47 protein-coding genes, 11 tRNA genes, 2 rRNA genes and 1 riboswitch (1 of these 61 running past the window's edge) are annotated in these 57,671 nt (G+C 49.6%); of the genes, 49 read left to right on the forward strand and 11 right to left on the reverse strand.

The genetic code is table 11. From position 1 onward, the window contains the following. From PAEVO_RS31300 to glmS, 20 genes are all read left to right on the forward strand, one after another. A 23S ribosomal RNA gene (locus PAEVO_RS31300) occupies positions 1-127 on the forward strand; the annotation flags it as partial. A 66-nt stretch (positions 128-193) separates the two neighbouring features. Beyond that, a 5S ribosomal RNA gene (rrf, locus tag PAEVO_RS31305) occupies positions 194-310 on the forward strand. 9 nt (positions 311-319) lie between these two features. Next, a tRNA-Asn gene (locus tag PAEVO_RS31310) sits at positions 320-395 on the forward strand. 3 nt (positions 396-398) lie between these two features. Continuing rightward, a tRNA-Thr gene (locus PAEVO_RS31315) sits at positions 399-474 on the forward strand. A 37-nt stretch (positions 475-511) separates the two neighbouring features. Beyond that, positions 512-586, forward strand: a tRNA-Glu gene (locus PAEVO_RS31320). A 118-nt stretch (positions 587-704) separates the two neighbouring features. Further along, positions 705-780 (forward strand) — tRNA-Val (locus tag PAEVO_RS31325). 52 nt (positions 781-832) lie between these two features. After that, positions 833-907: transfer RNA gene (locus tag PAEVO_RS31330), tRNA-Gln, on the forward strand. Positions 908-974: 67 nt separating this feature from the next. After that, positions 975-1,050: transfer RNA gene (locus PAEVO_RS31335), tRNA-Lys, on the forward strand. Positions 1,051-1,064: 14 nt separating this feature from the next. After that, positions 1,065-1,148 (forward strand) — tRNA-Leu (locus PAEVO_RS31340). Between the two features lie 5 nt (positions 1,149-1,153). Continuing rightward, positions 1,154-1,228, forward strand: a tRNA-Gly gene (locus PAEVO_RS31345). A 3-nt stretch (positions 1,229-1,231) separates the two neighbouring features. Next, positions 1,232-1,308: transfer RNA gene (locus tag PAEVO_RS31350), tRNA-Arg, on the forward strand. A 20-nt stretch (positions 1,309-1,328) separates the two neighbouring features. After that, a tRNA-Pro gene (locus PAEVO_RS31355) sits at positions 1,329-1,402 on the forward strand. 77 nt (positions 1,403-1,479) lie between these two features. Next, positions 1,480-1,553: transfer RNA gene (locus PAEVO_RS31360), tRNA-Gly, on the forward strand. A 273-nt stretch (positions 1,554-1,826) separates the two neighbouring features. Further along, a complete protein-coding gene (gene ppc / locus PAEVO_RS31365) occupies positions 1,827-4,613 on the forward strand; it encodes a phosphoenolpyruvate carboxylase (RefSeq protein WP_100541375.1) in 2,787 nt (928 codons plus the stop codon). A 243-nt stretch (positions 4,614-4,856) separates the two neighbouring features. Continuing rightward, entirely contained in the window at positions 4,857-5,426 is a 570-nt protein-coding gene (sigW, locus tag PAEVO_RS31370) for an RNA polymerase sigma factor SigW (RefSeq protein WP_009589526.1), read from the forward strand. A 223-nt stretch (positions 5,427-5,649) separates the two neighbouring features. Further along, positions 5,650-6,264, forward strand: coding sequence for a zf-HC2 domain-containing protein (locus tag PAEVO_RS31375; RefSeq protein ID WP_100541376.1), 615 nt, complete (start codon positions 5,650-5,652; stop codon positions 6,262-6,264). 319 nt (positions 6,265-6,583) lie between these two features. Continuing rightward, the gene (gene cdaA / locus PAEVO_RS31380) at positions 6,584-7,414 is read left to right on the forward strand and encodes a diadenylate cyclase CdaA (protein ID WP_071221881.1); all 831 of its coding nucleotides are present in this window, start codon (positions 6,584-6,586) and stop codon (positions 7,412-7,414) included. Beyond that, positions 7,407-8,873 (forward strand): CdaR family protein, encoded by a 1,467-nt coding sequence (locus PAEVO_RS31385; RefSeq protein WP_100541377.1) that lies wholly within the window; start codon positions 7,407-7,409, stop codon positions 8,871-8,873. The genes cdaA and PAEVO_RS31385 overlap by 8 nt, the downstream gene beginning before the upstream one ends. Before the next feature lie 32 nt (positions 8,874-8,905). Further along, positions 8,906-10,246: a phosphoglucosamine mutase gene (gene glmM / locus PAEVO_RS31390; protein ID WP_100541378.1), complete on the forward strand. Its 1,341-nt coding sequence runs from the start codon at positions 8,906-8,908 to the stop codon at positions 10,244-10,246. 733 nt (positions 10,247-10,979) lie between these two features. Further along, positions 10,980-12,812 carry a glutamine--fructose-6-phosphate transaminase (isomerizing) gene (gene glmS, locus PAEVO_RS31395; protein ID WP_100541379.1) on the forward strand — a complete coding sequence of 611 codons (1,833 nt, stop codon included), beginning with the start codon at positions 10,980-10,982 and terminating at the stop codon, positions 12,810-12,812. Positions 12,813-12,941: 129 nt separating this feature from the next. Here the strand turns inward: glmS and PAEVO_RS31400 are convergent, their stop codons facing one another. The 3 genes from PAEVO_RS31400 to PAEVO_RS34060 all read right to left on the reverse strand — a co-directional run bounded on the left by PAEVO_RS31400 (position 12,942) and on the right by PAEVO_RS34060 (position 15,954). Further along, positions 12,942-14,858, reverse strand: a complete 1,917-nt coding sequence (locus PAEVO_RS31400; RefSeq protein ID WP_100541380.1) for a hypothetical protein — start codon at positions 14,856-14,858, stop codon at positions 12,942-12,944. A gap of 15 nt (positions 14,859-14,873) precedes the next feature. Then, entirely contained in the window at positions 14,874-15,659 is a 786-nt protein-coding gene (locus tag PAEVO_RS31405) for a hypothetical protein (protein WP_243391007.1), read from the reverse strand. Between the two features lie 142 nt (positions 15,660-15,801). Beyond that, the gene (locus tag PAEVO_RS34060) at positions 15,802-15,954 is read right to left on the reverse strand and encodes a hypothetical protein (protein ID WP_164817485.1); all 153 of its coding nucleotides are present in this window, start codon (positions 15,952-15,954) and stop codon (positions 15,802-15,804) included. A gap of 316 nt (positions 15,955-16,270) precedes the next feature. Between PAEVO_RS34060 and PAEVO_RS31410 the strand changes: the two genes are divergently transcribed. The 7 genes from PAEVO_RS31410 (at position 16,271) to PAEVO_RS31440 (ending at position 30,128) form a co-directional block, all read left to right on the forward strand. Continuing rightward, on the forward strand, positions 16,271-18,058 hold the full coding sequence (locus PAEVO_RS31410) for a vWA domain-containing protein (protein ID WP_100541382.1): 1,788 nt from the start codon (positions 16,271-16,273) through the stop codon (positions 18,056-18,058). Between the two features lie 27 nt (positions 18,059-18,085). Continuing rightward, positions 18,086-21,475 carry a tubulin-like doman-containing protein gene (locus tag PAEVO_RS31415; protein ID WP_100541383.1) on the forward strand — a complete coding sequence of 1,130 codons (3,390 nt, stop codon included), beginning with the start codon at positions 18,086-18,088 and terminating at the stop codon, positions 21,473-21,475. 2 nt (positions 21,476-21,477) lie between these two features. Next, complete coding sequence (locus PAEVO_RS31420; protein WP_100541384.1) at positions 21,478-23,862, forward strand: transcription initiation factor TFIID; 2,385 nt, start codon at positions 21,478-21,480, stop codon at positions 23,860-23,862. A gap of 37 nt (positions 23,863-23,899) precedes the next feature. Next, positions 23,900-25,165: a vWA domain-containing protein gene (locus tag PAEVO_RS31425; RefSeq protein ID WP_100541385.1), complete on the forward strand. Its 1,266-nt coding sequence runs from the start codon at positions 23,900-23,902 to the stop codon at positions 25,163-25,165. Between the two features lie 17 nt (positions 25,166-25,182). Further along, positions 25,183-25,824 (forward strand): beta-mannanase, encoded by a 642-nt coding sequence (locus PAEVO_RS31430; protein ID WP_100541386.1) that lies wholly within the window; start codon positions 25,183-25,185, stop codon positions 25,822-25,824. Positions 25,825-25,899: 75 nt separating this feature from the next. Next, the gene (locus tag PAEVO_RS31435) at positions 25,900-27,159 is read left to right on the forward strand and encodes a hypothetical protein (protein WP_100541387.1); all 1,260 of its coding nucleotides are present in this window, start codon (positions 25,900-25,902) and stop codon (positions 27,157-27,159) included. Further along, positions 27,159-30,128 carry a GAP1-N2 domain-containing protein gene (locus PAEVO_RS31440; protein WP_100541388.1) on the forward strand — a complete coding sequence of 990 codons (2,970 nt, stop codon included), beginning with the start codon at positions 27,159-27,161 and terminating at the stop codon, positions 30,126-30,128. The genes PAEVO_RS31435 and PAEVO_RS31440 overlap by 1 nt, the downstream gene beginning before the upstream one ends. Before the next feature lie 66 nt (positions 30,129-30,194). Here PAEVO_RS31440 and PAEVO_RS31445 read toward each other — a convergent pair whose 3' ends face one another. Beyond that, the gene (locus PAEVO_RS31445; RefSeq protein WP_100541389.1) at positions 30,195-30,545 is read right to left on the reverse strand and encodes a winged helix-turn-helix transcriptional regulator; all 351 of its coding nucleotides are present in this window, start codon (positions 30,543-30,545) and stop codon (positions 30,195-30,197) included. 128 nt (positions 30,546-30,673) lie between these two features. On the opposite strand from PAEVO_RS31445, the gene PAEVO_RS31450 reads away from it, so the two are divergent. Next, positions 30,674-31,297, forward strand: a complete 624-nt coding sequence (locus PAEVO_RS31450) for a nitroreductase family protein (protein ID WP_100541390.1) — start codon at positions 30,674-30,676, stop codon at positions 31,295-31,297. Positions 31,298-31,658: 361 nt separating this feature from the next. Here PAEVO_RS31450 and PAEVO_RS31455 read toward each other — a convergent pair whose 3' ends face one another. Then, positions 31,659-32,297 carry a nitroreductase family protein gene (locus PAEVO_RS31455; protein ID WP_100541391.1) on the reverse strand — a complete coding sequence of 213 codons (639 nt, stop codon included), beginning with the start codon at positions 32,295-32,297 and terminating at the stop codon, positions 31,659-31,661. A 117-nt stretch (positions 32,298-32,414) separates the two neighbouring features. Between PAEVO_RS31455 and PAEVO_RS31460 the strand changes: the two genes are divergently transcribed. From PAEVO_RS31460 to PAEVO_RS31485, 6 genes are all read left to right on the forward strand, one after another. Continuing rightward, the gene (locus tag PAEVO_RS31460; RefSeq protein ID WP_100541392.1) at positions 32,415-32,774 is read left to right on the forward strand and encodes a MerR family transcriptional regulator; all 360 of its coding nucleotides are present in this window, start codon (positions 32,415-32,417) and stop codon (positions 32,772-32,774) included. A 122-nt stretch (positions 32,775-32,896) separates the two neighbouring features. After that, the gene (locus PAEVO_RS31465; protein WP_100541393.1) at positions 32,897-33,265 is read left to right on the forward strand and encodes a YybH family protein; all 369 of its coding nucleotides are present in this window, start codon (positions 32,897-32,899) and stop codon (positions 33,263-33,265) included. A gap of 515 nt (positions 33,266-33,780) precedes the next feature. Further along, positions 33,781-37,440, forward strand: coding sequence for a glycosyl hydrolase family 18 protein (locus tag PAEVO_RS31470; RefSeq protein WP_243391008.1), 3,660 nt, complete (start codon positions 33,781-33,783; stop codon positions 37,438-37,440). A gap of 268 nt (positions 37,441-37,708) precedes the next feature. Then, complete coding sequence (locus PAEVO_RS31475; RefSeq protein WP_100541395.1) at positions 37,709-38,119, forward strand: VOC family protein; 411 nt, start codon at positions 37,709-37,711, stop codon at positions 38,117-38,119. A gap of 195 nt (positions 38,120-38,314) precedes the next feature. After that, a complete protein-coding gene (locus PAEVO_RS31480; protein WP_100541396.1) occupies positions 38,315-38,743 on the forward strand; it encodes a MarR family winged helix-turn-helix transcriptional regulator in 429 nt (142 codons plus the stop codon). A gap of 156 nt (positions 38,744-38,899) precedes the next feature. After that, positions 38,900-39,538 carry an FMN-dependent NADH-azoreductase gene (locus tag PAEVO_RS31485; RefSeq protein WP_100541397.1) on the forward strand — a complete coding sequence of 213 codons (639 nt, stop codon included), beginning with the start codon at positions 38,900-38,902 and terminating at the stop codon, positions 39,536-39,538. A 49-nt stretch (positions 39,539-39,587) separates the two neighbouring features. Here the strand turns inward: PAEVO_RS31485 and PAEVO_RS31490 are convergent, their stop codons facing one another. Both PAEVO_RS31490 and cls read right to left on the reverse strand, forming a co-directional pair. Further along, complete coding sequence (locus PAEVO_RS31490; protein ID WP_100541525.1) at positions 39,588-39,992, reverse strand: VOC family protein; 405 nt, start codon at positions 39,990-39,992, stop codon at positions 39,588-39,590. A gap of 121 nt (positions 39,993-40,113) precedes the next feature. Continuing rightward, positions 40,114-41,562 carry a cardiolipin synthase gene (gene cls / locus PAEVO_RS31495; RefSeq protein WP_100541526.1) on the reverse strand — a complete coding sequence of 483 codons (1,449 nt, stop codon included), beginning with the start codon at positions 41,560-41,562 and terminating at the stop codon, positions 40,114-40,116. 224 nt (positions 41,563-41,786) lie between these two features. Between cls and PAEVO_RS31500 the strand changes: the two genes are divergently transcribed. From PAEVO_RS31500 to PAEVO_RS31515, 4 genes are all read left to right on the forward strand, one after another. Then, on the forward strand, positions 41,787-42,866 hold the full coding sequence (locus tag PAEVO_RS31500; RefSeq protein ID WP_100541398.1) for an AI-2E family transporter: 1,080 nt from the start codon (positions 41,787-41,789) through the stop codon (positions 42,864-42,866). Between the two features lie 232 nt (positions 42,867-43,098). Continuing rightward, positions 43,099-44,061, forward strand: coding sequence for a ring-cleaving dioxygenase (locus PAEVO_RS31505; protein ID WP_100541527.1), 963 nt, complete (start codon positions 43,099-43,101; stop codon positions 44,059-44,061). Next, positions 44,048-44,659 (forward strand): flavin reductase family protein, encoded by a 612-nt coding sequence (locus PAEVO_RS31510; protein WP_100541399.1) that lies wholly within the window; start codon positions 44,048-44,050, stop codon positions 44,657-44,659. Before PAEVO_RS31505 ends, PAEVO_RS31510 begins: the two co-directional genes overlap by 14 nt. Before the next feature lie 188 nt (positions 44,660-44,847). Then, positions 44,848-45,591 carry an SDR family NAD(P)-dependent oxidoreductase gene (locus PAEVO_RS31515; protein WP_100541400.1) on the forward strand — a complete coding sequence of 248 codons (744 nt, stop codon included), beginning with the start codon at positions 44,848-44,850 and terminating at the stop codon, positions 45,589-45,591. Between the two features lie 58 nt (positions 45,592-45,649). Here the strand turns inward: PAEVO_RS31515 and PAEVO_RS34770 are convergent, their stop codons facing one another. After that, complete coding sequence (locus tag PAEVO_RS34770; protein WP_279300492.1) at positions 45,650-46,561, reverse strand: exosporium glycoprotein BclB-related protein; 912 nt, start codon at positions 46,559-46,561, stop codon at positions 45,650-45,652. Between the two features lie 489 nt (positions 46,562-47,050). After that, positions 47,051-47,198, forward strand: a riboswitch (cyclic di-AMP (ydaO/yuaA leader). A gap of 350 nt (positions 47,199-47,548) precedes the next feature. On the opposite strand from PAEVO_RS34770, the gene ehuB reads away from it, so the two are divergent. From ehuB to PAEVO_RS31565, 9 genes are read left to right on the forward strand one after another with little or no spacing between them, the layout of a single operon-like run. Continuing rightward, positions 47,549-48,403 (forward strand): ectoine/hydroxyectoine ABC transporter substrate-binding protein EhuB, encoded by an 855-nt coding sequence (ehuB, locus tag PAEVO_RS31525; RefSeq protein ID WP_100541528.1) that lies wholly within the window; start codon positions 47,549-47,551, stop codon positions 48,401-48,403. 1 nt (position 48,404) lies between these two features. Next, positions 48,405-49,058, forward strand: a complete 654-nt coding sequence (gene ehuC, locus PAEVO_RS31530) for an ectoine/hydroxyectoine ABC transporter permease subunit EhuC (RefSeq protein WP_100541402.1) — start codon at positions 48,405-48,407, stop codon at positions 49,056-49,058. Positions 49,059-49,060: 2 nt separating this feature from the next. Continuing rightward, the gene (gene ehuD / locus PAEVO_RS31535; protein WP_100541403.1) at positions 49,061-49,723 is read left to right on the forward strand and encodes an ectoine/hydroxyectoine ABC transporter permease subunit EhuD; all 663 of its coding nucleotides are present in this window, start codon (positions 49,061-49,063) and stop codon (positions 49,721-49,723) included. 13 nt (positions 49,724-49,736) lie between these two features. Then, the gene (gene ehuA, locus PAEVO_RS31540; RefSeq protein ID WP_100541404.1) at positions 49,737-50,594 is read left to right on the forward strand and encodes an ectoine/hydroxyectoine ABC transporter ATP-binding protein EhuA; all 858 of its coding nucleotides are present in this window, start codon (positions 49,737-49,739) and stop codon (positions 50,592-50,594) included. Between the two features lie 25 nt (positions 50,595-50,619). Further along, positions 50,620-51,132, forward strand: coding sequence for a diaminobutyrate acetyltransferase (gene ectA / locus PAEVO_RS31545; RefSeq protein ID WP_100541405.1), 513 nt, complete (start codon positions 50,620-50,622; stop codon positions 51,130-51,132). 16 nt (positions 51,133-51,148) lie between these two features. Next, positions 51,149-52,441: a diaminobutyrate--2-oxoglutarate transaminase gene (gene ectB / locus PAEVO_RS31550; RefSeq protein WP_100541406.1), complete on the forward strand. Its 1,293-nt coding sequence runs from the start codon at positions 51,149-51,151 to the stop codon at positions 52,439-52,441. Then, positions 52,438-52,830: an ectoine synthase gene (locus PAEVO_RS31555; RefSeq protein WP_100541407.1), complete on the forward strand. Its 393-nt coding sequence runs from the start codon at positions 52,438-52,440 to the stop codon at positions 52,828-52,830. The genes ectB and PAEVO_RS31555 overlap by 4 nt, the downstream gene beginning before the upstream one ends. A gap of 14 nt (positions 52,831-52,844) precedes the next feature. Next, positions 52,845-53,753 (forward strand): ectoine hydroxylase, encoded by a 909-nt coding sequence (gene thpD, locus PAEVO_RS31560; protein WP_100541408.1) that lies wholly within the window; start codon positions 52,845-52,847, stop codon positions 53,751-53,753. After that, entirely contained in the window at positions 53,750-54,280 is a 531-nt protein-coding gene (locus PAEVO_RS31565) for a DUF2179 domain-containing protein (protein WP_100541409.1), read from the forward strand. The genes thpD and PAEVO_RS31565 overlap by 4 nt, the downstream gene beginning before the upstream one ends. A gap of 138 nt (positions 54,281-54,418) precedes the next feature. Here PAEVO_RS31565 and PAEVO_RS31570 read toward each other — a convergent pair whose 3' ends face one another. Both PAEVO_RS31570 and PAEVO_RS31575 read right to left on the reverse strand, forming a co-directional pair. After that, the gene (locus PAEVO_RS31570) at positions 54,419-54,940 is read right to left on the reverse strand and encodes a DinB family protein (protein ID WP_100541410.1); all 522 of its coding nucleotides are present in this window, start codon (positions 54,938-54,940) and stop codon (positions 54,419-54,421) included. A gap of 76 nt (positions 54,941-55,016) precedes the next feature. Beyond that, complete coding sequence (locus PAEVO_RS31575) at positions 55,017-55,976, reverse strand: helix-turn-helix transcriptional regulator (RefSeq protein WP_100541411.1); 960 nt, start codon at positions 55,974-55,976, stop codon at positions 55,017-55,019. Positions 55,977-56,224: 248 nt separating this feature from the next. Here PAEVO_RS31575 and PAEVO_RS31580 point away from each other — a divergent pair, with 248 nt between their 5' ends. Together PAEVO_RS31580 and rnhA are read left to right on the forward strand one after the other, a co-directional pair. Next, positions 56,225-56,449 carry a hypothetical protein gene (locus PAEVO_RS31580; RefSeq protein ID WP_100541412.1) on the forward strand — a complete coding sequence of 75 codons (225 nt, stop codon included), beginning with the start codon at positions 56,225-56,227 and terminating at the stop codon, positions 56,447-56,449. Between the two features lie 28 nt (positions 56,450-56,477). Beyond that, the gene (rnhA, locus tag PAEVO_RS31585) at positions 56,478-57,140 is read left to right on the forward strand and encodes a ribonuclease H (RefSeq protein ID WP_100541413.1); all 663 of its coding nucleotides are present in this window, start codon (positions 56,478-56,480) and stop codon (positions 57,138-57,140) included. Positions 57,141-57,643: 503 nt separating this feature from the next. Here the strand turns inward: rnhA and PAEVO_RS31590 are convergent. Then, positions 57,644-57,671 carry the 3' portion of an AraC family transcriptional regulator gene (locus PAEVO_RS31590; protein ID WP_100541529.1) on the reverse strand. Its footprint extends 851 nt past the window's final position, so 28 of the gene's 879 nt are visible here — the last part of the coding sequence; its start codon lies off the right edge, out of view; the stop codon is at positions 57,644-57,646.

A 57,671-nucleotide genomic window follows, 5' to 3' on the forward strand; every position in this document is an offset into this window, starting at 1 on the left:
AGCCCCCCTCAAGATGAGATTTCCCAACTAGTAAGACCCCTTGAAGACGACGAGGTAGATAGGTTGGAGGTGGAAGTGCAGCAATGCATGGAGCTGACCAATACTAATCGGTCGAGGGCTTATCCAACATATTTCAATGTGCTGCAAATTTCGTTTCGTATCTAGTTTTCAGGTGATCAAGCATCTGAAGCCGTTTGGTGGCGATGGCGGAAGGGTTCCACGCGTACCCATACCGAACACGACCGTTAAGCCTTCCAGCGCCGATGGTACTTGGACCGAAGGGTCCCGGGAGAGTAGGACGTCGCCAAGCGGTACATATTCCCTGATAGCTCAGTTGGTAGAGCACTCGACTGTTAATCGAGTTGTCACAGGTTCGAGTCCTGTTCGGGGAGCCACTTGCTTCCATAGCTCAGTAGGTAGAGTGCATCCATGGTAAGGATGAGGTCACCGGTTCGATCCCGGTTGGAAGCTCCAGATTCGCTTTTGAATTGGACATGCAGCATGAAATTGTGGCCCGTTGGTCAAGGGGTTAAGACACCTCCCTTTCACGGAGGTAACAGGGGTTCGAATCCCCTACGGGTCACCACTATTTTAATTGCATCAGGGAATGAGAATCCCGTCGGTTCGTCGGAGGATAACTTCGTAAGCGGAGGCTTCGCAGTCTCGAACGAAGTGAGAGTATCCCCTACGGGTCACCACAACATGGAGGCTTAGCTCAGCTGGGAGAGCATCTGCCTTACAAGCAGAGGGTCGGGGGTTCGATCCCCTCAGCCTCCACCATTTCATGTATGATTCTAACGAGAATCAGCAAAATAGAAGTACTCATCGATTTTGGGGATTAGCCAAGCGGTAAGGCAACGGACTTTGACTCCGTCATGCATAGGTTCGAATCCTATATCCCCAGCCACTTCATCCTAAAAAGTGAAGTTAAGCTTTGAAGGTGATTCCGAATACTTTTCGGAGACCTGAAATGCGAGCCATTAGCTCAGTTGGTAGAGCACCTGACTTTTAATCAGGGTGTCGAAGGTTCGAGTCCTTCATGGCTCACCATTGTTTCATCTTGTGCGCGTGTGGCGGAATTGGCAGACGCACTAGACTTAGGATCTAGCGTCTTTGACGTGGGGGTTCAAGTCCCTCCACGCGCACCATTAATGCGGACGTGGCTCAGCGGTAGAGCATCGCCTTGCCAAGGCGAGGGTCGCGGGTTCGATTCCCGTCGTCCGCTCCATTTGCGCCCTTAGCTCAGCTGGATAGAGCGTTTGACTACGAATCAAAAGGTCGGGAGTTCGAATCTCTCAGGGCGTGCCATTTTTTAAAAAGATTAATATCGGGATGTAGCTCAGCTTGGTAGAGCACCTGGTTTGGGACCAGGGGGTCGCATGTTCAAATCGTGTCATCCCGATTTTCTTAAGATTTAGGGCCCTACAAAAGTATTCGGAGTATGCTCCGAAGCATAGCGTCACTTTTGTGGGTTGATATGCGGGTGTAGTTCAATGGTAGAACTCCAGCCTTCCAAGCTGGTAGCGTGGGTTCGATTCCCATCACCCGCTCCATACATAAGCAGGACATCACCGTGTGTGATGTTTTTTTACATATTCACACGACTACCCTGCGAAGTGTTAATGTACTAAAGAACATCGTTGGATCAAGGTTTATAGGACTAATGTCCATGGTATATGGGTATATCAATATCATGAGTTTTGTCGATTTGGCTAATTTTTTCGCCTGGAAAATGCAGATTTTCATGCACTTTTATTGTATGATGTTAGGAAGGCGTTACGTCCTATAGACAAACTGCTGAAACGGGTTGAGATGGGAGGAGTAGCATGACTGAACTTACAGTAACCGCAAAGAGCAATTCCAACAATCTGCTGCGGCGAGATGTACGGTTCCTTGGCAATATTCTTGGAGAAGTTCTTGTCCACCAAGGTGGCAATGAGCTTTTAGATATAGTTGAGAAAATTCGTGAAACGAGTAAATCGTTGCGATCCGTATTCCTGCCAGAATTGTTTGCAGATTTCAAAAGGATCATCAGCACATTGGAGCCCGACATTCGCCATCAGGTAATTCGCGCGTTTGCCATTTACTTTCAATTGGTTAATATCGCGGAGCAGAACCATCGCATTCGTCGCAAACGCGATTACGAGCGTTCCGCCGGAGAGAGTGTTCAACCAGGTTCCATTGAAAGTGCGGTCCAGGATTTGAAAGAGCGCAATATTACGTTTGAAGAAGTTCAAGAAATTCTCGAAAGTCTATCCCTTGAGCTGGTAATGACAGCTCATCCAACAGAAGCGATGCGTCGGGCTATTCTGGATATTCATAAACGGATAGCGGACGATGTGATGCAACTGGACAACCCGACACTGACATTCCGCGAACGAGAGCAGCTTCGGGAGAAACTACTGAATGAAGTGATTACACTGTGGCAAACCGACGAGCTTCGCGACCGTAAGCCAACGGTTCTTGATGAGGTCAGAAACGGTATGTATTATTTTCACGAGACCCTGTTTCACATTCTGCCAGAGGTTTATCAAGAACTGGAGCGCTGCCTAAGTAAATATTATCCGGGTCACCATTGGCACGTTCCAACCTATTTGCGTTTCGGTTCGTGGATCGGTGGCGATCGGGACGGAAATCCTTCAGTGACGGCGGACGTAACATGGAGAACGCTTGAAATGCAGCGGAAGCTGGCGATTCGTGAATACCAACGGATTTTGCGTGAATTCATGAAATACCTGAGCTTCAGCTCGTCGATTGTGAGCGTTTCGGATGAATTGCTTCAATCCATTGAAAAAGACCGCGAACATGTAACACTGAAGAAGATGGAAATTTGGCACAATGAGAAAGAGCCTTATCGTGTAAAGCTGGTATATATGCTGGCTAAAATGAGTCATATTCTCGATGAGAACATGACTGGCAGCGAGCGTTATCAGTCCCCTGAGGAATTTATCGAGGACTTGAATATCATTGATCGAAGCTTGCGCTTCCATTTTGCTGACTATGTTGCAGATACGTATATTCAAAAACTGATCCGTCAGGCGGAGTTGTTTGGCTTCCATACAGCAACGCTGGATATCAGACAGCATAGCCAAGAGCATGAAAATGCCATGGCCGAAATTCTTCGTAAAATGAACGTGACGCAGGATTACGCCCAATTAAGCGAAGACGAGAAGATCGAGCTGCTTAACAACCTGCTTAACGATCCTCGTCCTTTGACTACGCCTTATCAAGAGTACAGCGACAGCACCGAAGAATGCCTTGAAGTATACCGTACGGTATTCCGTGCCCAGCAGGAATTTGGCGTGAAGTGTATTTCAAGTTATTTGATCAGTATGTCCGAGGGCGCAAGCGACGTTCTGGAAGTGATGGTATTTGCCAAAGAAGTCGGACTCTTCCGCAAGGACAATGATGGTTCTGTCATAGCTACTTTGCAGGCTGCACCATTGTTTGAGACGATTGAGGATCTTCATGCCGCACCTAATATTATGCGTAAGCTCTTCAGCCTACCGATCTACCGGGAAGCGGTTAGCGCCATGAATGAGCTTCAGGAAATCATGCTGGGTTACTCTGACAGCAACAAGGACGGCGGAGCCATTACCGCGAACTGGGAGCTCCAGGTAGCACTCAAAGATATTACGGCTGCAGCCAATGAGTATGGCATCAAGGTGAAATACTTCCATGGACGCGGCGGGTCGCTTGGACGCGGTGGTATGCCTCTGAATCGCAGCATTTTGGCTCAACCGGCATCAACGATTGCAGGGGGCATCAAAATCACGGAGCAAGGCGAGGTCATTTCTTCACGTTATTCCTTGAAAGGAATTGCCTACCGCAGTTTGGACCAGGCGACTTCAGCACTTATAACGGCTTCTCTTAATGCCCGTTACCCTGAAAAAGAATCGACCGAAAAAGAGTGGGAAGAGATTTCCTCGAGCATATCGGCCGCTTCACAGAAGAAATACCAGGATCTGATCTTCCGTGATCCGGATTTCCTGAGTTTCTTCAAGGAATCCACGCCGCTTCCTGAAGTGGGAGAGCTGAATATCGGCTCCCGACCATCCAAGCGTAAGAACAGTGACCGTTTTGAGGACCTCAGAGCCATTCCTTGGGTGTTTGCGTGGACCCAGAGCCGTTACCTGCTTCCGGCATGGTACGCGGCTGGTACGGGCTTACAGAGCTTCTACCAGGGCAAGGAAGAGAATATGAAGGTGCTACAGAAGATGTACACGAGCTATCCGTTCTTTACGTCGCTGATCGATACCCTTCAGATGGCTCTTGCCAAGGCTGATCTGATCATCGCCAAGGAGTATTCTCTGATGACGAAGGATGATCAAGCCCGCGAGCGTATCTTCGGTCTGATCCAAGATGAGTTTAACTTGACGAAAGAGCTTGTTCTTAAGATTACGGGACAACAGGATATTCTGGATAACCAGCCGGTCCTGCAGGAATCAATTCGACTCCGTAACCCTTACGTGGATCCGCTTAGCTATTTGCAGGTTCAATTGCTTAACGAGCTGCGCGAGCTGAGGGAGCAGGAGCAGGACGATCCGGATCTGCTTCGGGAAGTACTGCTGACCATCAACGGCATTGCGGCGGGGCTTCGTAATACAGGTTGATCCTTACAGGATGACAAAGCCGTTTGAAAGGGATAGTATAAGGCGAGGTTCCCTAGAGGGACCTCGTTTTTTCATCTATGAAGCAGCATAACCCCTGATGATTAGAGTATCGGCTGCAACATGATTGTCTTTGATAGGGAATAGGGATTCTTTTTGAATTATTGTTGATTTTTAGAAACAGTTGAATTACGATTTGAATGATGCTTTTTTAGACGTTACCCATCAGACCATTCTGGGGGAATTATGGTGGACAATTTGGATGTAAGACTGGCGAAGCTGGCCCGAAAAGGGGACCAGAGAGCTTTTGCCGAAATCGTAGAGCTTTATAAAGACAAAATTTTTCATTTGGCTTACCGGATGCTGAGTAACCGCCATGAGGCCGAGGATGTCGTACAAGAGACTTTTTTGCGTGTATATAAAAACCTTGATCGATACGACGAGAATCAGAAGTTCTCAACTTGGATATACCGAATCGGTACAAATCTTAGCATTGATCGGCTGCGCAAGCGCAAGCCGTCTTTCTCGCTGGACGCCGACCTGAATGAAAGCGAAGGTATGGACGGCTATTCCCTGATCCCGAGCGATAACCGTACACCTGAGAGTGAAATGCTGCTATCGGAGACACAGCGCATCATTCATCAGGCGATTGACGGACTTCCTGCCAAGTACAAGACGATCATGATTCTAAGGTACATTCAGGATTTATCCCTGCAAGAGATCAGCGAGATTTTGGACTTGCCTGTAACAACGATCAAAACACGAGTTCATCGTGGACGCGAATTTTTGCGTAAAAAATTAGAATACAAATTGTGATGAAAAAAACGCCTATCGCCGTTCTTTGAGGAAGAGAGACCGCGTTTAAGGGCGCTTTTTTCTTGCGATGCCAGAAAGTCCGTATCCGCTATTTTTTTTCTGATTTTCTTTTAAAAAAATTGAAACATCCCCGATTCCGGCACGTATGAACAATAAGCAAGTCTTATGCCCCTAAGGGGGAATAGACCCAGCAAAGAGATTGAATGAAAGGATTGGCTCACAAATGGATTGCAAATTAGCCGTCTCTTTGATGCATGATTATCTGGATAATGACTTGTCCGACCCACAACAGCTGGAATTGCAAGAGCATTTGCTGGATTGTGCTGACTGTCGGAATTACTTCGAGAAGCTGGAGCATACCGATATGCTTCTTTATTCCTTAACTCATCATGCGACCAAGCCATCCGATGATTTAACGGAACGTATAATGGGTATGCTGCCGCAGCCCAAGAAACAAAAAGCTTGGGTCAAATGGGTTAGGAATCATCCTGCGCTCACGGCTGCAGCTTTGTTTTTGGTTGTCATGCTCTTCAGCACAATCAGTTTTTGGAGTCAGGATACTCAGCTGGTTGTAAAGAGTGATGAATTCGAAAAGCTGGTGATTGAAGGAGATACCGTCATTATTCCTCCGGATCAAATCATCACGGGAGATATTACAGTCGAGAATGGAAAGACGAAGGTCTACGGTCAAGTGAATGGCAATGTGACCGTCATTGACGGAGAATTATTTCAGGCTTCCACCTCACATATAGCAGGTCAAGTAAAGGACATAGATCGGGCGATGGACTGGATATGGTACAAGATCTCCACTCTGTTTACGGATGCCGCTTACCGCTAGGTGTAACCTGAAGCCTACTTAATTAAAAAGCGCCTCTTTTCAGTGAAAAGACGGCGCTTCTTTTGTTGATTTTATGATCTTTTTCATGGAAAGCGGAGGGCGTCCGCTTGCATCGGAAAGATTAACGTTATAACCTAGAGAGTGTAGAGTACATACTACATATATAAGTCTCATGCGTTATTAAAAAGGAAGTTCAAAAAGTCCCCGTGTGATCAGATGGAAAATGGAGAGCTGGTTCGGTCATTCGAATCTTAGCGTCCTTTTTCGAGGAACCGGATTTTTTGGGCCCGCACTTAAAGGAAATGACGGGGGTTGCTGTATGGAGTATTTCACAGATATGACCTGGGGTGAAACCATTAAAGATATCATCGATATCCTTATCGTTACTTATATAATATACCAGATGATCCTGCTCGTCCGCGGTACGCGGGCGGTTCAGCTGCTCAAAGGGATCTTGGTGCTTGTGGTCATCTGGGCGCTCAGCACTTGGTTTGATCTGTACACGCTGAAGTGGCTGATGAATCAGATCTTCACATTTGGGGTGCTGGCGATCTTCATCATCTTCCAGCCGGAGCTCAGACGTGGCCTGGAGCAGCTCGGACGAGGCAAGCTGTTCGGGCGGACGGCGGATATTGACGAGGAGACCAATAAGTTAATCAGCGAAACCATTAAGGCGGTTAATTATTTGTCGCGGCGCAAAATAGGGGCTCTGATCGTCTTTGAACGGACGACGGGCCTGAATGAGTATGTAGAATCAGGGATTCCGATGAGATCGGTGATCAGCTCGGAATTGTTTATTAACATTTTTATACCGAACACACCTCTCCATGACGGAGCCGTCATTATTCAGAACGGTCAAATTGCGGCCGCTGGCTGTTATTTGCCGCTATCGGAGAATCCTTTTATCAGTAAGGAATTGGGAACAAGACACCGTGCCGCTATCGGAATCAGTGAGGTGGGGGATGCGATTTCAGTTGTCGTATCCGAGGAGACTGGGCAAGTATCGCTGGCCTTGAATGGACAAGTGGTTCGAGATATTAAGGAAGAGTCCCTCATCTCCAAATTGTATGAGGAGCTCAGGCCTGCCGCGTCCATTAAGGAGAAACGCACGTTCTTCTGGAAACGGAAGGGGGACGGCAGCAATGGATAAATGGATCAAGAACAACACGGCAAGCAAGCTCATTGCACTCGCTGTCAGTATTTTATTGTGGGCGATGGTTCATATGGACAGCGGAACGCCTGCACCGCCAACGACTTTTTATGATACCAAAGTCATTGAAGGCGTTAAGATTCAGACGTATGGATTTGATGACAGCGAATATGCGTTAACGGGTATCGATAAGGACCGCGTAAATCTCCAAGTTCGGGGAAAGAAATCCAATATCTCGCTTTTGACCGACGACTATAAGGTGAAGCTTGATTTGAGCAACGTCAGAGAACCGGGTACGCACACACTTCCGCTAACCCCCTCCATCCCGAGTGGCGTGGAGATGATATCGATGGAGCCATCCGTTGTTACGGTGACGGTAGAGCCGAGAGTGTCGAAATCCGTGACGGTAAGTATTGGAACCAAAGGCGAGCCTGCTAAAGATTACCGGGCCGGAACACCCGTGCTGATTGACCCAAGGCAAGTCACGGTTACCCTGCCTGAATCGTCCATGGCGAATCTGGGGCAGGTCAAAGGTAATGTGGACCTTGATGGTGCCAAAGAGAAGATTACGGAGAAACGAGTCAAGCTTACAGCATATGATAAAGAAGGCAACGCGATGGAAGATGCGGTCATTGAGCCTGCTGCAGTAGCAGCTGAAGTGCCGATTGAACCTGCATTCGTCACCCTCCCACTGGAGATACAATATACCGGACGGCTGCCTGAGGGGTTTGTCCTCTCCAAGGTGGACCAGAAGGTAAAAGAAGTGAAGCTGTTTGGCAGTAAAGAGGCGCTGGCAGGAGCTGAGACCTATGTCGAAGCTATGATCAATTTGGGAGAAGTTAGAAATTCGGGAACAACAGTGCTTACGGCCGACTTGACGCCGCCCGAAGGTTTTGAGAAAATCGAGCCGAGCTCTGTAACGGTGGATGTTACGGCTGTATCGCATGGTGAACGGGTGATTACGGGGATTCCGATAACGTTAAAAGGGGTTGCCACCGGCCTGGATGCTGTCATAACAGATCCAAAGACGAAGACCATATCTTTAACGCTCACCGGAGCGCCTGACTTGCTCAATAGTCTGGAGCCGACCGATATCGGAGCTGAAGCGAACGCAACTGGGTTAAAAGCCGGCGTTCACGAAATTCCGCTGCAGATCACGCTGCCTAATTTTATTAACCGTACGGATTCGGAACGTCCTGTGATTAAGATAGAGCTCAAGGATAACTCCAAACCCGTGACAACGGAGCCGGACACCTCGAAGAATGAGGGAACGGACAAAGACAAGCCTGTTTCACCAGGAACGGGATCAGGAACAGGCAATGATCAGGAGGAGAATACGGAGACGCCTCCAACTGATGAAGATACGAATAACTCCGGATCAGGAGAAAGCCCATCACATCCGCCGGGAGACGGATCAAGTGATGGAACAACCGGATCAGAAACGTCCAATGATGGATAATAACGAAGAGTAGATAAAGGAGTATATAAAACATGGGGAAATATTTTGGTACAGATGGAGTAAGAGGAGTTGCAAATCAAGAACTGACAGCGGAAATGGCTTACAGCATCGGTCGCTGCGGAGGCTATGTGCTTACTGGCGATAAAGAGAAGCCAACCGTCATCATCGGTATGGATACCCGGGTATCCGGGGCTATGCTGGAGTCGGCTTTGGTTGCAGGCCTGCTGTCCATCGGTGCACACGTCATTCGTCTGGGTGTCGTGAGTACACCAGCGGTGGCGTATATCACAAGACTTTTGAAGGCTGATGCGGGTGTTATGATCTCGGCTTCACATAATCCGGTACAAGATAACGGCATCAAGTTCTTCGGTGGAGACGGCTTCAAGCTGTCGGATGAGACAGAGCTTAAGATTGAAGAGCTCATGGATGCGGAAACAGATAATCTGCCGCGACCAATCGGGGCTGATTTAGGTGAATTGCTGGTTGATAACGAATCGAAATATAAATACCTGGAATATTTGAAAACGACGGTCAATAACCGGTTTGACGGTCTGAAAATCGTTCTTGACTGTGCGAATGGCGCAGCTTATGAGCTGGCTCCGAAGCTTTTCCGTGAATTGGGTGCGGATGTGATCGCCATCGGTGCTGAGCCGAACGGCCTGAATATTAATGATCACTGTGGATCGACTCATCCGGAGAAACTCGTTGAGGCCGTACTCCAGCATGGCGCTGACCTCGGTCTCGCTTTTGACGGAGATGCGGATCGCCTGATTGCCATTGACGCAAAAGGCGAGGAAGTGGACGGCGATTTCATTCTGTGCATTTGCGGTGATGCCATGAACCGTGCCGGCAAGCTGAAGGCAGGCACCATCGTTTCAACCGTTATGAGTAACATCGGTTTCTATAAGGCATGTGACAGCTTGAAGCTGAAAACCGCTAAAACTGCAGTCGGTGACCGCTACGTGATGGAAGAAATGCGCCGCGGTGGTTATAACCTGGGTGGAGAGCAATCCGGGCATGTGATATTCCTGGATCACAACACCACAGGGGATGGCATTCTAACGGGAATTCAATTGGTGGATACGTTGGTAGCCTCCGGCAAGCCTCTGCATGAGCTGAAGAGCAGCATGCGCAAGTATCCGCAAGTGCTGGTTAATGTTCGTGTTGGCGATAAGAGCAAGTACCAAGGCAATACCGTTATTGAGTCTGCGATTGCTGAAGTTGAAGGCATTCTGGGTGATAACGGACGCGTCCTGGTTCGCCCATCGGGAACCGAATCCCTCATTCGCGTCATGGCGGAAGGCCCGGACAAAGAAGAACTCGACCGTTATGTAACGCAGATTGCTGACGTGGTGAAGCGGGAATTGGCGTAAGACTAAGGGTGTATTTTTCAAGGAAAGCAGACTAATTTTTGTCAGGGCCAGTGAACTATGAAGTTTCTGTTCACTGGCCCGCTGTTTTCCATAATGCGGGTCGAATGAAAGCGCAACACCCCCTGTCCTGTCAGCAAAGAGTGCAAATTACTGCATCGCTTGAGAGGATAGGTCATTCGATGTCATTCATGGGGTTAATTATACGCAGGGCTTGGAGCATCTGGGAAACAGCCGAGTTGCCAAAGTCTGAACGCATGAATATAATAAAGGATGTCATTCAAGAATAGAAAGCGAGGATTGTGAGGTTACTTCAAGCTTTATAAGCGCCAGAGCTTGTACCTGCGCGGGGATTGGTTATTGCTACGATAGGGATGACCAGACGGCAGAACGCAAGTTGACGAGGTAGAGGTGTTCGGATTGTTCGGCGGGGACCTCTCGGTTATGCACCAACCGTAAGCGAATCACGGAAAAGGAATGGGCGACCGTTCTTACAACGTATCCGCAGGTGCTTCTTATCACTAATATACAAAACATGAATGTGCGATTTAGAACAGGGCAGCGCGGTGGAAGAAGAGTGCATTCATGTCTGTTCAACTTTAGCAGCCTATATCTTGCTGGATATTTTGAACGTTGATAATTGAATAAATCATTCTTCTTTCCTGATACCGCACAGATGCTGCCGTGTTCTATTTCCGCCTACTATTATAGGGAAATTGAACGGAGGAATCATACGATGTGTGGTATTGTCGGATATATTGGAAATCAGAAAACGCAAGCGGTGTTGATCGAGGGATTGAGAAAGCTGGAGTATCGCGGATACGATTCAGCAGGGATTGCCGTCTTTACGAATGAAGGGCTGCGTGTGGCCAAGGCGCAAGGGCGTCTTGCCAATCTGGAGGAGAGACTGGAGTCTGCCCCACTCGTGGGAACAGCAGGTATCGGTCATACCCGCTGGGCTACGCATGGTCGGCCGTCGGACGTGAATTCGCATCCGCATACGGACGAAAGCCAGAAGTTCTCCGTTGTTCATAACGGGATTGTTGAGAACTATCTGGAGCTGAAGGAAGAGCTGATCAGCCAAGGACATCAGTTTGTTTCGGAGACCGATACGGAAGTTATCTCCCATCTCATCGCCCGTGAATATGACGGGGATATCGTTAAGGCCGTGCAGAAGGCGATCTCTTACATGAGAGGCGCATTTGCCCTCGGCGTCTTGACCGAGTATGAGCCGGATCGATTGGTGGCTGTACGTCAAGCAAGCCCGCTTATTATCGGTCTTGGCGAAGGAGAGAACTTCATCGGTTCTGATATTCCGGCTATTTTGAAATATACGCGGAACGTATATATTCTCAACGATGGAGAGATGGCTCTGCTGACAGCAGATGCTGTCGAATTAATGACCATTGAGGGGAACTTTATTTCTCGGGAAATGATTCGTGTCGATTGGGATGCCGTTACGGCGGAAAAAGGCGGATTCGATCACTTCATGCTGAAGGAGATCCACGAGCAGCCCAAAGCATACCGGGATACGATGCTGGGCCGTGTGGATGAGAGCGGACGTAAAGTCGTTCTGCCGGAGTTGAAGCTGACACAGGAACAGATTAAGAACATTCGCAATGTGCAGATCGTCGCCTGCGGTACGGCTTACCATGCCGGACTTGTGGGACGCAGCGTGATCGAAGAGATGGTACGCATTCCGGTTGAAAATGACGTGGCTTCCGAGTACCGTTACCGTTCGCCGATCGTTACGCCGGAGACGCTTGTCATCGTGGTAAGCCAATCCGGTGAAACGGCAGACACCTTGGCTGCGCTTCGTGAAGCACAGAGCCATGGCGCTCATGTCTTGGCCATCACCAACGTGGTGGGCAGCTCGATTGCCCGTGAGGCTAACGATGTGCTCGGCACCCTGGCTGGCCCAGAGATTGCCGTAGCTTCCACGAAAGCTTACACCTCGCAGTTGATTGCGTTCTATCTGTTTGGTCTGTACTTGGCTCAAGTACGCGGTACGATGACGGAAGACGCCGTTGCTGAAGTGATTGCAGCGATGGAAGCACTGCCTGAACAGGTAGAGTCCATGCTGACCAACGCAGAATCGATCAAGGGATATGCCGAGCAAATTGCGGAGCATGAGAACCTGTTCTTCATCGGCCGTGGTCAAGACTACGCCGTAGCACAAGAAGGATCCCTTAAGCTTAAGGAGATTTCTTACATTCACTCCGAGGCTTATGCTGCTGGCGAACTGAAGCATGGTACGCTGGCCCTGATTGAAGAGGGAATTCCGGTCATTGCCTTGGCAACCCAGGAAGCGGTTATGGAGAAAACGGTGAGCAACATCAAGGAAGTGAAGGCACGCGGTGCAGAAGTGATGGCCATTACGCATGAAGAGCATGTGGCCGGCCTGCTGAAATCCGTGGATCAAGCCTTCGCCATTCCGAAGACTTTGCCGATCTTGACGGCAGCTTTGTCTGTCGTACCGTTACAGCTGCTTGCCTACTACGCATCGCTTGCCCGTGGCAACGACGTGGATAAACCGCGTAACCTGGCGAAGAGCGTGACGGTGGAGTAAGGCGGGAGCGGGGAAATAAGCTCCTGTTCAGTTTATGAAAGTCAGGATTCATATCGCATAAGAAAAAATGAATTTATAAATGAAAAGGCTTCGCCCCTGGTGATAAGGGGCGAAGCCTTTTTGTTATGCTTACTCGATCGATTCGACCTGAATGACAGGCACCTGCGTGATCTGTCTGGATCCGGTGCTGTCACCAATCTCGCCATTGTCTTGTTGGACTTCATCAGGATTGATTTCTTCGGTGGTAGCGGGTTCGCTTGGGCTATCTGTTTCATCCATGATATTTCCGTCAACCTGATTGGCCTCCGGTTCAACGGGGTCTAGAGTTGTTGTGGAACTCTGGCTTCCCGGTATCTCCAGCTGCTGATACTCGCCGTTGAACGTTCCGATTAGCGTCGCGCTCCCCGCAGGGAAATCCAAGTCTCCCCTTAAGACGATATAGTATCCATTACGTCCAGCAACGACCTCGCCGTAGCCACCTTCCGGGATATGGACCGAGAAGCGAACCTTCTCATTCGGATACTTCTCGATATTAGCGATATCGATGTCGGTATAATGAACCTGATATCCTGTGAATCCGTATTGGTCTCCCTGACGTTCGAAGATGGCGATCTCATCCGGACTGGCTCCTTCCAGATTCGTCACCAGCAAAGACTTATCCGGCTGCACTTGATAGCCTTCGGCCGTGAACTGGAACAGCGGCGTCAGATTGGCATCTCTGGCTTCATAGGCTGAATACCAGACCAGCTCGTTATCTGCATCGCCTTCTACAAGGATAACCGGATTCTTCGCGGTGCTAAGCGAATCCTCGACTGAAACCTGTTGGATGGCGATGTCGGACGGGTAATCATGGTTTTGGAATAATTGCACCGTTTCATCGGCATTCAAGACTGCTAAATAGATGATATTTCCCTCATCAACCCCAGTGGCATAGGCCAATCCTCCGAAACGATTCCCGCCTCCGCTGACGTAGCTGAAGCTGCCTTTCAAACCAGCCATGTGGAACAAACGAATCGGATCGTGGATCGTCCAGGCCAATTCGGCAGCTTGCAGTTTACCGCTCATATCCTGGTATCCCGACAGCGCTTCATAGAGTGCTACCGCTTCCTCGTAGTTCTGGCTTTGTACCATCCCATCAGCCGCTGCGATCCACCGGTTCATCTGGTTCTGAATATACTCCATGATTTCCGCGTTCTTTCGTTCGTTCCGTTCCAGGTAGTCTCGATACCCCATGGCGTGCGAAACAAAATCGGAGGGCCGTTCTCGCAGCACATCCTTTTGCAGCATGGTATACACAAGTTCATCGGTCTTGCGGTTCAACCAGGCAGCCGGCAGCGATCGGTTGGCATATTCGGAACTCATGGCATGTGACCCATTCAGCAGATCCGTATACTGTCCGGCTCCTGCCAGACGGGTTAGGACCATTTCGTCATAACGCTGGAACAGATGGAGCAGCTTGTCATTCTTCTGCTTCTCCCCGCCGTAGAATGAATCCGGAATGCGGAGCAAATTCCATTTGAAGCTGCTATCGTCATACTGCTGCTCTTCAAGCAGTTCGTCGGCTTGACGGTTAAACAAACCAATGAACTGCAGGAATATCCGTTTCACATCGCCGGGGATTCCGTAGAATGCAGCAATTTCATCGTAGTAGGAAGCATAAGCTCCTTGCTGCTCGGCCAGCTTCTGCTCTGTATCAAGCAATTCGGCATATACGTTCATAAAGCCGGAAAAATCGCCTGCTTCCCCGACACGGCTCAATCGATGATCAAGCGAAGAAAGGCTCTGCTTCATGGAAGTAATGGGTTGAAGCTCTTGTAATCTTGAAGCAAGCAGCTCTTCTTTATATAGAAGGGAGCGGTTATTTCGCGCTTTCTGATACCACTCCTCGGCCTGAACCATTTTTTTCTGAGCATATAATAACTCGGCTTGTGCCATCGATTCGATTTTCTGATAGATATGAAATCCCTTATATCCGATCAGCAGCAGAAGGACTATACATAAAAAAAGATACAAATTACGCAGGGTTAGCGTGTTTTTCATCGTCATAACGGTATAGCCCCTCTAATCCCATTTTTGAAAATCAGGGTCCGAGCGGTAGTGTTCATTATAAATGGCCGACACCCGGTCCCGCAGGCCGTTCCACGACAAGCCGGGATTGCGGCGTACGATCTGATACAAGCGGAGGAAGCGGTATCTCGGCAATCCATCCGCATAGCGGCTAATAAAATCAGGGAACGTATCGATATATTTTTTCTTCCGTACCGCTGCCCCGGCGGCGTCGATCATAATCTGCCTGCCTTGCTCCATCCGCAAGATGTTGGATTCATGGTTGAGCAGGTATTGGATCGCTTTGCTGTTGATCAACTCGCGTTTAATTTTGGCGATTTCACCGATATAGGCGGCCAGATCCGGATCAAACTCATCCAGCAATAGCGGTTCGAGTTCAAGCTCCATATCCTTGCGCAAGCTGAAGCTTTGAAGGAGAACGATCTGCTGCAGACGGATACGGTCATTCCGGACCAAGGAGGCAATTTCCCTGACGATTTCATACCCTAGCTGGGCATCTTCCTTGATGGCGGCAGAAGCCGTTGCTTTGTTCAGATCCAGGCCCTCAAGAATCTGTTTTCGATGAGATCTTATAAGCTTGTTCAGGGCATGCAGGGTCTCCGTTTGCAGCATCCGGCGCTGCATCAGCCATAACCATACAAGCAGGACCACCATACAAGCAAAGGAGATCACGATTTGCAAGAAGGTCTGACTAAGAAGTACGGCAGAGAGCCCTATAATATAGAAGAGAAGCCGGTCACTTTGCATGGAACGCTTGGCCATTTTCTCTGCAAGTTCCATAACGGGGACAGGGGCGCTCCGTTTACAGAAAGCGCAGCTGTCTTCCCAAAGAATCGTGAAATTGTGGCAATGTTTGCAAACCCTTAACTTTTGGTAGACATATCTCGTTTTACTATAGGGGCGAAGTTGTACGGGTTTTTTCTTATCCATGCTGTTCCCTCTGTGAGTTGGCAACTTCAAGCAGGGTCTGATGCAGCTGCTCCGGTGTCGGGGCGTTCTTCTTACGCTTGAAGTAGGCCGTGATCTTGATGATGACAAAAAGAAACAAAATCCCGAGACATCCGTATGTAATCATATATCTATTCCTTTCGGCATCGTATTTGTTCGAAAATGGTGGGTGAGCCTTGTGTCCTAAGTCCGGGTGGTACGACTGATTATGTTGAACTTTGGCAGGTATAATTATATCATATGGACATAGTGCTGGTATATTTTAGTGATTAGCATGGTATTTTCTATATAAATACACCAGAGAAATGGATGTTCCCGTTATTGTTTTTTAAGCTTTCTTTCATGTAATTTTAAGACTTATTGCCTACAGTTAGACTCATGGTCTGACAAACGAACCGAGGCATCCACCTGATGCTAGACTAAATGGATGAAGGAGTAATTCAATGTTACGTAAAAATAAATGGCTGCTCTCTTTGATGGCAGCGGTGCTGCTGATCTTGACCTGGAGCGGAGGAACCATGCCTCAGGCAATGGCTGCCTCGCAGGGCTCCAAGATTGATGCCGTACTGGTGATGGATGCCAGCAACTCGATGAAAAACAGTGATCCGGAGCGGGTCAGCGGCGAAGCGATGAAAATGTTTATCGACATGCTGGCCACCACCGGCGACAAGGTCGGCGTCGTTTCCTATACCGACCGGATTCAGCGGGAGAAAGCGCTGCTGGAAATTCAGTCGGAGGCGGACAAGACCGCGCTGAAGGAGTTTATCGATCAGCTTGATCGCGGCCCGTACACGGATATGTCCGTAGGCCTCGATGAAGCCGTAAAAGTGCTGAAGCAGGGAATGGACCCGGCGCATGCGCCGATGATCGTTGTTTTGGCCGACGGTAACAATGACCTGGATCCAAACACGGGCAAGACAAGCCAGCAAGCGTCAGAACAGTTAGATCAAGCCGTCAAGGAGGCCAAGGGAAGCGGCATCCCGATTTATACGATTGGGCTGAATGCCGACGGGAAGCTGAATAAAGAAACGCTGGCTGAATTGGCAAACCAAACGGGGGGCAAATCCTTTACCACCAGTTCGGCGGATGACCTTCCGCAAATATTAAGCGAGATTTTTGCCAGCCATCAGCAGCTTAAGATCGTTCCGGTACAATCGATTACCGGCAACGGAAGCTATCAGGAGGTTACGGTCCGTGTGCCGAATGCGAACGTGCTGGAGGCGAACATTTCCATTATGTCCTCAAGCCCCGTCGACGTGAAGCTGGTCGATCCTGCGGGCGCTGAGCAGACTATTCCTTCGGCCAACGTACTGCGATCCACTTCCAATTCCTATTCGCTGCTCAAGCTGCTGAAGCCGCAGCAAGGTGATTGGAAGCTGCAGGTGAAAGGCGTATCGAAAGACAAAATCGACATTAACCTCGTATTCAACTACGACCTGGAGCTGACCATGGATCCTCCGCCACCTTCAAAGGTAAAGGCTGGAGACACGATCGATATTAAGGCATATCTCGTCAGCAATGGACAGAAGCTGCAGGACCAGGAACAGTATGGCAATATGACGGCCAAGCTGTTGGTTAAGGATCTGGACACCGGGGACGAGTCAGAGGTCGAGCTTGAGAATAAAGGCGGCAGCTTTGAAGGGAATTACAAGATTCCGCAAAAGCACGACTACGAGCTGAGGGTACGGGCGGAGGAGCAGAGCTTCTACCGCGAAAGCGCGCCTGTGAAGATTAGCGCAAAAGCGGCAGCCGCGGGCTCCGGAAGCGGTGGGAAGGAGATGACTGCGGGCGAGGATGCGAAACCTTTTCCATTATGGCCCGTAATCATTGGCATCGCGGCCCTGCTCATTGTTGGAGCGGCTGCATATTTCATACTCGGCGCGATGAAAAAAGCGAACAAAGGCTTTGTCGGTCAGCTCGTGATCGAGATCAGGGACGAGAACACCGGCGAGAAGACATTCCCGCAATACAAGAAGCTGACTTCGTTCAAAGGGAAGTTCAATCTGCATCAGCTTCTGCAGCTTGCTCCCGAGCTGAAGGAGACCGAGAAAATCTTATTCATGCCGGGCAAGAACGACCGCATGATACTTAAAAACAATTCTTCAGCCGTGATTGAGAAATCCGGCCGCGCGCTGGATGCATCGAATGGCACGGAGCTTAAGAACGGAGACCGGCTGAGAGTTTCCCTGCAGCAGGCGGACAAAACGATATTATTGGAATATTTGGCTTAAAGCCAGGACCTATCAGGAGGGGAAGTTATGAAACCGGTAGTTAGAGAACATATACAACAGCTTGACGTTTCACTTGGAGGCGGGATTGTCAGCGAGAAAATACGGGTCGATACCATCGACAATCCGATCCTTATCATTGGACTTGGAGGGACGGGAATCGATGCGCTGCTGCGCTTGAAATATCAGATTAACCGCCGTTTCAAGCTGCCGGAGGATCCGTTGTCCAAGAAGAGAATGGACAAGCCGGATAATGTGGAATTTCTGGCCTTTGAGACCAACGAACAGGATAAGAATAAACGCTATAAAGGCATCGGGCTTGATCCGATCAATGAATTCGTGCTCCTCTCTAATGCCGAGATTGGAGGCCTCCTTCAAAACCGAAGCATCCTGGAGCCGTATATTACAGATTGGCTGTCGCCAGAGCTGAGCATTACTGATGGCATGAACGGGGCAGCAGGCGTACGCCAAGCGGGCCGTTTGCTCCTGTTCACGAAGATTACGCAAGTGGTGCAGGCGATCGACAAGAAGATTAAGACGCTGTCGGTCGGCACGAACAAAAAGCTGATGGTTTTCCTGCTGACGGGGCTCTCCGGCGGTACAGGCAGCGGCTGCTTCTTGGACATTGCCTATATCGTTCGCGGCATTATCGAGCGGGACCACGGCTCTGCCGGCATTGACCGCGTGAACACGCTCGGCTATCTGTTTACGCCGGATATTAATCTGGCCAACAAAAGCTTGAGCGAGCATACGCGCGAATACATCAAGAAGAACGGGTATGCCGCCCTCAAAGAGCTCGATTACTGGATGAACGTGGATGCCAGAGGCGAGCGGTTCAAGCAGCAGTACGGCAGCATCCTGAACGTGAACTCCCCGCTGCCTCCGTTTAATCTGTGTCACCTGATATCCGCTACGAATACGGAAGGCAAACTGCTGGAGAACGCTTATGATTACTGCATGAACGTTACTGCGGAGAACATCACGAACTTCATGGCCAGCGAGGAAAAACAGTCCGGCGAAGAGTTTGCGATCCATGACTATATCAGCAACATTCGTACCAATATCGCGCAAATGAACAAGGCGTATCCTGCCAATTACGATTACAACATTATCGGGGCGTCTTCAGCCGTGCTGCCCATCGAAGAGATGACCACTTATCTGGCGTACCGCGTCTTCGGCAAAATGCAAACCATGTTCGAGAAAGCGCCGAGCCAGGAGGACGTCGAGAAATTCGCAAGCAAGCTGGGCATCGACCTGGACTCGATGACAAAGAATTTCGAGTCCCGCGTACCGGAGCCTCTCCCCGGTTATCAGAACAGCGAGCGACTTAGTTACGCAAACGTCGTGAAGAATCAGGTCATTAATATGGATACGGAGCTGGAGCAAAATTTCCTGGCGAGAGCCCGTGAGGAATACATCAAAGCGAAGAAGCAGCTGCCGGGCGAGATCGTGGCTCAGTTCAGCGATCAAATCCGCCGCATGTTCCTGCATCCGCAGCAAGGACCGTTCTACGTATCCCGTTTGATTTATACGGAGAAAGGCTTCAGCCTGCTGAAGATGCTGCTGTCCTACATCGAAGCGCTGCGCGAGAATCTGACCCGCATTCCCCGTGATATCGAGTCGGCCAGAGAGCAGGCGATCGATCGTCTGGGCGATGCGAAGAGCGCTTTTGTCTCCAAGGATAAGAAGAAGAACATCTATATTGAAGCCAAAATCAACGAATATTGGCTGGAAGCGGATGTGGAACGCACCGAGCAGATGATTGAATTCTATGAGGATTTATACGATCTGCTGAACCAGGAGAATAACCGGATTTATAGCGTATATACGGAAATTCTGAATGCGCTGAATTCGATTTTTGCCAAGAACGGTGACATTCTCGTCAACGGGGAGGAACAGCAGGATCATAAAGGGAACAAGACGTATTACTGGAACCTGGTCAGCGTGCCCGACATTTCCGATGTCATCAACAAAATCATGGATCAGAAGGATGTGGATGACCTCATCCGCGATTTTGCGCAAGAGCTGCTAAGCCATGCGAATCGTTGGACCCGGGAGCAGGAGATTGATATCGTCAGATCCATTTCGGAGTTTCTTACCGATAAATTCGGCGATCTGATTACCCGTTCGATGGAGGATTTCCTCGTCATGAAATTCGGGCAGGAGGATTCCATCGAAAAATTTGTCGAGCGCAATATCGCCAGCAAGTTGGATGATGAAGCTGTTCCGGTCTTCCATCTGAGCAACAGCGCAGGCAATTTGTACTTCCCTTCCTGGGGCTTTGTATCCGTGCCTGTGCAGGCTCCAAGCATTCTGAAGGGGATTCGAAATTATCAGAATAATTCAGTCGGGAAGTCTCACTTCACCGTGAAGGAGAGCGAAGTGAAGAACCGGATCTTCTGGCTGAATACAAAGAACGGCGTGCCGTTATTCGTTTATACACCGCTTAAGGTTTATGAAGAGAGTTACGAACGCACGATCATGGACAAGGAAGGCGTGGGACGCCACTTGGTGCAGACCGACCGTAACAACTGGACGTACCTGCCATCGCCGATTCCCGAAAAATCCTGGGGGGATACCTACGTCAATCCGCGGGTTCAAGATTACAACGAACGCGTTCGCGCTGAATTTAATCAGGCCCTTGAGTTTAAGGTCATCATCCAGAAGGATGTTGACCAGAATACGAGCAGCCGCTACGCGGTTGTGTTCACGAAGCCATTTGATCTGAACGAGCTGCTTCGTGCTTATGATCTGCAGTTGGATAGCCCCAAGCCTAACCTTGGCGAGGTCAAGCGGGCATGGACCGAACTGAAGCGATTGATGAACGAGGGACTGGAGCGGGTAGGCTCCAAGGATATTTTCAACAGCATCAACGAGGATATGGCCAAAGAGAATCTGATTCGTTCGCCGGAAATGATCCGCAGCGTGCGGGAAGAGCTGAAGAAATATGCAGCCATCGCAGCCAAAATCACGGAATTCGAGCTCTTGATCAGCGACAATCAGAATGAGGAGAAATGGCTCGATCAATTTATAGAGGCGTTATATACCGGGACGATCACCAAGAAGGGTGCGCTCTTCGTTTATGATCGCGATCCGGAAGAGGATTCCTGGGAGCCGTTTGCCAATCTGCTAAAAAGCGTGAATGACGTGGAGTATGAAGTCTACAAGCACTTCCGTCAGCTGGATGAGAAAAGCCGGAGCACGCTGCTTCGTAAATCCTCCCGCCGTGATCAGGAGCTGACCGCTTCCGAGGATATTACGCCGCTGCTCGCGAAGCTGGAAGAATTGGCCGAACGCTTCCTGGAAACGCGCGACCGGCTCGAATACGAGAAGGTGGAGCTTGCGGACGGTGAAGAACGTTATCAGTTCTATAGACAGGTCTCTTCGAAATTAAATGACATCCGCAGAAGGTTGAAATAGCGATGAGGGAAATTCTTCGCCAGTATGCTGCGGGCTATGCCAAATCGGAAGAGCAGCTTACCTTGATGGAGGATGATCAGAGCAGCATCCACTACCCGGAGGTATACTTGTTCATCGGTGATAAGACAGCGTCCGCAATCGAGCCGATCATGGAGATACATGACCGTAAATGGGACAACAGCGCAAGTGTCATCTATTTGCACGTGGGAACGGGCCAAGATGGAGGGCGGGAGCCGAAAGGCTCCGCATCCTCCGGTCGTCTTCACAGGTATCATCTGCAATTGCCGGAGTCAGACGGCGCATCCAAGTCCGTACGCAAGGAGCTGTACCAGGGCTTCTATCGGGACCCGCACCACCTGGCCGGGTTGAACAAAGCGATTCGGAAGCTGAGCCACCACATTTCAGACTATGGACGCAGCTATTCATCGTTTGACCGGATTCATCTATCTGTTATTACACGGGTCGACGACCCGTTTAATGTGTTTATTCCGGAAATTTCATTACTGGCGGAATCCATCTTCCAGCAGTCTTTCAAGTCGGTGCAAATGGATTTGTATGCGCTCATTCATGAAAGGGAGCAGATTGACTCCTACGGTTATGCGAGCTCCGTGGGCGTTGCCTTCTTGCGGGAACTGGAGCTGATGCAAAGCCGGGAATACAGCTTCTCTGCGCCGCTGCAGGTCACGGAGGATGGGCTGGCCATTCCGGTCGTTCACCCGGCCTCGCCGTTGTTTGATCTCGTCTATGTGCTGTCCGATAAGAATGAACGGGGCATATCGGGTTATGCCGGGATGCAGGATATCTACGATATCATCTGCCATCTGGGTTTGCTTAAGAACCGGAAGCAGAAGGATGAAACTTATGACGGAATCCGGGGTATCTACAACAATACGTCCTTCAAAAGCAATATCATGACGGAATCCGGCCGACAAGGCTTTGTCTCCGCTGGCTTTGCCCGGGTGAAGAGGCCGGGCGAGCCGATTGCGCTCACGGTCCTCTATCATCTGTGCCGCGGGCTGCTGCTTCGCATGAAGGGCGGGCCGGAACCGGAGGTTCACGAATGCCTGACCTACTTCGGTCTCGACCCGGAAGCCGTATCGGCAAGAGCGGACCGGATGCTGCCGAACGCAGAGCATCTGGACGGGCTAAAGGGTATGATGTCGCACCCCGTCAGCTTTGCCGGGCTGAAGCGGATGAACATTCGCGAGGCTGAAGAGGCGCTGTTCGGCGAAGGATGTCGGCAATTTTTCCACAGCAATTACGAGCTGGAAGTCCAGAAGAGACTGAGCGATATAAGCACTTCTGAGGATCTTCATCGTGCGCTTCTTCGCACCTTGGCGGATCATCCGCAAATCGGTTGTTATCAAATCGTGGAGTGGACGAGCGACAAGGCGGGAGAGGGGATACTGCTTAAAGCGGTTCGTTCTCGAATCCGGGATCTCGGCAGCCTCCTGAAGACCGAGCAGGACGGGCTAAACCGCTATTATGAGGAAAGCGTGGAAAGCCAGCCGTTCAAGAAGCTTCCTTTTCGAGATAAACAGAATGTGCGTCATTTCATTCGTTATTTCGTTGGTGAGGTCTATCGGCGGAAATATGAGCTTCTATTACTGGAAACGGAGCTTGCGCTGTACAGGCTCTATGAGGCGGAGCTAGAACGGATCCACCGTCATTACAAGCAGCAGGCGAACATGCTGGACCAGCTTGAAGCGGAGTTGCTGGAAGCAGCCCAGTCGAGCATACGTACCGCAGACGATTATATCGGCCAGAACCTGATGGAGTATTATGGCCTTGTAACGGAAGAGCTGATGCTGGAATTGGAGAGTAAGCGCGGCCAGGGAGTATTCTTCGAGGAACGGTATGTCGGCAATCTCTCCATCGTTACGCATGAAGGAACGGAACCGATCCTGTCGAACATGATCCGGGTTTGTCTGAGGGATCTATTGACGGCAGAGCCGTTTGTGCAGACCTTCGAGGAAGAACTGCTGCGGCGGGCGAATGTAACCATCGACTACAATAACAAGCAGGTGCTCGCCAAGGAAGACCTGTTTAAGGTGCTTTACCGGATGCTGGAGGAGAACTCCGTTACGTTGGTCAGGCTGCTTGACTATACGCAGGAGCATCGATATGAGGAGAAATATTTCTTCGGCGATGCCGACAGCGAATTCGTCCGTTATGCGATCCACGCCGATGAAGCTTTACGGGTGTACAAGCTTGGCATCGTGCACGAGAAGCGCTCCAGCGGGGTCGAGAAGCTGAACCTGATGGGAGGTTTCCACTTGGAGGATCTGATGTATTATCGGAATGGCAGAACCTACTACGAGACCTATACGGCAAATGGTTATGAATTTCATGGCATGGAACCGGCGCAACTTCCCGAACTGCGTTAACGTTCTTCGATTCTGATACAGAGAGTAGGCGTGTATTGTGCAACGAAAATTAAACCCTCTCCTGCTGCTGCTTAGTCTGGTCGGTGGGGGACTCGGATTTGCCATTGGGGAATTTTTGCTTCGCCAGTGGGGGACAGGGCTTCCTGTCATCGTGGTTACAGGGATCTATTTCGGGATTCTGGCCTTGTGCATCGGATTGGCCTGCTTAATCGCAGAACTGATATCCCCCCGTTTGAGCGGGAGCTCATGGAGACAGCGATACACAGGCACATCATGGAAGCTGCTGATCCCATCCACGTTGGTGGCATTGTTCCTGCTCGGCATGCTGTTTGAGTGGGTGTACCAGTTGAACCCGGGCAGCGCCAAGCCCGTGAAGGATATCGTGCTGGTCATTGACAATTCGGGCAGCATGAATGAGACGGACCCGAATCAGGACCGATACACGGCGGCCAAAAATCTGATCAACCGCATGGATGAGGATAACCGTGTATCGGTAATGGTGTTTGATCATGCGACAACGTTACTTCAGCCGTTTACGCGTGTGAAGAACCAAGAAACCAAGGATGAGATCATCGCGGAAATCGACGGTTTGGCAGCAACCGACGGTGGTACGGACATCAGTCTCGCGCTGGAGGATACCATGACGCATATCCAAGAGAGCCATGATGCCGGTCGAAGCGCCATGGTCATTATGCTGTCGGACGGCTTTAGCGAAACGGATCATGCGCGTGTGCTTGCAGACTATAAGCAGCAGCAAATCGCGGTGAATACGATTGGCCTCAGCCTTGTTAACCCGGACGGTGCCCAACTGCTTCAGACGATTGCTGCCGAAACGGGCGGGCAATATTACGATGTGCAGAACGCGGCAGATTTGTCTTTTATTTTCCAGAAAATCTATAACGATGTCGGAGACCGTTCGCTGTTGACGAAACGTACGGGCGCTATGGAAGATAGCGTTTATTATCAGATCGGCAGAATCGCTGCGATGCTGCTCATTGGCGCTGCCATGGGCCTGGCCCTCGGAACAATGTTTGACAACCGCCATCTTGCGCTTAGCTTCAGCATAGGCGGCGCGGTATCCGGCGTACTGGCAGGCATCGTTCTGGAATATGGTCTTTCCGGAGTGGAAATTGGGGATGCCTCCGTTCGTCTGATAGCCTGCCTTATTCTTGCGGGGATCATCGCCTTGTTCACGTTGGTGATTCCGGTTAAGGAGAGCAGCAGGATTATCCGCAATGTGCAGCGGCCGGGCCGTACGGGAAGAGGGCAGCGGCAGAATGATTCAACAAGCCGAGGATTTTAAAGCAGGGGGCGTTCGATATGCGGTTTAAAAATGCGGAGCCCGGAGAAGGGGTCATTCAGGGATTAAGCTATCATTTAGACGATGGTTACTGCACGCTCCGCTGGAGCTGGCCGCCGGGTCTTCAAGCGGTATACATTCACCGTGCGATGGACGACGGATTCGGTCAGCCTGCAAGTGATCCGCTGCCTGGCGGAATGCGTCTATATACCCGAGACGAGTATAAGGCGAATAACGGGTACCGTGACCGGCTGGACGGGATTGGTCAGATCACGTACACGGTATACGCCTTGTCTTCCGAAGACGGAGAGATGGCGTTAATCAGACAGCCGGATGAAACGAATAGCATTCGATTCAGTACCGGCAAAGCCAGACTGGTCTACTCCATCCGCGAAAAAAGCCGCTGGCTGCAGCCCTATAAGACGATAGAAATTCAGGTTACGGCGGAAGTGCCGGTACCGAAGGAAGCTTTATGTTACGTGAAGAAGCAGGGGGCTTATCCGGTCAACAAGGAAGACGGCATCTTGTATCCGTTCGTGACGGATTTTGCTGCCGGACGCAACGTATTGCCTGCGATTGAGGTGGGCAAGAACGATTACGTGCGCCTGTTTTTTACGGATGGAAGGAAGTACGGACAACGATATGAGCTGGTGTATAGATAGAGATAGAAGATCACACAGGAACCTCGATGAACGCGTTAGTGTGTAATTCATAGGGTTCAAAGGGAGGTACAAAGGATGGGCATTTTTGATATATTCAAGAAAAAACCGGAGCCGGAGCCAAGGCCGCTGTTCTATGATATTGTGTGCCCTTACTGTTTCAGTAAGTTTGCTCCGAAGGAGGTTGTCTTCCGGGCTGCCCACGACCGGGAGGATGACGAGGACTATGCGCTTGGGGAAGATGATGAGCTGAATCGGTACCGTGAACGCTTTGGGCTGGATTCCGTTTATGATATCGAAGCGATTATCCGTCCGAGCGACATACCGGAGGAGCAGCACATTTATTCGGATCATGTGCTGGTTGGATTGAATGACCGTTACGGAGTCGTCACGCGCAGACGATTGTGCCCGAAATGCCATAATGAGCTTCCGGTAACCGCCGGGAAGGTGCCAAGCAACATTATCTCGATTATCGGTGCTTCCCAAGTGGGCAAATCGGTTTATATGACTTCGCTCATTCATACGCTGCAGCATACAACGGCGGATCATTTTGATGCGGCCTGCATGCCGCTGAATGCCGAGATCAGCCGCAAGTTCCGTACGGGCTATGAGGAGCCGTTATTTGAGCGCGGAGATTTGCTGGCGTCCACGCAGAAGGAGAAGATGCAGGAGCCTTTCATTTTCCAATTCGTGTTCAAGGATGAATCCAAGCCGCCGTTAACCCTCGTATTTTTTGACGTAGCGGGTGAGGGCATGGTGGATGAGGATTACTTGGGACTTCACGGACAGCATATCAAGAATTCCGCGGGTATTTTGTTTATGGTGGATCCGCTCCAAATCCGCTCCATTCGGGAGAAAATTCGCCTGAAATTCGGTGACCAGCCCGGGGAATGGGTGTCCCAGTATGATGAGCCGCGGGATGTCGTGCTGACGATGTTCGGCGATTTCATCGCTTATGAGGACAAGGGCAAGACGGATATTCCGACAGCCGTCGTCTTAACCAAGAGCGACATGCTTCATGCGCTTAAGGATGAGGATGGCGAATACGTGAAGCTGAACAGCAATATCTTTAACAATGTGGTACACCGCAAGTTTTTGAATTTGACCGAATTTGAAAATATTGACGGCGAGATCCGCCGTTTTATCGAGAAGGTCGACCGCCCGTTCAAGGGAACGATGGATGTATACTTTTCCAATACAGCGTATTTTGCCGTATCGGCTCTAGGCAGCAACCCTGTCGATCAGAAGCTGCAAAGCGTCGTTAGCCCGATTCGGGTGGATGAACCGTTCATCTGGCTTCTGTACAAGCTGAAGTATATTCAGGGGAGGGAAGACTAGTGCCGGATTTCCCATCCCGAACCATACAGCAGCAGATGTACACGCGGGAGCGGCGAGGCATATTCCGCTCGGCTGAGGGCTTTGATACGGTGGCCCGTTCGTCCGGATTGGAGGCTTCCTATATCAAAAAGGTGCTGCATCCTTTTTGCCAATACGAAGCTCCTGCCGAGCTGACGGCACGCAGCGAGCGGGACGCTGCGGCTTATCCGGCGGCCCTTCATCTCTTCCATACGGAAACAGGAGAAACGGTGCTGGGGCGAAGCGTGTTTCAGCCTGCGGATTTCACGGGACTGCGCAGTGCCTTTTTTACGCATCATTATGTCATTCCCGACGGTTTTCTTGTAGATGAGCATAACGCTTATCAGACCTGGCTCCAGGCCTCCTTTGCCGATCATTACGATATCGAAGCAGGCGTTGATCTGCCGCAGCTCCCTGCCATTCCGGTTCAGGGGGATTCTCAAGTGGCCATTTCATATAAGAAGGCGCCGACCTTATTGCAGGAGCTAGGGATCGACGAGAAGGTATTCAAACAGCTGCTTTATGCATGCATATCCGCGGCTGCCGGGAAGAAAAAGGTATACATCGTGCTGGACGTCCCTGTGGAACAGTTGTCCGCGAAGGCGGAGCAGCTGCTCTTTGTGTTGTTTGGCCGATTGCCCTATGCGCTGCGGCAGGTGCTTGGATTCGTTACCTATGCCAAGGAGCCGCAGAGCAAGAAGGGACTTCATCTCATGTTCGTGGAGAAGGGCAGCCTGCGCTTAAGCGACCGCAGCATCGAGAAGGATTATTTGTTTGAGCTCGCTGCCGGCAGGGTCATCAATGCCGACCTGAAATGGTCCGAGCAGCCTTATCTTGATTTTGCATGGGAGACGCTGTTGGACCCGGATCGCTCCGAGCGCTTTTTTGCCTTCGCCGAGCAGATGCTTGCGGATATGGAGCCGGGTCTGGGGATCTCGCTGGATAGCTACGATGATTTATGTGTGCTGTTCCAGATTGAAGAAGGTCAAGTGGGTTTGTACCATGAGCATAAACATGCCGTGCTGCGTGCTTTGCTGCTTTATTTGAAGCCGGCAGGCGCCCTTGTTTCAAAGGGCCGGCTGGATCAGCTTTTCCACACCCTGTTTGCCCAGGAATTCGAGCTTGTCAAAGGCGGACATGTTCCGGATGCAGCGATTGCCGGTTTCGTTAAGGATTATCACGGCATCAATCCCCGGCAGCATCATGATCTGATTGTGGAATATTTCATCCGCTCCTTAAATAACGCCTTATCGAAGCGGCGTCAGGATGTGACCGAGGCGATTTACGACTTGCTGGAGGGCAGCCCGGCCTTAAGCCGAGCCTTCTACGCCAGGGTGCTGACCAGTCCGGGACTGCCGGCGTTGATGTTTGATCCGTACATGAAAACGCGCATGCAGCAAGCGGCGTCGCCTGCCGACTTGGTAGATCTGATCGGCTTGTGGGTTCGAAACCACCCTCTCTTGCTGGAGCAGGAGAATTATATCAGGTTAGCGGAAACCCAGCTTGTTCATAAGCTTAAGCATGATCCGGATCCGGTGAGAGCGGTCAACGCTGTACTGGATCAACTGGATTCGTTGGAGCACCATCCTCAGAGGGGAATTGGCCGTTACCAAGGCGGAACTGCATTTGCAGACCGGTTGATTTATGCGGCAAACCTCTTTCTCTTGCGTGAGTTGGAGCCCGAGCAATTAAGCCAGAAACAGCTGCTGGATATCGGCTTCCTTCAAATGCCGAAGGAGTTCAAGGGTTGGGTAGAGCGTTTTGACTCCCGGATTCGGTCCAAGGCCGCAGTCATGCTCGCCCTTTACCAGTGGTCCAGCCGTGAAGAGGTCCAACCGGAGGTACTGGAGGATCTGTCAGCCGAGGAGCGGGAACGAACCCAGCATATGATGCGGAAATGGCTGCAGAATCATGTGGTGCCATCCAGCTTTGAGAGCATTACCTTGGCCTTCTGTACGGAGATACGTTCCAGTGCCGTAGACTACCGGGGCTTGCTGGATTATTTGCACAGATACGGCCAGAGTCCGGAAGTGGTATACCAGTATATTCATTGGTCTGCCGAGCAGCCGGTGTTCGTTAGGCCGCGGGGACTTGTTCCGGCTTATGCTGCCGCCATCGTCGATTATTTCAAAACCTATGACCGTGAAGCCTTCAAGAATAAGGATTATGTGAAAACGTATTTCCATTCTCCTGCGCCCATCCTCAAACCGGTTTATACGAAGGTTAGGGCTGAATTGGCTTCGCCGTTGGTGCGATGGTTTCGCCAACATTCGCGGTTCGTAAAAATCACTTCAGCCGCACTTGTTGTAATTGTGATTGCAGGCGGCGTCTTCATGATGATCCAAAACGGCAAAGGACCTGCGGACGGCAAAGCCGATCCGAATCCGGTCGTCACGCCTCCGGTTACCGCACCTCCGGTTTCTACCGATACCGTCCCTGAAAAGCCGTTATTGACGGCAACGGTGGTGGAGGAAGGCGGGCAGGAGGGCAAGACCGAGCTGAGTTTCCATTTTAAACAGCCAGCGGCTTGCCGGGATTTCAATGTGGATAAGATTGAGATTGTAGGCAAGGATGCAGGCACGTTGTTTGAGGCCGCCAGCCCTGAATTATCGCGGGTATGCGTCGATGACACAACGGGTGAAGCGGATACTGATCCATCAGGGACAGAGCTTGATTCAACTGGCAATCAAGCGGACCCGAATACCGGGACAACAGAAGGGGAAGGCTCGTCTGATCCTGTTGAAGGTGAAGGCGTGCAGTCATCGGATAGCGTTGGTGACGCTCAGGAAAACCAGACATATTCAAGTCAGGTCACCGTGAAGCTGGATCAACCGATTGACGTATCCCTAGTCGAGAAGGTTGTTGTGGATGGCATCTCATATGAGCTGTCCGACGAAAGCTCGCTTTCGGAAGAGCAGACTCCGGAGAATGAGACGGATGAGGAAGTTTAAATATAGAAAACGAGCAGACGATCCATACGTCTGCTCGTTTTTTTCGTGCCTCTTATGCACGACTACCTATTTATGCTGGCAGCAGATTTGTTCTTCTCTTTCAAGGTTTTGTGCGGTTGCATAGGTGTTGCCCCACTCACACATCGTATTTAATACAGGCACGAAGGATTGGCCCAGCTCAGTTAAACTGTATTCTACTTTAGGCGGCACTTCTTTAAATACTTCTCTTCGGACAAGCTCATCCCTTTCCAGCTGCTTTAATTGTTCGGTTAAGACTTTCTGCGTTATGGTCGGCATGAGCAGATAGAATTCCTTAGTTCTCCTTGGTTGTTGACTCAGAAAAAAGAGGATTAAACATTTCCACTTTCCTCCTACCGTATTCATAAAAATATTGATTCCCGTATTGAGGCTGTTCATTGTGTATTCCTCCTGAATAGGCACATAAAGGTGGCTAACCCACTTTATTGTGCGTTATTTTCCGCCACGTTACGGTCCATTATAATCGGATTGTGAAGCAAATAAAACATTTGGAGTGAGTGAGAACAATGAGTGTGAGAGAGATCATAGAAGAAAGACGTTCTGTCAGACATTATGACCCCCATTATAAAGTGGAATCGGAAACGTTGGCGGCATTGATTGAAGGAGCCAGTAAATCGCCTAACGGAAACAATATTCAAGCGACACGGTACCTGGTTATAGACGACCCGAATTTAAGGGACTTATTACTGCCCATTGCCTTTCATCAGCAACAGGTAATAGAAGCATCAGCTCTAATCGTTGTACTAGGCGATTATCAAGCGTTTGAAAAAGAAAATATTCTGAATATCCATGAAGAGGGATTCCAAAAGGGTTATTTTGACGCATCCTTAAGAGACTATTTAGCCAACGCGGCAATCGATTATTATCTAAAAAAATCAAAAGATGATTTAAAGCTCGAATTAGTAAGAGACGCAAGCCTGGCATCGATGTCGTTCGTTTTATTGGCGAACGAGGCAGGTCTTGATACGATTACCATGTCCGGGTATGATTCCCAACAATTAAAGTCGGCCTTACAGATTTCTGATAGGTATGAAGATGTGATGCTGATCGCCATTGGGAAAGGAATTAAACAAGGTCATAAAACCGTTAGACACGATGTGGGCAAAGTCATTTATATAAACAAAATATAAAGGAAGCGTATAATAAAAAGCCGCATAAGAGTTTTGACCTGACGGTAAAGGTTGCGAGTGGAAGTTACCACTATGCATGGAGCGAATGCGATAAAAGCAAAGACGGTAAACAGATGACCAAGCTGGTTGAGGACGTGATCGGCACGGTAGAGGAGCTTGAGGAGTACAAGCGTCTGCCTGCTGTGCAAGGATATTACGAATGAGGACCCGGCGATGTCACTCGGCTCATTTATTCCTTGAAGCCAAAGCAGCCGATCACAATGACCGGCTGTTTTTTCTTTCTGATTGAGTTTATGGCTAGCATAACAAGCTATAGAGTTCTCGTTTTTGAAAGAATGGTTAATCGATGACGGATAAATGGTTACCTCCAAAATGTAATTTTGTCAGAGCTTAATCGAACCGACTCATGCCCGTTTTCTTTGGCTTTTCCTAATGAAATGATCATGACTGGAGCATAGCGTTCTTCATCTAAATCGAATGCTTTTGCTAACTGATCCACTTCAAAGCCTGCCATTGGATTCGTATCATACCCGTGTGCACGAGCTACTAACATGAACTGCATGGCAAAGAGGCTGCTATCGACTTTTGCAACTTCAACTTTCATTTCTTTTGATAGAGACGGAAACAGGGATAGAATAGTTTCGAGTTGACGATCTCGTACTTCAGCTGGCATTTTTCCTTGTTCCACAGCTGTATTGTAAATTTCTTCAGCATATAAGTAGCTTTGGGTATCGCCAAAAATTAATATCATGGCTGATGAAGTATCATTTTGTAGTGTATTGAAACGCACAAGAGGTCTTAGCTTTTCTTTTCCTTCCGGAGTATCGACCACAATTACACGCCAAGGCTGCATATTTGCAGAGGATGGAGCCAGACTGGCTTCCGAAATCATGTCGCTTATCTCTTCCTTCGATATTTTAAAATTCTCATCATAATTACGGACAGAACGTCGACCCATAACGATATTGGCGAAATCATTGTTTTGAATATGGTTAAACATAGAACCTCTCCTTTTGATAACCTAGATTTTTTTGACATTGTGTATGTCGTTCGTTATCATATTTCGTATTATGAACTATGAACCTAGGTTTATAGCAAGAAATAAAGAGGTCCTATTATGAAAATAAACGATGTTTCAAAATTAACGGGTCTGCCCATATCAACATTAAGATTCTATGAACGTAAAAACCTAATTCCAGACAGTTATGTTAAAAGAGATGTTAATAATTATCGTGTTTATTCTGAAGAGGTTGTTGAGTTTCTAGATGATGTGAAGGCACTTTTATCCGTAGACTTTTCTATAGAAGAATTAAGTTTGCTAGTAAATCAACAACTTAATTTATCATACGAGGCAAAGACAAAAATGGTTGAACAAAAAATCAAAGAAATTGAAGAGATCCAGAAGCGATTGAAAAAGTCGAAAAAATTCTTGAATGCAGTCTTGGAAGGAAAGGCAAATTTCCAAACGAAATGTTAAGGACATTAACATAAACACAGATATATGAAAGTTAACCAGGAAAGATCCGTCATTGAACAAAATTGTACTATACTTTGTTTATTAACTTATATGCCTAGTTGAGGAGTGGAAGGGGCGGAACGATGTCATATCAAAAGGCACTTGAGACATACATAGCGGCTACGAATACGCATGATTTTGACAATGTAGCCCGGCTGCTCGACGAAGAAGCGGTCTATTGGTTTTCGGACCGGAGCTGTCATACTCTGAATGAGATTCGAGCATATTTCGAACACGCTTGGCATGTTATTCAGGATGAGGTATACCGGGCGGAGGATGTAGATTGGATCGCGAGTGATGCTTATTCGGCGGTATGTATTTATACCTTCCACTTTGAGGGTTATCATCAGGGGACATTTATGTCCGGAAGCGGGAGAGCTACGAATGTGTTTGTTTGCGATGCTGATGGCATATGGAAATTAAAGCACGAGCATTTAAGTACGATTCGATGAATCGGTTGGATAGCACTGCATAAATAAAAGAAAAAGAGTCCTTGGAGGGCTCTTTTTCCATTTGTAAAGATTGCAGGCCCTGACAGATCCATTCCAGGTTGAATTTATTAACAGAATATAAAATTACAAGAATTTATCCCATGTTTATGGAAATGTATCCCTTCTCAATCGATAGTGTAGGTTCCATGATACAAATGTATGAATATTTATTGAACAACAAGGAATCCAAGAAAGGAGGCTGTAGTAGAGCGTACGGACAGTGATTCAATCATGAGTAGAGAGGGGGAGGGAACTCTACATAGTTGCGTTGTACAAATATAGGTAACCGCTTTCAATACAAGTTGGATTTGAGCGATATGCGAAATTAGGCAAGTCATCAAAGAAACACTCGATGACACCGAGGGACAGACATTCATTGAAATGCTGTATCATTTGCAATCGAAATTTAATCAACAGAGGTGAAAACGGTGACATCCTTTATAACGAAAAAGCACCCGAAATGGGTGATATGTTTTTTGGCCTTTATTCTCATTTTTACACCACTGCTTCATGCGCCTGCATCCTATGCAGCAGAAGCTGCCCCTTCCTCAGAGACTCCCGCCATTAGCTCTGACACCGATCCGTTAACGGTAACAAGCTCGACCTACGGATCTCAGGATCCGCAGGCGCCGCAGAATCTTCGGATAGAAAGTGTATCTCATAATATGGCGATATTTCAATGGGATTTCAAACCCGTAGCGGATGACAATAATGTACAGGTGTGGGACGCGGATTCAGGCAAGTGGCTGGCTTGGGGCAATTATTGGACCCGTGCCGTGACCGGATTGACACCTGAAACGACCTATAGGATCTATATTACTTGGGATGGCGACGTGAAAAAAGAACACAGAAGCAATGTATTGGAATTCACCACAACCAAAGACGAAGCTGAATATAAAGATGCACCGTTGACTCCTCCAAGCCATCTTAAAATTGACGATGTAACAAAAGATACGGTTGCGCTGAGTTGGGGTTCGAGTCCCGGAGCCGAAGCTTATGACATTTATATTAATGGAGCATGGAAAGGCGGCACTTGGGAAAACTCCGTTACCACAGCTACCTATGGACCTTTGGAAGCAGGAGAGACTTATACTTTTAAAGTAGGTGCACAAAGGAGCGTAAACGGAGCTTTGGAAGCATCCGCCAATAGTAATGCCGTTACTCTTAAGTGGGGGGAACTGGCTCAGCCCGAAGGGCTGCAGGTAGTCACGGCTACACGATCTACGGTTTCACTAGGCTGGGCACCGGTGCCTGGGGCCACAAGCTATGATATTTATCAGGATGGAGCAAAGGTTGGTTCGAGTAGCGAGAGTCGGTATGTAGCTGCTGGATTGGAAGAAGGCAAGACCTATTCGTATAAGGTAGTGGGCCATAACGGACTATGGACTTCGCCTGAAAGCGAAGCTGTGCCGGTTGTGCCTGGCAGCAACTATAACAATATTACGTATTACACATCATGGTCGGCTAGTACCAAAGATCGTAATTTTCATCCTGGCGACTTGGATCTATCACAGATCACCCACATTAACTATGCCTTCGCAGATGTATGTTGGAAGAAATACGGAAGCGGACCGAGAGCCTGTGAAGATCCTAATATTCCTGCACAGGACCGATACGTCCATGATGGCGAAATTGTGATAGGAGATCCTACGTTTGATTTTCAAAACTTCACTGCTTTTGAATTAGTAAAAACAGCTAACCCCCACTTGAAGCTAATGATTTCAGTAGGAGGCTGGTCATGGTCCGATCATTTTTCTAACGTAGCCATGACGGAAGTGACACGCCGTGCTTTTGCCGACTCTGCCGTTAAATTCCTCCGGGAATACCGGTTTGATGGTCTCGATATTGACTGGGAGTATCCTGTTGAGGGTGGAGAAGACTCGAACTCCAGAGCACCAGAGGATACGGAAAACTTCACATTATTAATGAAAACCGTTCGCGAGGCGTTGGATGCAGCCGGTTCAGAGGACGGAAAGTATTATCTGCTGACGATTGCTTCTGGGCAGGGAGATAATTTTGTTAAAAATGCAGATCTTGCGAATTCCGTGAAATATCTCGATTTCATCAATATCATGACTTACGATTTCAGTGGAAGCTGGGAGACGCTGGGTCATCATAATGCACCACTGTTCTATGACAAAGAGCATCCAAAGGCAGCCTCATCCGCTTCAAGAAATCATGTGCTCGGCGGATTGTTAGGCCATCTGAACGGTGGGGTGCCAACACATAAATTGATCGCGGGCGTTCCCTACTACGGTAAGGGATGGGATGATTGCCCCCCTACGGGTCAATATCAAACCTGTAAGGGTGGATCCTCATTAAAATCGTGGGAAGCGGGCATTTTCGACTTCAGTGACCTTGAGAATAACTACATTAACAAAAACGGCTATCAGAGATATTGGAACGAATCCGCCAAAGTGCCTTACCTGTACAACGACCAAAATAAAGTGTTCATCACGTACAATGATGAGAACACGATGAAGTATACCGCTTCCATCGTGAAGTCGCTGGATATTGCGGGTGTCATGAGTTGGGATATCAGCGGCGACCGCAATAAGACTTTGACGACTCAACTCATTCACGACTTGCCGATCGACGGCAAAGCCAATGCTTCAGCACTCCCGGCTCCGGCGAATCTCGCAAGAGTAAGTGTCGGCGAAAGCTCTATTCAGGTGAAATGGGATGCTGTGGCAGGTGCAACGGGATACGAAGTATATGTGAATCATGCTTTATCAGGTTCGGGTACAGAGAATAGTTACACCATTCATGGCCTTAATGCTTTAACTAATTACAAAATTCATGTACTTGCAGTGGATCGAACGGGAGAGGAGATTAACCGCGTCTCCAGTGCTTCGAATTTGTTGAGCGTAACGACTTTAAGCAGCAGTTCCGGTGGATCTGACGGTTCCGGCGGATCAGGAGGTTCTGGCTCCCAAGCCCCTTCGACACCACAACCGCCTAAAGCGAAAGATCAGCTAGAGGCAAAAGTCACGCTTCATGGCGATAAGGCTGTGGTTACCATACCTACGGCTGCAGCTGTTAACAGCATTAACCTTTCGGATTCCTCCAACTTCCAGATCCATGCAACTGCAGGTGCGAAGCAGGCAGAGGTTGAGGTTCCGCAGGAAATCATCGCTGCCATAACGAAAAAAGGAGACAAGGCCAGTCTCTCCATTATCGTGAACGGCACAGAATATCGGATTCCGGCTTCGCTGATGACGGTTCCCGGCCCTGTGAAAGTCTCGATTGTTTCTCCAGGGGCTGCCGATGCAGCAAGCGTGGAGACACTGTTGAAGGGAAGAGAAGTACTAGCCGATCCGCTGTTGTTCAAGCTTGAGCAAATAAACGCGGATAAGACAACGACCGAGCTGAAGCATTTCGGCAAAACCCATGTCAGCGAATTTATGACCGTCGATGCGAAAAAGATAAATGTAAAACGTGCCACCGGAGTGGTTTATATACCAGGTACTCATGAGCTTCGATCCGTTCCGACCTTGTTTAAGGTTAACGCGGATGGTACGGTAACTGTTGAAATCAAAAAAACTGGCAGCGGTATTTATGCTCTGATTCAGCAAGATATCAGGTTTAGCGACCCGATCCCTTCATGGGCAAGAGAAGACGTGGCGCAGGCTGCTGCCAAGCTGATCGTATCTGGAGAAAGTAACGGATCATTCGGCGGGGATCAACATATTTCCCGTGCCGAGATTATATCCATTGTGGTGAAAGCTTTGGGTATTCTGCCTGACGACAGTAATTCCAACTTTAAGGATGTAGATCCGAAATCACGATATGCTAGAGAGATTGCAGCGGCGAAAGCGGCAGGTTTAGTGAAGGGACGCTCAGGCGATACCTTTGATCCAAACAGCTTGATTACGCGTGAGGAATTGGCCGTCATGCTGAGTAATGTGCTGAATTATTCCGGCAAGAAGAACGAAGCCAGCCAAGGAATGTTAAACCAATTCAAAGACCACTCCAAGATTTCGTCCTATGCGAAGTCGTCCGTCGCCTTCGTAGTGGAGCAGAAGATTATGCAAGGCGTATCCGCCTCCAAGCTGGATCCGCAATCCCATGTAACCAAAGCTCAGACGGTGGTAACCGTCATGAGATTGCTGCGGGCAGTGGGTTTGTCTAACTAAACATGGATTCGTAATACAATGGGATGTCTCACAGGCGAGTTTTCACACTGCCTGGAGGCATCCTTTTTCGATTAGGGGTTATATGCTATAGCCGGCTGAATCGCTGCTGCGTTTTTTAACAACTAAACCTGAATGGACGGGATCGAGAGGTTGAATATGCTTCGCAAGCTGAATTCCCGAGGCTTGGGTTGAACATAGCAATTGAAGAGAAATACCGCGCTGCTGCTCATGCTAAGATGAATCTATCAAATCGACGAGGTGATTCGAAATGGCTTTGAAAAGCGACAATATTTTTGTGAACTTACCTGTAAAGGACCTGGAGAGAACGAAGGACTTTTTCTCGAAAATCGGCTTTGAATTTAACGCCCAATTTACGGACAAAAATGCGGCTTGCCTGGTCATCGGCGATAACATCTTTGCCATGCTGCTCACCGAGGATTACTTCAAGACGTTCACCAAGAAAGATCTGTCGAACGCCGCCAACACAACGGAAGTGATTCTGGCATTATCCGCCGAAAGCCGGGAGCAGGTGGACGAAATCGTCAATGCCGCGCTTTCCGCGGGAGGGTCGCCTTCCAATGATCCGGTGGATCATGGCTTTATGTATGGTTGGAGCTTCCAGGATCCGGATGGTCACCTGTGGGAAGTCATGTATATGGATCAGAGCCAGGTCGAATAAGAAGCATGGAAGCAAACAGATGCAGGATCTTCAACATGAAGAAGCATACACCCTAATAAAATGAAGCGGCAGCGGTCTCCGGGGGTTATGGGGGAAATCTGCCGCTTTACTTTTATTTGGAAATCCATTATATTTGTATGTGCAAACAATAAATGGTGATTCAACAGGATGAACTCAGCGAAAGAGGTAGCCGTTATGTTAAACACGTATATCAAGGAATGCCTTTACTTCACTGCCAATCGTCTTAGCCGGGTCATTACCAAGATGGCCGAAGACGAGTTTGCCGCAAGCGGATTGTCACCCACATATGCTTATTTGCTTATGGCTGTATATGAGAAGGAAGGGATCTCGCAGAAGGAATTAGGCGAAATTCTTCATCTTCAGCCTTCTACCGTAACCCGACTGGTTGAGAAGCTGGCCGTTAAAGGGCTGGTTTATAATCGAGTGGAAGGAAGGATGTCACTGATCTATACAACCGATAAAGGGAAGGCTTTGGAGAAAGTGATTCACGAGTGCTGGATGAATTTGCGCAGTCGTTACGGCGCTATATTAGGTCATGCCGAAGGTGATGAATTATCGCTGCGTTTATACGAGGTGAGTGATCAATTGGAGAATAAGGACTGAGGTCTTTATTTTCGCAAAACAATAATTGTATGTACAAACAAATTTTATATAAAAGCAGAATTGGATTAAGCATATGATTCTGATCGGGAGGTGAGTCAGGGCTGGCAAGCTAGCTGGTGACGTTGTTGTCCACAAAATAAAAGGAGTGTTGTTTATATGGAACGCGTACTCGTTATTAATGCACATCCGAGGGTAAGAAGCGAGAAATCATTGAGCTTGCAGGTACTGGAGCATTTCGTAAGTAAGTATGCAGCGCAGAATCCGGCCAGTCTGATCGAGCAGATTGATCTATATCGGGAGGACGTACCCGCCATTGACGCAAGTCTGCTAAACGGGTGGGAAAAGCTTGAGAGCGGGGAGCCGCTAACAGAGGGTGAGGAGAGGGTGATGGGACGGATGGCTGAAATCCTGCAGCAGTTCAAAGGAGCATCCAAGTATGTAATCGCCATGCCGCTGCACAATTTTAACATCCCTTCCAAGCTGAAAGATTATATGGATAACATCATCGTTCCGAAGGAAACGTTCAGATATACGGAAAGCGGCTCCGAAGGACTTCTTACCGACGGAAGAAGTGTAGTGGTCATTCAGGGCAGCGACGGCATATACACGGAGAATGATGGGTACCGAGAGGTTGAATATTCGCATAAGTACCTGAAATCCATGTTCGAATTCCTTGGCATTACGGATTATGAGATCATTCGTGCACAAGGCCGCGCCATGCTCGATGTTAAAGATATTTTGGACACAAGCCGATTGGCCGCAGCGGAAGTCGTGGAACGGTGGAGTTCCAAATAAATCACACAAAAAAGGCCCTCCAAGTGAAACTTGAAAGGGCCTTCTAACATTAATTGACTTGGACTTCTGTCGTTACCTGCCACAATACGCCGAACTTGTCTTCCAGCACCCCGAACAGCGCTCCCCAGAATTGAGTTTTCAGCGGATCAATCACCTTACCGCCCTCGGCCATGCGGTCAAAAGCTTCATGTGCTTCAGCATCGCTCTCAAACGACAGGCTCAGATGAATTCCGTTTCCGCGCTCCAAGGTTTGGAATATGGAGTCCGACATAAAGATGGGAATTCCTCCGGCTACCAGACTAAGATGCATGACCTTGTCTTTAAGCTCTTCCTTGGTTCCGGGAATCTCGCCATGGGTTTGCACGGACAGGATTTCCCCGCCCAATGCTTGGGTATAAAACTCAGCTTGCGCTTTTGCATCCTCAGAGAAAATATACGGTGTCAGTTTAGCCACGTTCAACATCCTTCCCAGTTTTAAAATGATGGATTTGTTTTCCTTGGTTTTAGTATAAACGGTCAGAATCTCCCGCATTTCTTCTGGATTGCTAAATGTTGCGGCAGCGCTAAGGCTTGTTTTACAGAATAGGTGACAGCAAGCGTGAGATGGATTCCTTGAACTTGATCCACCTTGATCGCTCCAGATACTGCTTCATCGTAAGCTGGCTGGATACCTGCAGATCCTGATGGAAGATGTGGGTCAGCTGTTTTGATAAATTCTCATCGTACAGGAACGCATTCACTTCAAAATTCAGCTTGAAGCTTCGAACATCGATATTCGCCGTGCCGACGGAAGAAATCTTCTCGTCAATGATGATTGTCTTGGCATGAATGAAGCCATTATTGTAGAGATACACGTTAGCCCCGGTTCTGAGCATTTCCCCGATATAGGATAAGGTCGCCCAATAGACAAAGGGATGGTCTGGTTTATCGGGAATCATCAGGTTAACCTCGACGCCGGACAGCGCCGCAATGCGGAGCGCATCCAGGAGACTGGCATCGGGGATAAAATAGGGCGTCTGAATATGAATCGATTTCTTGGCGGACGAAATCATTTTGATATAACCATTCTTGATGTGTTCATACCTGGAATCCGGACCGCTGGTCACAATCTGAATCCCGACATTGCCTGGCGAATCGATCTTGGGGAACAGATTCGATTCATAAAAAATATCGTGATGGTGCGAAGCTTGATTCCAGTCGAGAATGAAGCGAACCTGCATCGCATAAACAGCTTCACCTTGAATACGCAGATGGGTGTCCCGCCAATATCCGAACCTGGAGTTGAGACCCAGGTATTCATCCCCAACGTTAAATCCGCCGACATACCCGATGTCGCCATCAATGATAGCGAGCTTCCGATGATTCCGGTAATTCAAGCGCAGATTAATGAAGCGCAGCTTGGACGGGAAGAAGGCCTCGGCTTCTCCGCCGGCTTCGCGAAATGCTTTGAAGAAGCCCTTGGTTAATTGACGCGAGCCCAGTTCGTCGTATAGAACCCTTACCTTCACGCCTTCTTTTGCTTTTTTGGTCAACAGGGATATCAGCTTCTTGCCCAGCTCGTCGCGACGGATGATGTAGTATTGAATATGTATGTAGACTTTGGCTTCCTCAATATCCTGAAACAAGCGTTCGAATTTCTTGCGTCCATCCGTGAAAATTTCAACGTGGTTATCGTCCGTAAGGATCGCCTGATTCTCATTGATATGCATATGGATCAAATCGCTGCTATCCGCCGCCGCTTGATTGCTGAACGGGTATTCCCCGTTATTCATCCTCTCCATTTGAGACAGCAATACCTTCTCAATTCCCGTTTTCTGCAGATCATCCCAATGAAAGAGACGGATTCTTCTTAAATTTTGGGCGAACAACAGGTACAGCGCAAAGCCCAGAATCGGGATAAAGGACAGCACCAACAGCCATGCCCAGGTGGAGCCGGCATCCCGCCGTTCCCTGAACACCACGAACATGGAGAACACGATATTCAGTACGATGATCAGACCAAGAATGATGGATGTAACATGCAGGTTCATAATATCCTCCTAAACTATATCCTTGCCCTTGCAATCCATCATATTATACGTGAGGCGTTAGGAGAAGTATATATCGACAGGATGAAGTGAGCCGAATGGTTATAAAGGGGATGGCGTTACGCTCCGGGCATCCTATGCCAGTGCAGACGCAAGCGATTTGTGTATGCACACATGGTCATGATACGATGGTGAAAAAAATAGGAGAAGGGGCATGCTTTTTGCTGAAAATGAACAAGTTTTTCAAATTATGTCTTGCCGTGATCCTGGTCCTCATTATTATTTATTTGGGATCGCTGGTGGATTTTATATTCAGACCGGTACTTTCGTTCTTCTCGATCATCCTTGTGCCGTTGATGCTGTCAGGATTCTTCTATTACCTGCTCAGGCCGCTGGTGGATTTTCTCGAAAAGCGCAAGCTAAATCGCTCGCTGGCCATCCTGCTCCTATATGTCGTGTTTGCAGGCATACTTACAGGTTTTATTATTGGCGTATGGCCATCCCTGCGGGACCAGATCGTGGCACTTGTACAGAATGCCCCCGCATTGTTTGCTAAGCTTGGCGAGCAGCTTCAGGAATGGGAGAATAACGGCTTCTTCAAGGATATATTTCCGGAGAACGCCAATCCGCTTACACAGCTAACCGATTATTTGAACCAGGGCTTTACGTTTTTGACGAATTATATTATGAACCTGTTTTCGTTTGTTTCGAATTTTGCCATCGTTTTATTTACGTTCCCGATCATGCTGTACTACATGCTGAAGGAAGGCGGGAAGTTCGGGGAGATGATTGTCAGCTTTTTGCCTAACCGATTCAAGGAAGTCGGAGCTTCGGTGCTGGATGAAATCAATAATGCACTCAAAGGGTTTATCGTGGGTCGGGTCCTCATCAACCTGGCGCTGGGCGTCTTGATGTATATCGGCTTCCTGATTATTGGTTTGCCTTATGCGCTGCTGCTGACGGTTGTCGCGGTCATTGCAAATTTCATACCGTTTATCGGAGCCATTCTATCCTCGATCCCGATTGTGATCATCGGGTTCATCCAGTCCCCGGGGACGGCGATCTGGTCGCTTGTTGTCATCCTGGCCGCCCAACAGATTCAGGATAACCTGATTGGTCCGTATATTTTTGGCAAACAGCTGGCAATCCACCCCATTACGATCATTATCTTGGTTTTGGTGGGACAGGATCTTGGCGGAATTATAGGGATTCTGCTGGTGGTACCGATTTACATGATCATTAAGATTATCGTAACGAGAGTGTATCAGCTGTTCTTTAAAGAAAAATGGCAAAAAGCATAGAATCGGGATAAATATGTGGCCGAAGCTAGCTGCTGAAGTCGCCTAAGAGCGTGGAATCGTTCTTGGCGGCTTTTTGTATGCCCGAGGTATGAAGGGGCGCTTGACAATGATATGAAAAATATATAATCTTAAATTAAAGATATTAAATATAAAGATTGTGTGATTGAATTATACGAACGGAATCAAGTTTGGAAATATTGGGCTGGACACGAAACGATGGGGAGCGATGGATATGGCATTACATACGGCAGGCATTCATCATATTACCGCTTATGCGCAGGACACGCAGAGAAATGTTGATTTTTATACGGGGGTACTGGGGCTCAGAATGGTGAAGAAGACGGTGAATTACGATGCGCCCGAGGTTTACCATTTGTATTTCGGGGATGAGGAGGGGCACCCGGGGACCATTATTACCTTCTTTCCGTCTTCTGCCTCGCGAAGAGGGAGACGTGGAGGAGGGCAGGTTGGGTATACAACATTTGTTGTCCCTGCAGGTGCCCTGCCGTATTGGGAACAGCGATTACGGAGCTTCGGCGTCCCTGTCATGAAAGCATACCGATTTAATGAACACTATCTTCAGTTCTCCGATCGCGATGGACTTTCTCTGGAGCTGGTCGAGCGGGAAAACGGACCGAAGAGCAGCTGGTCTGTAGACGATGTGACGCCGGAAACAGCGATTAAGGGATTTGGTGGTGCGGTCCTGTTCAGTAACAAATGGAAGGAAACGAAGAAAGCATTGGAGCAGGTAATGGGGCTGACCTTCATGGGAGAGGACGTTAACTATGCACGTTTTCAGTCTGCGGGGCCCTTCGGCAACGTGATTGATTTACCGATGCGGGACATCCCGTTGGGCGCTGGAGGTGCCGGAACGACCCATCATATCGCTTGGCGGGCCCAAGATGATGGTGAGCACGGCAAATGGCACGAATGGGTGAAGCAGCATGGTTTTCACCCTACGGATATTAGGAACCGGAACTATTTCAAAGCGTTATATTTCAGGGAACGAGGGGGGATCTTGTTTGAGATCGCAACGGATCCGCCCGGATTTACGGTGGATGAAGATCTGGACTCACTCGGGGAACAATTAAAGCTTCCTGCCTGGTTTGAACCGGAGCGAGCCCGTATTGAGGAAGGTCTGGAGCCTATACAAGTCAAAATACAGGAGAGGGGCAACTCAAGTGATATCCATTGACCCGAATACCCAAAGCGAACGGGACATATACAAGCTGCTGATCGGGAGCGTTGTTCCGCGGCCGATTGCCTTTGTTACGACATTATCGGAGGATGGCGTGCTGAATGCGGCGCCGTTCAGCTATTTTTCCATTCTGTCGAGCAATCCCCCTCTGCTGTCCGTCTCCGTTCAGCGGAAGAACGGTACGGCTAAGGATACAGCGAGAAATGCCATGCAAAGCGGCGAGCTTGTCATCCATATCGTGGACGAAGACACCGTAGAAGCCGTGAACGAAACGGCGGCGAACCTGCCCCCGCATGAGAGTGAGCTTGACCGAACCCATTTAACCCCGGTCGTTAGCGAGGTCGTTAAAGTTCCCGGCGTTCTGGAATGCAAGATTCGCATGGAATGTGTGTTGGAGCAGGCCGTCACTTTGAATGGCGCGGATCAGCTTCCTGCTGCCGATCTCCTGATTGCCCGCGTAGTCCGCTTCCATGTTGCAGAGGAGCTTTACGAGCAAGGCCGGATTGACGCTGCCAAGTTGAAGCCTGTAAGCCGTATGGCGGGAAACATCTATTCTTCACTGGGAGAGATGTTTACGGTCGAGCGGCCCGTATAACAGCGGATGGGATGGATAAGGGTTAGGACGCAGCGAATATCAAGCTGTAAGCGTTCATGTACCGCTATTCGATAGCGCGTTGGTCCATGAAAGAAACGGGACTTGTGGAATATCCTGCCTGGAATATGCAAATTCTACATGAATGTGGGGCCGATATGATGAATTCACAATATAGGAGTGATCGACATATGAAGTTTGAATCCAAGGTTGTCATTGTGACGGGAGGCGCCAGCGGGATCGGTGAAGCAGCGGTAAGGCTTTTTGTAGAAGAGGGGGCCAAGGTTGTTATCGCGGATTATTCGGACCGCGGACAGGCCGTTTCCGATGAATTAAGAGGAGCAGGCTTTGAGACGCTGTTCGTTAAGACGGATGTAACCCAAGAACAGGAAGTTACGAATATGGTGAAGCAGACGGTTGAGCATTTTGGCCGTGTTGATGTATTGTTCGCCAATGCAGGCATTGCTCATGATGCGCCTGCCGATCAGTTGTCGATGGACAACTGGCAAAGAACGATTGATATTAATCTTACAGGGGTGTTCCTGTGTGATAAATATGTAATCCAGCAAATGCTATCCCAAGGAACCGGAGGGGCGATCGTAAACTGCGGCTCGATCCATAGCCATGTCGGAAAAGCGGGGGTTACCGCCTATGCTTCCGCTAAGGGAGGCGTTAAGCTGTTAACCCAGTCGATGAGCGCGGATTATGCTCCTAAAGGGATTCGGGTCAACGCCGTATGTCCGGGATATATCGATACGCCGCTTATTAAGGGAAGAACGGAAGCGATCACGCAGCATCTGGTCGGCCTTCATCCGATGGGCCGCTTGGGGCAGCCGGAAGAAGTAGCCAAAGCCGTGTTGTTCCTCGCCAGCGAAGATGCATCCTTCATTACAGGCACGAGTTTGCTGGTGGATGGCGGGTATACGGCCGTATAATTGAAGCAAAGCCCCGATATAACAATCGGGGCTTTGTTTGCAGGAGGAAAGACGAAACTTATATAATGCTGACACCAGCGCTGCCGTAACCTGCGACTGCAGTGACAAGAGTTACGCCAGCAGCTGTTGCCGAGAATACCATTAACAAGCGGGTATTGGCTGCCACCGGAATGGCCAGGCCTTCTACGAAGCCATTGCTTACCGTTCCGGGACCTACAATGCCTGTGAGCGGCGGAGCCAACGTAACAAGAGCGCCTGGTATCGGTGCGAAAGTATTGCTCGTAGCCGGTGCACTGTACAGTTGGGCTGTGATTGTAACCGTGGTTCCTGTCAGGGTAAGCGCCAAAGTAGTGCTAAAGGTAGCAGACAGTGCAGTGATGGTACCAGCTCGTGGCGTGTTAAATGCGAAGTCAAGTGCAGTACCTGCTGCTCCCGTAAGGTCGATCGTTCCACCAGCGAGGGTAACGGTAGGGCCGGAAATACCAAAGCCGACCAGACCGACTGTACCTACCAATCCGCCCAAAACAGTAGTCAGAGCAAGTGGCAGACCAGATGCGAATGGGATGATGGCTCCTCCGGCAGCTGCTCCAGTAGCCCCAGTAGCCCCAGTAGCTCCAGCAGGTCCGACGGCTCCAGCAGGTCCGACAGGCCCGACAGGCCCGACAGGTCCCGCCGGTCCGGCAGGTCCAGCAGGTCCAGCTGGTCCAGCAATACCCGTTGTCGGTCCGGCAGGTCCGGCAGGCCCGATAGGTCCAGCTGGTCCAACCGGTCCAACCGGTCCGATAGGCCCTTGAGGACCTACAGGTCCGCGGATAGCTCTTGGGCATCGGCGCTTTTTAACAACACATACATGATCTTTATGGCCACCATGACCATGAGACGGGCATTTCTTTTTCTTCGCATGAATGACTTCTTTCTCTATCTTTTTAAGAGCACACAATAATTTTCTCTTTCTAGAAGAACGTTCCAAATGAAGCACCTCCTTTAGATTTGTTTTATACTACGCAAGTGCTCTCGGTACGGCATGGGTTAATAGCGTACAAATGATAGATATCCACCTATAATTTCCAGAATGTACGCTAGCCCTTAAGGCATTCATCTATTGACGAATAGCAAAAACCATAGGATGAATTTCAAATTTCCATACGATGTTCATAGGCTTATTACGCAGCGTTTCAAAAAAAAAATTAGGCCTTACATGTAATGGGGGAAGCTTTCACAATCCGGGTTTAATTCATGGCATAAACTATCCATCACATGAACGAGTAAGGGAGGCATGTCAAACGCCTGCTATATAGCGAAAAATAAGCCTGGAATAACCCCCCTGAATGGTAAGGGGACAGGCTTGAATGAGGCATTTTTCCGGTGTGTAATATACCCTGGAAGAATGGCATTTCCGCCTCTAAATTTCCAAAAAAAGCGGTTAAAGGGGTTTGACTTTTCCTGAACTTCCCTTTATCATGAACACACGCTTAGTTTCCGGCATACATTTTCCGGAAAGCGGGGGAACCAGTTTCACCAGGGGCGAGTCACTTGGAATCACGAGTGTAGGGTACCATCTTACCCGAGTCCGTCAGCTAACCTCGTCAGCAGTGGATGGGTCTTTTATACATAATGGATGTTTCATAACAAAGGCCCTTTATTCTCTATAGGGGCCTTTCTCTATTTTTTGACCCCCTGCTGGCGGAGCTATGTCTAGATCCCCTGTTTGGTGGTCTTTTTGTATTCTGCTAAAGAGGAGGGGCAAGGTCGGCAAATGTTGAACCAATTGAATCGGTCAGACGGCATTGGGTTAAAGCGTGCACGGAGATGGATGAATCATCTTCCCTGAAGCCCCGACCCGTGCAAGGTATCTGAATGTCTTTATATCCAAGTTAACATATAAATTAACAAGGATTATTTCATCATGCCATTTTTTAAGAATTGCAAAGTCATAACGAAAGGTTGTGGAAAAGTTTTGAAGAAAGTCGTTGTACTGATGTTGTCATTGATTTTGGTGGTATCGCTTGCGGCTTGCGGCGACAAAGGGAGTACGCTGGATCGCGCCATAGAGCAGGGATATATCACCGTGGGTTTTGCGAATGAGAAGCCTTATGCCTATAAAGAGGCCAACGGGGAGCTGACGGGAGAAGCGGTTGAGATTGCCCGAGTTATTCTGGAACGGCTTGGGATCAAGGAAATGAGGGGAGAGCTTACGGAATTCGGTTCACTGGTTGCCGGACTGCAGGCTGAGCGGTTTGATCTCATTACCGCAGGCATGTTCATTAATCCGGACCGCTGCTCTGCCGTATTGTTTGCCGATCCGGAGTACAGCATCGGGGAAGCCATTGCGGTGAAGCAAGGGAACCCGATGGAACTCGGAAGCTATGAGGACATTGCCAAGAATGACCAGGCCAAGGTAGCCGTCATGACCGGCGCGGTCGAAATCGGCTATATGGAGAAGTCTGGTATTCCCACGGACCGGATCGTACAGGTCCCTGACCAGGCCTCGGCCATCAGCGCTCTCCAGGCAGACCGGGTGCAGGCGATTACGATGACGGGGCCGTCCCTGCAGGCGATGCTGGATTCGGCTAACGACGACAGCATCGAACGCGTGGCTGATTTCGAGCAGCCGGTCATCGACGGAGAGAGCGTTCGCGGTTACGGCGCTACGGCTTTTCGCCAAGCGGATACCGAGTTCCAGGAGGCTTACAATGCGGAGCTGCAAAAAATGAAGGAGTCTGGCGAGTTGCTCGAAATTTTGCAAGAGTTCGGGTTCACGGAAGAAGAGCTTCCGGGTGAGATGACGGCCGCCGCGCTTTGCGGGGAATAGCATGCCGAATTCTTGGATCGATTTTCTCCCTACGCTGCTTAAAGGAGCAGAGATCACGATTATCGTCGCGTTTTTTTCAGCCATACTGGCTATCGTGATGTCCTTTGCAGCCGGATTATGCCGGCTGTCGAAGCTGTGGATCGTCCGGACGTTGACAGCCGTGTACGTGGAAGTCTTTCGGGGAACCTCCTTGCTGGTGCAGCTGTTCTGGTTGTATTTTGCCCTTCCGTTCATCGGCATCGAGCTTCCGAAAATGCTGGCGGCGATCCTCGCGATCGGGCTGAACTTCGGCGCATACGGCTCGGAAATCGTTCGAAGCGCCGTGCTGGCCGTTCCGAAAGGACAGTGGGAAGCCGCCTTAGCGCTTAATCTGAAGCCTTGGCAAAGGCTGTGGAATGTGATATTGCCTCAAGCGTCCCTGCGAATGCTTCCCCCTTTCGGAAATCAGCTTGTGGAACTCATCAAATCCACCTCACTGGTTTATTTCATCACGATGGCGGATTTGACGTATCAGGCGATGGTGCTCCGCAACAATTACATCTCCTGGACGACCGAGATTCTGGTGCTGCTGCTCCTCATGTATTTTGTCATTGCTACGCTCGTCTCGCTGGCGGTTCGACTGCTGGAGCGTAAATGGACAGCGGGGAGGTTATAGCCATGTGGGACTGGAACTATGTGTGGGATATCCTGCCGCAGCTCTTGAATGCGTTAAAGATGACGGTATGGGTGACGCTCTGCGCTTTCGCGGTGGCTTTGATCATCGGATTGCTGCTTGCCTTTGCGACACGGAGCCGATTTAAGGTGTTGTCGCTCCTAACCAAAGGAATCATCGAATTTATTCGCAATACACCGCTGCTGGTTCAGGTCTTCTTCCTGTATTACAGTCTGCCGCTCCTCACGGGAATTTCCATTCCGGCTTTCTATGCCGGGGTGATCGGTCTCGGGCTGCATTACAGCACATATCTTTCCGAGGTGTACCGTTCCGGAATCGAGGGAGTGCCGAAGGGACAATGGGAGGCTGCCACAGCACTGAATTACACGAAAGCCCAAACCTGGCGGAGTATTATCCTGCCGCAAGCCGTACCGCCGATCATTCCGGTACTGGGCAATTATTTGATTGTCATGTTTAAAGAAACGCCGATTCTATGCGCCATAACGCTGGTGGAGATGATGCTGACGGCCAAAAATATCGTGTCGCAGTCGTTCCGCGCATTTGAGCCGTATACGCTGGTCGGGATTCTGTTCCTGATCATCAGTTATATCGCCTCTTTGCTTGTGCAAAGGCTGGAAAAGCGTATGAATCTGCAGCGTGGAAAATAAGGAGGGGAGTCTATTGAATGCCGTTGTGATCGATGAGCAAGCGGAAGCGCCGAAGGAGCCGCAGCAGGAGAAAAGTCTCGCTACCGCTACGGGTACAAAGCCGATTGTAAAATATACCGGCGTGACCAAGTCATTTGGTGACCTCCAGGTGCTTAAGGGCATCGATCTGGAAATGCAGCCGGGAGAAAAGGTAGCTGTGATCGGTCCGAGTGGATCGGGCAAAACGACGATGGGCCGGATGCTGATGACGCTGGAAGAACCCACCGAAGGAACCATCGAGGTGGATGGCGAGCTGCTCTGGCATATGGAGGAGAAAGGCAAGCTGGTTCGGGCCAACGAAAAGCATTTGCACCGGATGCGCTGCAATGTCGGCATGGTCTTCCAGCATTTTAATCTGTTCCCGCACATGAATGTGCTTCGCAATGTGACGGAGGCCCCGCGCAAAGTGCTGGGTTTATCCAAGGAGGAGGCGGAGGAGCGGGCCGTCTCCATGCTGGGCAAGGTCGGCTTGGCCGACAAGCTGAAGATGTATCCGTCCAATCTGTCCGGAGGTCAGAAGCAGCGGGTTGCCATCGCCAGAGCGCTGGTCATGCGGCCGAAGGTGATGGTGTTTGACGAGGTCACCTCGGCTCTTGATCCGGAGCTGGTCGGCGAGGTGCTGGAGGTCATTCGGGAGATCGCCGAAGAAGGCGAAATGGCCATGATGCTGATTACGCATGAGATGGATTTTGCGAAGGAAATCGCGGACCGGGTCATATTCGGAGCCGACGGAAGGATCGTTGAGCAGGGCACGCCGGAGGAGATATTCGATGATCCTCAGAGCGAGCGGCTGCAGAGCTTCCTGCAGCGATTCCGTTCCAACGGAAATTAGTTCTGGAAAGAGGTGATTGTATAGAATGGCTGTAAATACCGAAACCGAAATTGTTTACCGAAGACCGGAAGCAAGGGATGGCACCCGGGTGTGGGAGCTTATACGCGACACCGGATCACTTGATCTGAACTCCCCTTATTGCTACATGCTGCTTGGAGATTACTTCCATGATACCTGCATGATCGCCGAGGATGAAGGGGATATCATTGGTTTTATTTCCGCCTTCCGTTCTCCCCGCAATCCGGAGACGCTGTTCGTATGGCAAGTGGCCGTTGCAAGCTCGCACCGGAGGCAGGGGATTGCGAAGGCGATGCTGACAGGCCTCATGAACCAGAAGGCATGTCATGGCGTCCGTTTCATTGAAACGACAGTATCGCCCAGCAATATGGCGTCACGCAGATTGTTTCTCGGTTATGCCGAAGAGAAATCCATTCCGAGCACCGTAACGGTAGGTTATGGAGCCGAGATGTTTCCGGATGGCACGACACATGAAGATGAGCCGTTATTCGTGATTGGCCCCTTTTTCAATGACATTTAAACAAATGGAGGGAACTATGGACAACCAAGTCATGGAGAAACCGAAGCTTACCGTGTTTAACAAGCTGGAATCGGAAGTAAGAAGTTATTGCCGGAGCTTTCAGACCGTTTTTGACAAAGCCCGGAATGCAAAGCTGTGGGATACGCAGGGCAATGAATACATTGATTTTTTTGCGGGAGCCGGCGCTTTAAATTATGGACATAACAATGAGAAGATTCGCGAGAAGCTGGTCGACTACATCCTGAAGGACGGCGTCACGCATAGCCTGGATATGGCTACGGATGCGAAGGAAACCTTTCTGACCCGATTTCAGGAGGTCATCCTGAAGCCGCGCGGGTGGGATCACAAAGTGATGTTTCCCGGTCCGACCGGAACGAATGCCGTAGAGGCAGCGCTCAAAATCGCCCGCAAAGTGACAGGGCGCAGCACCGTTCTGTGCTTCACGAATGCCTTTCATGGCATGTCGCTGGGATCGCTGGCGGTGACCGGCAATGCCTTCAAGCGTCAAGGCGCCGGCGTGGATCTGAACCATTCGGTATTTATGCCGTATGACGGTTACTTTGGCAACGACGTGGATACGATGGCATATATGGAGAAGCTTCTGGATGATCCGGGAAGCGGCATTCCGCTTCCGGCCGCCGTGATCGTCGAGGCGGTGCAGGGGGAAGGCGGATTGAACGCCGCCAGTCGGGAATGGCTGCAGAAGCTTTCGCGCATCTGCAAGGATAAGGGGATGCTGCTTATTCTGGATGATATCCAGATGGGCTGCGGCAGAACCGGGCCGTTCTTTAGTTTTGATGATGCCGGCATTGTGCCGGATATCGTATGTCTCTCAAAATCGATTGGCGGCTTTGGCCTGCCGATGGCGATTACGCTGATCAAACCGGAGATCGATAGATGGGAGCCGGGGGAGCATAACGGTACCTTCCGGGGTAATAATCTCGGATTCGTTGCCGCGGCCGAAGCGCTGAATTATTGGAAAACAAAAGATTTTCAGCTCGATATCGGCATTCGGGAGAATCGGATCCGCCAATCATTGGAAGGCGTTGTGAAGGATTACCCACAGCTCGGCGGCGAGATTCGCGGCAGAGGCATGATTCAAGGGGTTGCTTTTGCTAAGCCGGAGCTCGCAGGAAGGCTATCCGAAATGGCCTTTGAGCAAGGACTGATTATGGAAACGTCAGGCCCGCATAGCGAGGTAGCGAAGCTGATGCCGCCGCTGACGATAGAAATGAACACATTGGCACAGGGATTGGGGATATTTGAGAACAGTATGAAACAATTAGCTGCAGAGGAGAGGTTGTCATGATTGTTAAACATTTGGAAGAGATCGTGGATACCAAGGACGATATCGATACCCAGACATGGAATTCGAGAAGGCTGCTGCTGACCAAGGATGGCATGGGCTTTTCTCTCAATGATACCCTTATCAAGGCCGGAACGGAGACGCTGATCTGGTACAAAAACCACGTCGAAGCCGTGTACTGCATCGAAGGGGAGGGGGAAATCGAGGTTATCGGGGGTAAAACCTACGCGATATCTCCTGGGATGATGTACGCGCTGGACGGTCATGAGAAGCATTATTTGAGGGCACGTTCGCAAATGCGGATGGTCTGCGTATTCAATCCGCCGCTTACCGGTGCTGAAGTTCACGATGAAGAAGGAACCTATCCGCTGCTTGCCCCAATTTCAGACTAAGGAGATGATATGCGATGAGTAATAATCATGTGTCGGCCCTTCAGGAAAAAGAACTGGACGTTTATCCTTCAAGATTGCATCCGGAGCCCCGGATCTTAAAGAGACAGGATCCTGTTGTATATTCCGAATGGACGCCGGATGCTGCATTAACGCAGGAGCAGTCCGACTTTTACGAGCGCAACGGATATTTATTTCTGGAAGGCTTCTTTGATCGGGAGGAGCTATCGCGATATCAGGAGGAGGCCCGCAGGCTGCAGATAACGGCGCGGGACTCAGAGAAGGACGAGGTGATCCGGGAGCCGGGCGGGGACGAAGTTCGGTCGGTATTTGCGGTGCATGAGAGTCATGAAGTATTCAAGCAGCTCTCCCGGCATCCGAGGCTCCAGGCGATCATGGAATATCTCTTGGGAAGCGAGACGTATATCCATCAATCGCGGATTAATTACAAGCCGGGCTTCACGGGCAAGGAGTTCTATTGGCACTCCGATTTCGAAACGTGGCATGTTGAGGACGGCATGCCACGCATGAGAGCCTTGAGCTGCTCCATTGCTTTGGAGGACAATTACCCCTTCAACGGGCCGCTTATGGTTGTGCCTGGATCGCATAAGGAATTCGTGGCCTGCATCGGCCAAACGCCGGAGAATCATTTCAAGGATTCTCTGCGCAAGCAGGAGTATGGGGTTCCGGATCATGACAGCCTGACGCGGATGGTGAAGGAAGGCGGTATCGACACGCCTGTCGGCAAAGCGGGCTCGATCGTGATTTTCGACTGCAACATTATGCACGGTTCGAACAGCAACATCACGCCGATGCCGCGGAGCAATATTTTTATGGTTTATAACAGCGTGGAGAATAAGGTCAAGCAGCCGTATTCGGGCCAGAAGCCAAGACCGGAGTATATCGCCACTCGTGATTCTCTATGATCTCGCTGCCACTTATCGGCTCCATCATCGGCATCAACGTGGTCTATGTCTCGATCTTTTCGCTGCGGCTGATTCTGATGATCAAAGGCAGAAGGGGGATCGCCTCCCTTCTGGCCATGCTCGAGGTATTCGTCTACTTGCTCGGCCTCAATCTTGTCCTGCAAAATCTGGACAATCCCTTTAATATGGCGGCCTATTGCCTGGGCTTTGGCCTCGGTGTATATGCCGGCAGCCGGATTGAGGAGTATTTGGCGCTTGGATATATCGTGGTACAGGTCATTGTCAATTCCGTTGAGACGAACCTGGCGATGAACCTGCGGGAGAAGGGATATGGCGTGACCGCCTGGGAAGCGGATGGCAAGGATGGCAAACGGCTCGTGCTTCAAGTTCTCGTGAAACGGAAGAACGAGCGGCGGTTGATGGAGTCACTATCCAAAATGTCGCCGCAGGCGTTCATTATCTCCCATGAACCGAAAAGCTTTAAAGGCGGATTCTGGGTACGATTGACGGAAGGACGCAAATTGTAGAGCGCCTTTAATAGGATACAGGAAAGCCTGCTTCGGAACCCGGTTCTGAAGCAGGCTTATTTCGGTGCGGCATTTGTCTGCATGCTAACAGGGGGGAATTTCCGGATCAGGGACGATTGCCGATATGCAGTGAGTCATTTAGGTAAGAACCAACTCCGGTTCACTCTGGTACCAAAAAAAAGCGTAGTCGGTCATCGCAGAGGAGCTTCCGAGCTGCCGCAGCATGGCGGCAATATTTCCACGATGGTAGGTGCCGTGGTTCACGACATGCAGTATGATCTCGGATAGGCGAGTATCCCGGATGCCGGCATAAGGATTATCCAATCGGATCATCTGCTCCATATCAGGCTGCTGGCGGAGAAAGGCCGTGAATCGCTCTGATAGTTCGATAAACCGGAGGTTTAGATCCTCCAGTGAAATGGCCTCAAGCTCCTCCCGAAGCTGGAAGGCTTCTGCTAAAGCAAGGCTCATGTCCATCCCGGACAAAATGTTCATCCATCCGATATCGGCCGTGTAGATGTGAATCAAAGCTTCGGATACGGTTGGGAAAATGCTCGTTATTTTCCGGTTGTACAATTCGCCCGGCAGCTCCAGCAGCCGGTTGAATATCGCTTGGTTGGCCCATACATGGTACTCATACATTTTTACAGGATAGTTCATCGTGATCGTCCCCTTTGGCTTCGTGTTTTTTGCTTTCTTGGGAACATTGTAAATAAAAAAGTATGACAGCGGACTGTCATACTTTTGCGTAAACCTGCAGCATTTTTTCTAATTTGGATTGCATGCGCGTCCTTAAGTCAGCGGGCTCAATGATCTCGATATCCTCGCCAAAGCTCAGCAGGGTAGACCAGAACCACCAGGAATCCGGATGTTCGACCCTGAACGTGAGACGGAGCGAGCCGTCATCATGAAATTCCCGCTGTACATCATAGAATTGATCCATCGCTTTGGCCAAGGCACGGGGGGATACGTGAAGGATCACTTCTATCGCATCGGGTGAAGGTTCCCAGCTGTGCTGCTCCCCTCGGTGGAATGGATTCTGCTCTTGAAGATGGGACCCGTGCGTGTGCTCCTCCGAATGCTGGTGCTGAAAGGGCTCGGCGGATGTGGACAGCTCCGACATTCTCGAAATGCGGAATTCGCGGTAATCGGCCCTTGTTCTGCAGAAACCGTACAGATACCAGGATCCGAATTTATACATGAGTCGCAGGGGCTCGACTTTACGGTGAATGCGTTCATTCTTGGCGCTTATGTATTGAAAGGAGATCACATGTTTATCGGTAATGGCGCGGCGAAGGAGACGGAGGATTTCGTTGTAAGAGCGCCAGCTCCCGATATCCATGGACAATCCCTGAGATGCGGAATTGGCGGAACGATCAATGGTCTGCAGACGCTGAATGGTATCCATGGCCCGTTCATCCTCAAACACCGTTGACATGCTGTGCAGGATGGTGATCAGGGCGCTGACATCGTAGGAGCCGAGCAAGCTTTTGTCCATCTTGTATTGCTCCATAATGCCATACCCGCCGTTCACCCCTTGGTAGGATACAACCGGAATGCCAGCTGCGCAGATCGCATCGATGTCGCGGTATATGGTTCGCTGAGACACGTTATATTTCTCTGCCAGGGCAGACGCCGACAGAATCTCGTTGTTCAGCAGCATGTAAATCATGGAAATGAGCCGCTCCAGTTTCATCGGTACACTCTCCTATCATAATTGGATCTATTCTCCAATGATTCCGTATTATATCATAGGTTTTATTAAGTAAGGAGAGGAGAAACAGGATGAGTCGGAAAATGAAATCTCTACTATGATTAACGAGAAGGAATATACTGCAGGGATCGTTCATGCGGAGTGGCGGATCCTGAGCGACTTTTGTTCCATTCCCGCCTCTTTTGCCGTACAATATAAGGGAATTCCATAATACAAGGAGTGTGAGCCTCATGGCCCGTACCAAAACGCAAAAAGCGCTCCGCAAAGCGGAACGTGCCGGAACATGGTCAGCCGTCTCGATGAGAAAGACCAACGAAGATTACAGTGCGCTGTCACAGCATGTGAGAGTGAGGCCGACCAAACAGGAACAATGGAATAAGATCAAACACAGAAAGCGGATCGGAGACGATGGCGCTTTTTTTGTTGGTTTCGGAGGATGTGATATAGTACGCTAGAGAGGTTAGTTCAGGATGGAGGTTTATGATGGCGAAGCAAAAATATTATGTAGTCTGGGTAGGTAAAGTGCCCGGAATTTATACAAGCTGGGGCGACTGCCAGCAGCAGGTCAATCAGTTTACAGGCGCGAAGTTCAAGGCGTTCGAATCCCGGAGCGAAGCGGAACAGGCTTATGCGGCAGGCTATAAAAATTACTGGGGGCAGCAGTCCGGAAGCAAATCGGGCAGCTCAGGCTCCAAAAACTACAAGCGAAGCAGCCCATCTGCCGCGGACGAACCGGGCGAGATCGATTACGACAGCATTTCCGTAGATGTCGGGACGCGGGGAAACCCCGGACCCGTTGAGTACAAAGGCGTGGATACGCAGACGGGAGATATTCTGTTCTCGTGCGGACCGATTTCGAAGGGGACGAACAATCTCGGCGAGTTTCTGGCTATCGTTCACGCGCTGGCTTACCTGAAGAAAATCGGCAGCACCAAGACGGTGTACAGCGATTCCATGAATGCGCTCAAATGGCTGAAGCAGAAGAAGGTGGTCTCCACGCTGCCGCGCGATGCGTCCACCAAAGAGATCTGGGATCTGGTGGACCGGGCTGAGCACTGGCTCCGTACCAATACATATGAGAACAAGGTGCTGAAATGGCAAACGAAGAGCTGGGGAGAAATAAAGGCCGATTACGGACGCAAATAAATGAGGGATAGCAGAAGGAAACCGTTCAAAGTTATATCAAGCCGTAGGTTTGATATCGACGTTTTTGTTGCCACTGGGCGGCACCCTTACAATTATAAAGCGAAGACAGGGAGGGCTTCCCTGTTTTCGCTTTTTTTTGATACTCCATTGATTTAGGGCTCGAATGCAAAAAAGTCCAAATCGAAGCATGTGGATAATTCAAACGAAGGACGCTTGCTTCACATCCAAAGGACTGTGCATAACATGATGAATGAGTTCGTTATACACAGAGTTATAAACATTATCCCCGTTCGTTCCGCATACATCCAATTTCGATCTTATATTTCATGGAAGTTATCCAGCGTTTGTGAACAAATGTGGAGAAGTGCAAGCATAACTCCCCTTTAAACTCGAGGGAGGAGACGGTTATCCCCAAGGCCGGAGGTCAGGCGCAGCGCTTGCTGTGGATCTATTCACGATACGATGACCTTTATACCGGGAGCCAGCGACGAGCACGTTTAACCTTATTCCTTCTCACGGACCTGCTTATAG

It is taken from the genome of Paenibacillus sp. GM2FR (genome assembly GCF_002803325.1).
GTDB lineage: Bacteria > Bacillota > Bacilli > Paenibacillales > Paenibacillaceae > Paenibacillus_AQ > Paenibacillus_AQ lautus.

What these genes read in the sequence shown, in the direction of transcription:
- PAEVO_RS31415 (WP_100541383.1), top strand. Translation starts at nt 18,086, where the DNA reads ATGAAACCGGTAGTTAGAGAACATATACAACAGCTTGACGTTTCACTT.
- PAEVO_RS31565 (WP_100541409.1), top strand. Translation starts at nt 53,750, where the DNA reads ATGATCTCGCTGCCACTTATCGGCTCCATCATCGGCATCAACGTGGTC.
- PAEVO_RS31555 (WP_100541407.1), top strand. Translation starts at nt 52,438, where the DNA reads ATGATTGTTAAACATTTGGAAGAGATCGTGGATACCAAGGACGATATC.
- PAEVO_RS31515 (WP_100541400.1), top strand. Translation starts at nt 44,848, where the DNA reads ATGAAGTTTGAATCCAAGGTTGTCATTGTGACGGGAGGCGCCAGCGGG.
- PAEVO_RS31460 (WP_100541392.1), top strand. Translation starts at nt 32,415, where the DNA reads ATGAAAATAAACGATGTTTCAAAATTAACGGGTCTGCCCATATCAACA.
- ehuC (WP_100541402.1), top strand. Translation starts at nt 48,405, where the DNA reads ATGCCGAATTCTTGGATCGATTTTCTCCCTACGCTGCTTAAAGGAGCA.
- PAEVO_RS31410 (WP_100541382.1), top strand. Translation starts at nt 16,271, where the DNA reads ATGTTACGTAAAAATAAATGGCTGCTCTCTTTGATGGCAGCGGTGCTG.
- PAEVO_RS31475 (WP_100541395.1), top strand. Translation starts at nt 37,709, where the DNA reads ATGGCTTTGAAAAGCGACAATATTTTTGTGAACTTACCTGTAAAGGAC.
- PAEVO_RS31420 (WP_100541384.1), top strand. Translation starts at nt 21,478, where the DNA reads ATGAGGGAAATTCTTCGCCAGTATGCTGCGGGCTATGCCAAATCGGAA.
- PAEVO_RS31485 (WP_100541397.1), top strand. Translation starts at nt 38,900, where the DNA reads ATGGAACGCGTACTCGTTATTAATGCACATCCGAGGGTAAGAAGCGAG.
- glmM (WP_100541378.1), top strand. Translation starts at nt 8,906, where the DNA reads ATGGGGAAATATTTTGGTACAGATGGAGTAAGAGGAGTTGCAAATCAA.
- PAEVO_RS31575 (WP_100541411.1), bottom strand. Translation starts at nt 55,976, where the DNA reads ATGAAACTGGAGCGGCTCATTTCCATGATTTACATGCTGCTGAACAAC.
- ectB (WP_100541406.1), top strand. Translation starts at nt 51,149, where the DNA reads ATGGACAACCAAGTCATGGAGAAACCGAAGCTTACCGTGTTTAACAAG.
- PAEVO_RS31580 (WP_100541412.1), top strand. Translation starts at nt 56,225, where the DNA reads ATGGCCCGTACCAAAACGCAAAAAGCGCTCCGCAAAGCGGAACGTGCC.
- PAEVO_RS31455 (WP_100541391.1), bottom strand. Translation starts at nt 32,297, where the DNA reads ATGTTTAACCATATTCAAAACAATGATTTCGCCAATATCGTTATGGGT.
- PAEVO_RS31435 (WP_100541387.1), top strand. Translation starts at nt 25,900, where the DNA reads ATGGGCATTTTTGATATATTCAAGAAAAAACCGGAGCCGGAGCCAAGG.
- ppc (WP_100541375.1), top strand. Translation starts at nt 1,827, where the DNA reads ATGACTGAACTTACAGTAACCGCAAAGAGCAATTCCAACAATCTGCTG.
- thpD (WP_100541408.1), top strand. Translation starts at nt 52,845, where the DNA reads ATGAGTAATAATCATGTGTCGGCCCTTCAGGAAAAAGAACTGGACGTT.
- PAEVO_RS31385 (WP_100541377.1), top strand. Translation starts at nt 7,407, where the DNA reads ATGGATAAATGGATCAAGAACAACACGGCAAGCAAGCTCATTGCACTC.
- PAEVO_RS31480 (WP_100541396.1), top strand. Translation starts at nt 38,315, where the DNA reads ATGTTAAACACGTATATCAAGGAATGCCTTTACTTCACTGCCAATCGT.
- ehuD (WP_100541403.1), top strand. Translation starts at nt 49,061, where the DNA reads ATGTGGGACTGGAACTATGTGTGGGATATCCTGCCGCAGCTCTTGAAT.
- ectA (WP_100541405.1), top strand. Translation starts at nt 50,620, where the DNA reads ATGGCTGTAAATACCGAAACCGAAATTGTTTACCGAAGACCGGAAGCA.
- PAEVO_RS31570 (WP_100541410.1), bottom strand. Translation starts at nt 54,940, where the DNA reads ATGAACTATCCTGTAAAAATGTATGAGTACCATGTATGGGCCAACCAA.
- rnhA (WP_100541413.1), top strand. Translation starts at nt 56,478, where the DNA reads ATGGCGAAGCAAAAATATTATGTAGTCTGGGTAGGTAAAGTGCCCGGA.
- PAEVO_RS31450 (WP_100541390.1), top strand. Translation starts at nt 30,674, where the DNA reads ATGAGTGTGAGAGAGATCATAGAAGAAAGACGTTCTGTCAGACATTAT.
- PAEVO_RS31505 (WP_100541527.1), top strand. Translation starts at nt 43,099, where the DNA reads ATGGCATTACATACGGCAGGCATTCATCATATTACCGCTTATGCGCAG.
- PAEVO_RS31405 (WP_243391007.1), bottom strand. Translation starts at nt 15,659, where the DNA reads ATGGAACTTGCAGAGAAAATGGCCAAGCGTTCCATGCAAAGTGACCGG.
- sigW (WP_009589526.1), top strand. Translation starts at nt 4,857, where the DNA reads ATGGTGGACAATTTGGATGTAAGACTGGCGAAGCTGGCCCGAAAAGGG.
- glmS (WP_100541379.1), top strand. Translation starts at nt 10,980, where the DNA reads ATGTGTGGTATTGTCGGATATATTGGAAATCAGAAAACGCAAGCGGTG.
- cdaA (WP_071221881.1), top strand. Translation starts at nt 6,584, where the DNA reads ATGGAGTATTTCACAGATATGACCTGGGGTGAAACCATTAAAGATATC.
- PAEVO_RS34060 (WP_164817485.1), bottom strand. Translation starts at nt 15,954, where the DNA reads ATGATTACATACGGATGTCTCGGGATTTTGTTTCTTTTTGTCATCATC.
- PAEVO_RS31400 (WP_100541380.1), bottom strand. Translation starts at nt 14,858, where the DNA reads ATGACGATGAAAAACACGCTAACCCTGCGTAATTTGTATCTTTTTTTA.
- PAEVO_RS31375 (WP_100541376.1), top strand. Translation starts at nt 5,650, where the DNA reads ATGGATTGCAAATTAGCCGTCTCTTTGATGCATGATTATCTGGATAAT.
- PAEVO_RS31445 (WP_100541389.1), bottom strand. Translation starts at nt 30,545, where the DNA reads ATGAACAGCCTCAATACGGGAATCAATATTTTTATGAATACGGTAGGA.
- PAEVO_RS31430 (WP_100541386.1), top strand. Translation starts at nt 25,183, where the DNA reads ATGCGGTTTAAAAATGCGGAGCCCGGAGAAGGGGTCATTCAGGGATTA.
- PAEVO_RS31465 (WP_100541393.1), top strand. Translation starts at nt 32,897, where the DNA reads ATGTCATATCAAAAGGCACTTGAGACATACATAGCGGCTACGAATACG.